The organism is Pseudomonas sp. A6 (assembly GCF_052367875.1).
Lineage (GTDB): Bacteria > Pseudomonadota > Gammaproteobacteria > Pseudomonadales > Pseudomonadaceae > Pseudomonas > Pseudomonas citronellolis.
Genome location: NZ_CP198970.1, coordinates 2,741,737 through 2,796,559 on the forward strand (window position 1 = coordinate 2,741,737; position 54,823 = coordinate 2,796,559).

General features: G+C 63.1%; 56 protein-coding genes and 1 pseudogene (2 of these 57 running past the window's edge). 15 read left to right on the forward strand and 42 right to left on the reverse strand.

The features are described from left to right. Positions 1–418, forward strand: partial view of a LysR family transcriptional regulator gene (locus ACTWJ5_RS12415; protein ID WP_444438810.1) — the final stretch only. Its footprint begins 476 nt before the window's first position; only the last 418 of its 894 coding nucleotides appear in the window; the start codon falls outside the window, past its left edge; it ends in the stop codon at positions 416–418. Positions 419–448: 30 nt separating this feature from the next. Here the strand turns inward: ACTWJ5_RS12415 and ACTWJ5_RS12420 are convergent, their stop codons facing one another. After that, positions 449–1,144, reverse strand: coding sequence for a carboxymuconolactone decarboxylase family protein (locus ACTWJ5_RS12420; protein ID WP_444438811.1), 696 nt, complete (start codon positions 1,142–1,144; stop codon positions 449–451). A 111-nt stretch (positions 1,145–1,255) separates the two neighbouring features. Beyond that, complete coding sequence (locus ACTWJ5_RS12425; protein WP_444438812.1) at positions 1,256–1,735, reverse strand: (R)-mandelonitrile lyase; 480 nt, start codon at positions 1,733–1,735, stop codon at positions 1,256–1,258. A 218-nt stretch (positions 1,736–1,953) separates the two neighbouring features. Between ACTWJ5_RS12425 and ACTWJ5_RS12430 the strand changes: the two genes are divergently transcribed. From ACTWJ5_RS12430 to ACTWJ5_RS12455, 6 genes are all read left to right on the forward strand, one after another. Then, positions 1,954–2,847, forward strand: coding sequence for a LysR family transcriptional regulator (locus ACTWJ5_RS12430; RefSeq protein WP_444438814.1), 894 nt, complete (start codon positions 1,954–1,956; stop codon positions 2,845–2,847). Between the two features lie 115 nt (positions 2,848–2,962). Then, on the forward strand, positions 2,963–3,724 hold the full coding sequence (locus ACTWJ5_RS12435) for a glucose 1-dehydrogenase (RefSeq protein WP_444438815.1): 762 nt from the start codon (positions 2,963–2,965) through the stop codon (positions 3,722–3,724). Positions 3,725–3,779: 55 nt separating this feature from the next. Next, positions 3,780–4,784, forward strand: a complete 1,005-nt coding sequence (locus ACTWJ5_RS12440) for an aldo/keto reductase (protein ID WP_444438817.1) — start codon at positions 3,780–3,782, stop codon at positions 4,782–4,784. Between the two features lie 94 nt (positions 4,785–4,878). After that, complete coding sequence (locus ACTWJ5_RS12445) at positions 4,879–5,946, forward strand: NAD(P)-dependent alcohol dehydrogenase (protein WP_444438818.1); 1,068 nt, start codon at positions 4,879–4,881, stop codon at positions 5,944–5,946. Between the two features lie 89 nt (positions 5,947–6,035). Next, positions 6,036–7,229, forward strand: coding sequence for an MFS transporter (locus tag ACTWJ5_RS12450; protein ID WP_444438820.1), 1,194 nt, complete (start codon positions 6,036–6,038; stop codon positions 7,227–7,229). A gap of 346 nt (positions 7,230–7,575) precedes the next feature. Beyond that, a complete protein-coding gene (locus tag ACTWJ5_RS12455) occupies positions 7,576–8,670 on the forward strand; it encodes a GlxA family transcriptional regulator (RefSeq protein ID WP_444438822.1) in 1,095 nt (364 codons plus the stop codon). Here the strand turns inward: ACTWJ5_RS12455 and ACTWJ5_RS12460 are convergent. The 5 genes from ACTWJ5_RS12460 to ACTWJ5_RS12480 all read right to left on the reverse strand — a co-directional run bounded on the left by ACTWJ5_RS12460 (position 8,599) and on the right by ACTWJ5_RS12480 (position 13,392). After that, positions 8,599–9,525 carry an alpha/beta hydrolase gene (locus ACTWJ5_RS12460; RefSeq protein WP_444438824.1) on the reverse strand — a complete coding sequence of 309 codons (927 nt, stop codon included), beginning with the start codon at positions 9,523–9,525 and terminating at the stop codon, positions 8,599–8,601. The two genes, ACTWJ5_RS12455 and ACTWJ5_RS12460, sit on opposite strands and share 72 nt — an antisense overlap. Beyond that, on the reverse strand, positions 9,525–12,086 hold the full coding sequence (locus tag ACTWJ5_RS12465) for an autotransporter domain-containing protein (RefSeq protein ID WP_444438826.1): 2,562 nt from the start codon (positions 12,084–12,086) through the stop codon (positions 9,525–9,527). The genes ACTWJ5_RS12460 and ACTWJ5_RS12465 overlap by 1 nt, the downstream gene beginning before the upstream one ends. 197 nt (positions 12,087–12,283) lie before the next feature. Then, positions 12,284–12,547: a hypothetical protein gene (locus tag ACTWJ5_RS12470; RefSeq protein WP_444438828.1), complete on the reverse strand. Its 264-nt coding sequence runs from the start codon at positions 12,545–12,547 to the stop codon at positions 12,284–12,286. A gap of 9 nt (positions 12,548–12,556) precedes the next feature. Next, positions 12,557–12,916: a hypothetical protein gene (locus ACTWJ5_RS12475; protein ID WP_014833960.1), complete on the reverse strand. Its 360-nt coding sequence runs from the start codon at positions 12,914–12,916 to the stop codon at positions 12,557–12,559. Between the two features lie 29 nt (positions 12,917–12,945). Next, positions 12,946–13,392, reverse strand: coding sequence for a hypothetical protein (locus ACTWJ5_RS12480; RefSeq protein ID WP_444438830.1), 447 nt, complete (start codon positions 13,390–13,392; stop codon positions 12,946–12,948). 117 nt (positions 13,393–13,509) lie between these two features. Between ACTWJ5_RS12480 and ACTWJ5_RS12485 the strand changes: the two genes are divergently transcribed. Further along, on the forward strand, positions 13,510–13,755 hold the full coding sequence (locus ACTWJ5_RS12485) for a helix-turn-helix domain-containing protein (RefSeq protein ID WP_014833962.1): 246 nt from the start codon (positions 13,510–13,512) through the stop codon (positions 13,753–13,755). A gap of 5 nt (positions 13,756–13,760) precedes the next feature. On the opposite strand, the gene ACTWJ5_RS12490 is transcribed toward ACTWJ5_RS12485, so the two are convergent. The 17 genes from ACTWJ5_RS12490 to ACTWJ5_RS12570 form a co-directional block, all read right to left on the reverse strand. After that, positions 13,761–14,309, reverse strand: coding sequence for a DUF5983 family protein (locus tag ACTWJ5_RS12490; RefSeq protein WP_181852748.1), 549 nt, complete (start codon positions 14,307–14,309; stop codon positions 13,761–13,763). Between the two features lie 69 nt (positions 14,310–14,378). Continuing rightward, positions 14,379–14,567, reverse strand: a complete 189-nt coding sequence (locus ACTWJ5_RS12495; protein ID WP_023101165.1) for a hypothetical protein — start codon at positions 14,565–14,567, stop codon at positions 14,379–14,381. 24 nt (positions 14,568–14,591) lie between these two features. After that, the gene (gene csrA, locus ACTWJ5_RS12500; RefSeq protein WP_114072062.1) at positions 14,592–14,771 is read right to left on the reverse strand and encodes a carbon storage regulator CsrA; all 180 of its coding nucleotides are present in this window, start codon (positions 14,769–14,771) and stop codon (positions 14,592–14,594) included. Between the two features lie 64 nt (positions 14,772–14,835). Next, positions 14,836–15,771 (reverse strand): recombination directionality factor, encoded by a 936-nt coding sequence (locus ACTWJ5_RS12505; protein WP_444438833.1) that lies wholly within the window; start codon positions 15,769–15,771, stop codon positions 14,836–14,838. 79 nt (positions 15,772–15,850) lie between these two features. Then, positions 15,851–16,855, reverse strand: coding sequence for a YqaJ viral recombinase family nuclease (locus tag ACTWJ5_RS12510; protein WP_444438835.1), 1,005 nt, complete (start codon positions 16,853–16,855; stop codon positions 15,851–15,853). A gap of 130 nt (positions 16,856–16,985) precedes the next feature. Then, the gene (locus ACTWJ5_RS12515; RefSeq protein ID WP_444438837.1) at positions 16,986–17,387 is read right to left on the reverse strand and encodes a hypothetical protein; all 402 of its coding nucleotides are present in this window, start codon (positions 17,385–17,387) and stop codon (positions 16,986–16,988) included. A gap of 154 nt (positions 17,388–17,541) precedes the next feature. Then, positions 17,542–18,510: a DUF932 domain-containing protein gene (locus ACTWJ5_RS12520; RefSeq protein ID WP_444438839.1), complete on the reverse strand. Its 969-nt coding sequence runs from the start codon at positions 18,508–18,510 to the stop codon at positions 17,542–17,544. Positions 18,511–18,611: 101 nt separating this feature from the next. Continuing rightward, positions 18,612–18,941, reverse strand: coding sequence for a hypothetical protein (locus ACTWJ5_RS12525; protein WP_023124083.1), 330 nt, complete (start codon positions 18,939–18,941; stop codon positions 18,612–18,614). Between the two features lie 165 nt (positions 18,942–19,106). Next, positions 19,107–19,553, reverse strand: a complete 447-nt coding sequence (locus ACTWJ5_RS12530; protein ID WP_444438841.1) for a hypothetical protein — start codon at positions 19,551–19,553, stop codon at positions 19,107–19,109. Positions 19,554–19,805: 252 nt separating this feature from the next. Beyond that, positions 19,806–20,555: a DUF2971 domain-containing protein gene (locus tag ACTWJ5_RS12535; protein ID WP_444438843.1), complete on the reverse strand. Its 750-nt coding sequence runs from the start codon at positions 20,553–20,555 to the stop codon at positions 19,806–19,808. Positions 20,556–20,647: 92 nt separating this feature from the next. Next, positions 20,648–21,418: a hypothetical protein gene (locus tag ACTWJ5_RS12540; protein ID WP_444438845.1), complete on the reverse strand. Its 771-nt coding sequence runs from the start codon at positions 21,416–21,418 to the stop codon at positions 20,648–20,650. A 274-nt stretch (positions 21,419–21,692) separates the two neighbouring features. After that, positions 21,693–23,648 (reverse strand): DUF3732 domain-containing protein, encoded by a 1,956-nt coding sequence (locus ACTWJ5_RS12545; RefSeq protein WP_444438847.1) that lies wholly within the window; start codon positions 23,646–23,648, stop codon positions 21,693–21,695. Further along, positions 23,645–24,133 carry a three component ABC system middle component gene (locus ACTWJ5_RS12550; RefSeq protein WP_023124088.1) on the reverse strand — a complete coding sequence of 163 codons (489 nt, stop codon included), beginning with the start codon at positions 24,131–24,133 and terminating at the stop codon, positions 23,645–23,647. Before ACTWJ5_RS12550 ends, ACTWJ5_RS12545 begins: the two co-directional genes overlap by 4 nt. Next, a complete protein-coding gene (locus tag ACTWJ5_RS12555) occupies positions 24,130–25,410 on the reverse strand; it encodes an ABC-three component system protein (protein ID WP_444438850.1) in 1,281 nt (426 codons plus the stop codon). Before ACTWJ5_RS12555 ends, ACTWJ5_RS12550 begins: the two co-directional genes overlap by 4 nt. Before the next feature lie 535 nt (positions 25,411–25,945). Continuing rightward, on the reverse strand, positions 25,946–27,160 hold the full coding sequence (locus tag ACTWJ5_RS12560; protein ID WP_444438852.1) for a tyrosine-type recombinase/integrase: 1,215 nt from the start codon (positions 27,158–27,160) through the stop codon (positions 25,946–25,948). Between the two features lie 188 nt (positions 27,161–27,348). Further along, positions 27,349–28,425, reverse strand: a complete 1,077-nt coding sequence (locus ACTWJ5_RS12565) for a 3-deoxy-7-phosphoheptulonate synthase (RefSeq protein ID WP_009623300.1) — start codon at positions 28,423–28,425, stop codon at positions 27,349–27,351. Positions 28,426–28,591: 166 nt separating this feature from the next. Further along, positions 28,592–29,011: a PilZ domain-containing protein gene (locus ACTWJ5_RS12570; protein WP_024128653.1), complete on the reverse strand. Its 420-nt coding sequence runs from the start codon at positions 29,009–29,011 to the stop codon at positions 28,592–28,594. Here ACTWJ5_RS12570 and ACTWJ5_RS12575 point away from each other — a divergent pair. From ACTWJ5_RS12575 to cysB, 5 genes are all read left to right on the forward strand, one after another. After that, complete coding sequence (locus ACTWJ5_RS12575; protein ID WP_009623296.1) at positions 29,010–29,399, forward strand: thioredoxin; 390 nt, start codon at positions 29,010–29,012, stop codon at positions 29,397–29,399. The genes ACTWJ5_RS12570 and ACTWJ5_RS12575 overlap by 2 nt on opposite strands. Next, the gene (locus ACTWJ5_RS12580; RefSeq protein WP_444438855.1) at positions 29,400–30,353 is read left to right on the forward strand and encodes a putative 2-dehydropantoate 2-reductase; all 954 of its coding nucleotides are present in this window, start codon (positions 29,400–29,402) and stop codon (positions 30,351–30,353) included. Positions 30,354–30,374: 21 nt separating this feature from the next. After that, the gene (locus tag ACTWJ5_RS12585) at positions 30,375–31,286 is read left to right on the forward strand and encodes a 5'-nucleotidase (protein ID WP_074980683.1); all 912 of its coding nucleotides are present in this window, start codon (positions 30,375–30,377) and stop codon (positions 31,284–31,286) included. A 64-nt stretch (positions 31,287–31,350) separates the two neighbouring features. After that, entirely contained in the window at positions 31,351–31,839 is a 489-nt protein-coding gene (locus tag ACTWJ5_RS12590; protein WP_009623290.1) for a universal stress protein, read from the forward strand. Positions 31,840–32,035: 196 nt separating this feature from the next. Further along, positions 32,036–33,010: an HTH-type transcriptional regulator CysB gene (gene cysB / locus ACTWJ5_RS12595; protein WP_074980682.1), complete on the forward strand. Its 975-nt coding sequence runs from the start codon at positions 32,036–32,038 to the stop codon at positions 33,008–33,010. A gap of 642 nt (positions 33,011–33,652) precedes the next feature. On the opposite strand, the gene ACTWJ5_RS12600 is transcribed toward cysB, so the two are convergent. The 3 genes from ACTWJ5_RS12600 to ACTWJ5_RS12610 form a co-directional block, all read right to left on the reverse strand. Beyond that, the gene (locus ACTWJ5_RS12600) at positions 33,653–34,282 is read right to left on the reverse strand and encodes a phosphatase PAP2 family protein (protein ID WP_444438859.1); all 630 of its coding nucleotides are present in this window, start codon (positions 34,280–34,282) and stop codon (positions 33,653–33,655) included. A 79-nt stretch (positions 34,283–34,361) separates the two neighbouring features. Continuing rightward, the gene (locus ACTWJ5_RS12605; RefSeq protein WP_074980680.1) at positions 34,362–34,706 is read right to left on the reverse strand and encodes a hypothetical protein; all 345 of its coding nucleotides are present in this window, start codon (positions 34,704–34,706) and stop codon (positions 34,362–34,364) included. Positions 34,707–34,783: 77 nt separating this feature from the next. Beyond that, entirely contained in the window at positions 34,784–35,518 is a 735-nt protein-coding gene (locus ACTWJ5_RS12610) for a phosphoadenylyl-sulfate reductase (protein WP_253410759.1), read from the reverse strand. A 187-nt stretch (positions 35,519–35,705) separates the two neighbouring features. Here ACTWJ5_RS12610 and thrH point away from each other — a divergent pair, with 187 nt between their 5' ends. Continuing rightward, on the forward strand, positions 35,706–36,323 hold the full coding sequence (gene thrH, locus ACTWJ5_RS12615; RefSeq protein WP_261746446.1) for a bifunctional phosphoserine phosphatase/homoserine phosphotransferase ThrH: 618 nt from the start codon (positions 35,706–35,708) through the stop codon (positions 36,321–36,323). Between the two features lie 218 nt (positions 36,324–36,541). On the opposite strand, the gene ACTWJ5_RS12620 is transcribed toward thrH, so the two are convergent. Both ACTWJ5_RS12620 and ACTWJ5_RS12625 read right to left on the reverse strand, forming a co-directional pair. Beyond that, positions 36,542–37,297 carry a methyl-accepting chemotaxis protein gene (locus ACTWJ5_RS12620; RefSeq protein ID WP_370686628.1) on the reverse strand — a complete coding sequence of 252 codons (756 nt, stop codon included), beginning with the start codon at positions 37,295–37,297 and terminating at the stop codon, positions 36,542–36,544. A gap of 150 nt (positions 37,298–37,447) precedes the next feature. After that, positions 37,448–38,824, reverse strand: a pseudogene (locus tag ACTWJ5_RS12625) (cache domain-containing protein); the annotation flags it as partial. Between the two features lie 44 nt (positions 38,825–38,868). Between ACTWJ5_RS12625 and ACTWJ5_RS12630 the strand changes: the two are divergent. Beyond that, positions 38,869–39,933, forward strand: coding sequence for an AI-2E family transporter (locus tag ACTWJ5_RS12630; protein ID WP_444438862.1), 1,065 nt, complete (start codon positions 38,869–38,871; stop codon positions 39,931–39,933). Between the two features lie 395 nt (positions 39,934–40,328). Here ACTWJ5_RS12630 and nuoN read toward each other — a convergent pair whose 3' ends face one another. The 13 genes from nuoN to ACTWJ5_RS12695 form a co-directional block, all read right to left on the reverse strand. Beyond that, positions 40,329–41,795 carry an NADH-quinone oxidoreductase subunit NuoN gene (gene nuoN, locus ACTWJ5_RS12635; RefSeq protein WP_074980676.1) on the reverse strand — a complete coding sequence of 489 codons (1,467 nt, stop codon included), beginning with the start codon at positions 41,793–41,795 and terminating at the stop codon, positions 40,329–40,331. Positions 41,796–41,802: 7 nt separating this feature from the next. After that, positions 41,803–43,332 carry an NADH-quinone oxidoreductase subunit M gene (gene nuoM, locus ACTWJ5_RS12640; protein ID WP_116424020.1) on the reverse strand — a complete coding sequence of 510 codons (1,530 nt, stop codon included), beginning with the start codon at positions 43,330–43,332 and terminating at the stop codon, positions 41,803–41,805. 28 nt (positions 43,333–43,360) lie between these two features. After that, on the reverse strand, positions 43,361–45,205 hold the full coding sequence (nuoL, locus tag ACTWJ5_RS12645; protein WP_116424019.1) for an NADH-quinone oxidoreductase subunit L: 1,845 nt from the start codon (positions 45,203–45,205) through the stop codon (positions 43,361–43,363). Next, on the reverse strand, positions 45,202–45,510 hold the full coding sequence (nuoK, locus tag ACTWJ5_RS12650) for an NADH-quinone oxidoreductase subunit NuoK (protein ID WP_009623272.1): 309 nt from the start codon (positions 45,508–45,510) through the stop codon (positions 45,202–45,204). Before nuoK ends, nuoL begins: the two co-directional genes overlap by 4 nt. A gap of 4 nt (positions 45,511–45,514) precedes the next feature. Continuing rightward, positions 45,515–46,015, reverse strand: coding sequence for an NADH-quinone oxidoreductase subunit J (nuoJ, locus tag ACTWJ5_RS12655; RefSeq protein ID WP_043318272.1), 501 nt, complete (start codon positions 46,013–46,015; stop codon positions 45,515–45,517). 11 nt (positions 46,016–46,026) lie between these two features. After that, on the reverse strand, positions 46,027–46,575 hold the full coding sequence (gene nuoI / locus ACTWJ5_RS12660; protein ID WP_074980674.1) for an NADH-quinone oxidoreductase subunit NuoI: 549 nt from the start codon (positions 46,573–46,575) through the stop codon (positions 46,027–46,029). Between the two features lie 11 nt (positions 46,576–46,586). Beyond that, positions 46,587–47,579: an NADH-quinone oxidoreductase subunit NuoH gene (gene nuoH / locus ACTWJ5_RS12665; protein ID WP_444439585.1), complete on the reverse strand. Its 993-nt coding sequence runs from the start codon at positions 47,577–47,579 to the stop codon at positions 46,587–46,589. 11 nt (positions 47,580–47,590) lie between these two features. Continuing rightward, positions 47,591–50,305, reverse strand: a complete 2,715-nt coding sequence (nuoG, locus tag ACTWJ5_RS12670) for an NADH-quinone oxidoreductase subunit NuoG (protein ID WP_444438867.1) — start codon at positions 50,303–50,305, stop codon at positions 47,591–47,593. A 129-nt stretch (positions 50,306–50,434) separates the two neighbouring features. Beyond that, positions 50,435–51,784: an NADH-quinone oxidoreductase subunit NuoF gene (gene nuoF / locus ACTWJ5_RS12675; protein ID WP_253390186.1), complete on the reverse strand. Its 1,350-nt coding sequence runs from the start codon at positions 51,782–51,784 to the stop codon at positions 50,435–50,437. After that, a complete protein-coding gene (gene nuoE, locus ACTWJ5_RS12680) occupies positions 51,781–52,275 on the reverse strand; it encodes an NADH-quinone oxidoreductase subunit NuoE (RefSeq protein ID WP_116424017.1) in 495 nt (164 codons plus the stop codon). The genes nuoF and nuoE overlap by 4 nt, the downstream gene beginning before the upstream one ends. Before the next feature lie 2 nt (positions 52,276–52,277). Beyond that, positions 52,278–54,059, reverse strand: a complete 1,782-nt coding sequence (gene nuoC / locus ACTWJ5_RS12685) for an NADH-quinone oxidoreductase subunit C/D (RefSeq protein ID WP_074980671.1) — start codon at positions 54,057–54,059, stop codon at positions 52,278–52,280. A 60-nt stretch (positions 54,060–54,119) separates the two neighbouring features. Continuing rightward, a complete protein-coding gene (locus ACTWJ5_RS12690; protein WP_009623256.1) occupies positions 54,120–54,797 on the reverse strand; it encodes a NuoB/complex I 20 kDa subunit family protein in 678 nt (225 codons plus the stop codon). 10 nt (positions 54,798–54,807) lie between these two features. Next, positions 54,808–54,823 carry the 3' end of an NADH-quinone oxidoreductase subunit A gene (locus tag ACTWJ5_RS12695; protein WP_009623254.1) on the reverse strand. It continues 398 nt past the right edge of the window, so only the last 16 of its 414 coding nucleotides appear in the window; its start codon lies beyond the right edge, outside the window; its stop codon occupies positions 54,808–54,810.

Genomic DNA, 54,823 nt, shown 5'->3' on the forward strand with positions numbered 1-54,823 from the left:
TATCGGGCCGGACGTACGCTTCGCGGTGGTCGCGACACCGGACTATCTAGTCGGCAGAAAGCGGCCTGCCACGCCTCAGGATCTGGGCGAGCACACCTGCATTAACCTGCGCTTGCCCACCTATGGCGGGCTCTGGGCATGGGAGTTCGAGAAGGACGGTCGCGAGGTGAAGGTCAGGGTCGACGGGCAACTGGTACTCAACGGCATCTACGAAGTGCTGGATGGTGCGCTGGACGGGTTGGGCCTTGCCTACGTCCCGGAGGACATCGCGCGTGACTTCCTGGCCGACGGACGCCTGATAAGGGTGCTGGAGGACTGGTGCCCCTACTGGAGCGGATACCATCTGTACTACCCGAGCCGCCGTCAACCCTCCAAGGCGATGTCGCTGCTCGTCGATGCCCTGCGCTACGATGGCTGAGGCCGCCCCCCGGGGGAGCGGCCTCATGCTTCAGCCCGGGCGTTTCTCGAACACGTCCTTGAATACCGGCATGGCGGTGAAGACGTTGGGCCAGCCGGCGTAGAACGCCAGTTGATTGAGGACTTCGGAGGCCTCCTCGCGCGTGAGGCCGTTGTCCATGGCTCGGTTGAGGTGGTAGGGAATCTGCGCGGCCTGGCCCGAGGCGACTAGCGCGCTGACGGTGACCAGGCTGCGGTCGCGGGGCGCCAGGCCCGGACGCAGCCAGAGGTTGCGGAACAGTAGGTCGGTGGTGTTCTGTACGACACCCGGCGCGACTTCACCGAAGTTCGCCGCGACCATGGTGGCACGCTTCTCCTCGGCCGCTTCGTCCAGCGGCAGCAAGTCGCCGGATGCGCCGGGCAATTGGTCCGCCTTGATGCCGTGTCGGACGAACACGGAATGGACTGCCGGGACTGCCGCCATCGCATTGCCCCAGCCGGAATAGAACGCCAGGTGGGTGATGAGTTCGGAGATTTCGCCGGGTTTGACGCCCGAATCCAGCGCCAGGTCGAGGTAATACGGCAATTCGCCGGGCTGGTTGCGCGCGATGAGCGCCGAAAGCGTGACGATACTGCGGTCACGCGCAGAAAGCTGCGGGCGTTTCCAGAGTTCGTTCAGCACGGGTCCGAGGGTGAACTGTTCCAGTGCAGGCGAGACGCTTCGTACCTGTTCAAGTCGTTGGCTCATTGAGGAGTTCTCCGTGGAGCAGGGGTTGGCCAAGCCCAGTGCCGGGCTCAGTGCCAGGAGTGAGGTGATCAGGAACCTCGATAAATGGCTCATGCAGGGCTCCGGTTCGGGTCAGCGCGCGTACTGTTCGTCGCTGACTTTTTCCAGCCACTGGACATTGCTGCCATTCACCGCCTCCTGGATGGCAATGTGCGAAACGCCCGTGGTGGCAGTGGCGCCGTGCCAGTGCTTGACGCCTGGCGGAATCCAGACGACGTCGCCAGGGTTCATCTCGCGTTTTTCACCATTCCATTGCTGCACCCAGCCTTTGCCGGCGGTGACCACCAATGTTTGGCCCAGCGGGTGGGTATGCCACGCCGAGCGGGCGCCGGGCTCGAAGGTCACCAGCCCGCCGGAAACACGCGAAGGTTCCTTGGGGGCGAACAACGGATCGATCCGGACCGCGCCGCTGAAGGTTTCGTTCGCGCCTTTCACGGAGGCTTGCGAGCCATTGGGCGTGAGCAGGATATGGGGTTGTGCTGTTTCGTCCGCATGGGCGGCAACGTTCGCCAGGAGCGCAAGCGGCAGGAAGAACGGGGCGAGACGAGTCATGGTTGGGCTCCGTCAGGGTGATAGGGAGTGCATCGGCTGTTGCCTACGAGTGCTGCGAAGCCCCCGACTCCACGTGTTTTTCTTTTCTACCATGTGGGCCCCAGGGCAATTTAGCCGTGGAAATTGCATGTTCCTATGCGCAGCATTCATGAATGAATCGGACATAATTCAGATCCTGGGGGAAACCACCTCATCCATTTCGCTGGGAGGAAAGCCGCATGGCTCGTGAGAAATATGCGGATCTGCAGGCCTTCATCGCTGTCGCACGCGAGCGCAGCTTTACGCGCGCGGCGTCCCAACTGGGCATCTCGCAGTCGGCGCTGAGCCATGTCATCCGTGGGTTGGAAACCCGGCTCGGTCTGCGCCTGCTCACACGCACCACGCGTAGCGTTTCCCTGACCGATGCGGGCGAACGGTTGCTGGAAAGCGTCGCTCCGCATTTCGAGCAGATCGAGGCGGAACTGACCGCGGTTGGCGAGTTCCGCGACACGCCGTCCGGCACCATTCGTATCACCGCGACCGACCAGGCGATCAATACCCTTCTCTGGCCAAGGCTGTCCGGTGTGCTGCGCGACTATCCGGACATCAGGGTCGAGTTCGTCATCGACTATGGGCTGACCGACATCGTCAGCGATCGGTTCGATATCGGTGTACGCCTGGGCAGCCAGGTGGCGAAGGACATGATAGCCGTCAGGATCGCCCCGGACATGCGGATGACCATCGTCGGATCGCCTGCTTACCTGAAGGGTAGGGATCTTCCTCGCTTGCCGCAGGATCTGACCGGGCACTCCTGCATCAACCTGCGACTACCTACGCGGGGCGGGATGTATGCCTGGGAACTCCAGAAGGGCAAGCGGGAACTGCAAGTACGGGTGGACGGCCAGGTCGCGTTCAACGGCATCTACCAGATCCTGGAGGCGGCGTTGGACGGTTATGGTCTGGCCTATGTCCCGCATGAGCTGGCGCAGCCGCATGTCGACGCCGGGCGTCTGCGCTATGTACTGGAGGATTGGTTCCCGACGTTCCCGGGCTTGCATATCTACTACCCCAGCCGACGCCAGTCGTCCCGCGCGCTAACGCTGATCGTCGATGCGCTGCGCCATCGCGAGTGAGGGCGCACTCATGCGCCAGATCGATAAGTGCATGCAAACCAGCCACCTTTATCGATAAACCAGCAAATCCTTAACATTTTGGCGGGTTCCAAAGCCGTCAGTTGCGAGGTTTGCCATGAGTGAGGATTTCAAAGACAAGGTAGCCCTGGTCACCGGGGCTGGCTCGGGAATGGGGCTGGCCACGGCACGGGCCTTTGCGGAGGCCGGTGCAGCCGTGGTGCTGGCCGACGTCAATGAAGAGGCCGTGCGCGAGATTGCCGAGGAGCTGCAGGCGAACGGTCACCGAGCCCTGGCGGTGCGCTGCGACGTCTCTGGCGAAGCGCAGGTCGAGGCGATGGTCAAGGCTGCGGTCGATAGCTTCGGACGCCTCGATGCGGCATTCAACAATGCCGGTGTACAGAGCCCCATTGCCGAGACGGCCGATGCTACCGGCGAGGAGTTCGAGCGGGTCAACGGCATCAATCTGCGTGGTGTGTGGAACTGCATGAAGCATGAGTTGCGGCAGATGCGCGAGCAGGGCAGCGGTGCCATCGTCAACTGTTCTTCCCTGGGCGGCCTGGTCGGTATTGCCGGGCGTGGCGTGTACCACGCTTCCAAGCACGGTGTGCTTGGCCTGACCAAAAGCGCCGGCCTCGAATATGCCGCGCGCGGCATCCGTGTCAACGCGGTCTGCCCAGGCATCATCGAAACCCCGATGGTGACCGACATGCTCCGGACCCAGCCCGAGGCGATGGCGGCGCTGATGAAGGAGCAGCCCATCGGCCGTCTCGGCCGAGCGGAGGAAATCGCCTCGGCCGTGCTTTGGCTCTGCGGTTCCGGTAGTACTTTCGTGATTGGTCACGCATTGGTCGTGGACGGCGGCTATACCGTTCGCTGATCCCTTTACCCACCTCATTTCGGGCGCGACACCGGTGGCGCCCAGGAGAAGCCCCATGGAATACCGCTATCTGGGCCGCAGCGCCCTCAAGGTCTCCCCATTGTGCCTAGGCGCCATGATGTTCGGCGGCGAAACCGACGAGCCGACCGCACGTCGCATCATCGACAAGGCCGGCGAGCAGGGCGTCAACTTCATCGACACCGCGGACGTCTACCATGCCGGGCGTTCGGAAGAGATCGTCGGCCGCGCCATTGCCGCTCACCGGGACGACTGGGTCGTCGCCACCAAGTTCGGCTTCCCCACGCAGCCCGGTCCCAACCAGCAAGGACAGTCCCGTAAATGGATCTACCAGTCGGTGGAGGCCAGCCTGAAGCGACTGGGCACTGACTATATCGATGTCCTTTATTTCCATCGCGCCTTGCCTGGCGTCGGCCTGGAAGAGGGGGTACGCGCCATCGGCGATCTCATCCGCCAGGGCAAGGTTCGCTATTTCGGCGTATCCAATTTCAGCGCCTGGCGTATCGCCGAAGTCGCTCGGCTGGCCGACCAGCTGGGTATCGATCGTCCGGTCGCGAGCGAGCCCCTGTACAACATCGTCGACCGTACCGCCGAGGTCGAGCAGTTGCCCGCGGCCGATCACTATGGCCTTGGCGTGGTGTCCTACAGCCCGCTGGCTCGAGGCGTACTCACCGGCAAGTATGCGCTCGACGCGGCGCCGCCCGCCGATAGCCGAGCAGGGCGTGGTGACAAGCGCATCCAGCAGACGGAGTGGCGCGACGAATCGCTGGCGATCGCCAGGACACTTGCCGAGCATGCCGTCGCCCGGGGTATCACACCCATTGCGTTCGCCCTGGCCTGGGTGCTGAACAACCGCCGTGTCAGCTCGACCATTGCCGGCCCTCGGACCGAGGCTCACTGGGATGGCTACATGGGAGCGCTGAACGCGCAGATCACGGCCGAGGATGAAAAGCTGGTCGATAGCCTCGTGCCGCCTGGGCACTGTTCCACTCCCGGCTACACCGATCCGGGCTATCCAGTCGAAGGTCGCGTACCGCGCTGACTCTCTCCCCTTGGCAGGCGTGCCCCATCGCCTGGCTTGCCTGGCCAGGCGAGGGCGACGCTCGTCCTGAACGGACAAATCAGAGGTCGTCCTCATGAAAACCATTGGCTATGCCGCGCTGTCCGCTGGCGCCCCTCTCGTACCTCACGCTTTCAATCGACGCGAACTGCGCCCCAACGACGTCGCTATGGAGATTCTCTATTGCGGCGTCTGCCATTCCGACCTGCACCATGCGCGCAACGACTGGGGATGGACCCGCTACCCCGTCGTGCCGGGCCACGAGATCGTTGGACGGGTGACCGCAGTGGGAAGTGCCGTCACGCGCCATGCGGTCGGCGATTCGGTCGCGGTGGGCTGCATGGTGGACTCCTGTCAGGAGTGCGATCAGTGCCGCAGGGGGGAGGAGCAATTCTGCCGCGAGGGGCTGACCGAAACCTATAACAGCCAGGATCGCGTCACAGGCGAGGTGCTGTTCGGCGGCTACTCGAAGCATCTGATCGTCCGCGAGGAGTTCGTGCTGCGCGTACCCCAAGGCCTGGAGCTGTCCCGCGTGGCACCGTTGCTCTGCGCCGGAATCACCACCTACTCGCCTTTGTCTGCCTGGAACGTCGGACCCGGCAGCCGAGTTGGCGTCATCGGCCTGGGTGGTCTCGGGCACATGGCGGTCAAGCTCGCTGTAGCCATGGGGGCCGAGGTGACGGTGTTGAGCCGAACGGCGGACAAGCAGGCTGATGCACGCGAACTGGGAGCGACACGTCTTCTGGTTTCTACCGACGCGCAGGCAATGGACCGCGCCCAGTCCAGCTTCGATCTGATCATCGATACCGCCCCGGTACGCCATGATCTGATGCCCTACATGCCCTTGCTCGACATCGACGGCACGCTCGTCATCGTTGGCCAGGTCGGCCCCATGGAAGACTGGACGACCCTGCCGTTCATTCTTGGCCGCCGGCGTGTGGCGGGCTCGGTGATTGGAGGCATCCGCGAAACCCAGGAGCTGCTCGACTTCTGCGCGCAGAAAAACATTCTTCCGGAGTGCGAAATGATCCGCATGGAGGACATCAACGTGGCCTTCGAGCGGATGGAGCGTTCGGATGTTCGCTATCGCTTCGTGATCGATATGGCCTCCCTGTCCGAACCGCAGCAAGCCGCTACGCGATAGCGAAGAGGCGAGCCCCGTCCGGGCCGTTCCGGGCGGGGCGTATGAATAGCCGGCTTTCGCTGGCATCGCCATCCAGGGAGCGCCGCCATTTGAAGTTTTCCGCCCGTAACCTCACGTTCGCCGGTAGCGGTCTTTCGCTGATTGCGACCTATGCAGCCTCTGCGACGCCGATACCGCTATATGGCATATACCGGGCCGCCGACGGTCTGAGCTATGGCGACCTGGCATCGAGCTCCGTCATCTATTTCGCCGGGGCCGTCACGGCTCTGCTGATCTTAGGCCGTCTGTCCGATCATCTGGGGCGGCGTCCGGTGGCTCTGCTGGCCTTGGCCCTGGCCGCGCTGGCGTGTCTCTGCCTGCTTTTCGTCCATGCCCCGGGGCCACTGCTGGCCGGGCGACTGCTGCAGGGGTTGTCGTGCGGACTGGCATCAACGGTGCTGGCCTCCTGGCTCATCGATAGCGCACCCGTATCGACGCCCTGGCTCGCTCCGGCGGTCATCAGTTGCGGTCCGATGACAGGCCTCACCCTGGGAGGCCTGTGTTCCGGTGCACTGGTGCAATACTCTGCCGAGCCCCGGATGCTGCCATTCCTGGTCAGCCTGGCTGTGCTGCTGGCATGTACGCTTCTGGTCGCGGGTGGCCGCGAGACGGTGCTTCGAAAACCAGGTGCGATCGTCTCGATGCGGCCGAACTTCGGTTTGCCGCCGACGGTGCGAAAGGCTTATCCGGTGGCTGCCTGCGTATTCGTCTGTACCTGGGCATTGGGTGGCTTCTACCAGGCCTTCGGTCCAGCCATGGCCCGCGAACAGTTGCATTCGTCGAGCGCACTGGCGGCTGCGCTGGTATTTGCCTCCATCATGGCGCCAAGCATCCTGGGAGCATCGCTGGGTAGACGTACGCTCCCCCGTGACGCCCAGCGTCTGGGCATGCTGGGCTTCACGGTGGCTGTGTTCGGTGTATTGCTGTCGCTCCAGCATGGTCTGTTGCCGGCTTTTCTCGTGGCCAGCGTGGTCGCCGGAGTCGCCCAGGGACTGGCTTTGAGCGGCAGCATCCAATCGCTGGTGGCTGGTATTTCCCTGGAGGAGCGAGCCAGTGTCCTGGCGGTGATCTACGCCACCTCCTACAGTGGCGCTGCGATACCGACGCTCATTGCCGGACGAATGTCCGGATCGTTCAGCCTGCTGCAGGTCGCCAGCGCCTATGGCGCGTTGGCGGGCGTGGGTTGCATCGTGGTTTTTCTGGCTGTGCGCGCCCAGCGAGACGATAGGGTACGCGCGTCATGATGGATCGCATTGCCGGCATGGCGAGCCCCGTCATTCGGGGCTGGCTGGCAGCCATGGTCGCTGCCCGGCATCGCAAATCGATTGCCGTTGGTCATATACCCGGGCGTGAAGCATTGCGTTCAGCGGGGAGGTGTCGCTTTTCGTCAAGCCTGGGGCGGGAAAAGACAAAAGCGAGGAAGAGTCCGTGCAGAAGATGTCGTGCATGTTTCGTTCGTTTCCAGAGTCGATCTGCTGCGGCTTCGAAGCTGCCGATATTCGAGGCGGGCCTGGCCGCGTGAGGCCAGCCAGAAAACAAGACAAGAATGCCGCTCTGCGGGGCGGTCCGTGATCTGCTCGGAGTATCGTCATGTCGCACCCTCCCAGGGCTTCTTCACCTGCGCGCCCGATGCGCACCATCGGTTTCCTGCTGCTGGACGACTTCACCCTGATTTCACTGGCATCGGCCGTGGAACCCCTTCGCATGGCGAACCAACTGTCCGGCAAGGAGCTTTATCGCTGGGTCACCCTCAGCCAGGACGGGCATGCGGTCAGCGCCAGCGACGGTCTGATGATCACGCCTGACGCGAGCATCTATGACGCCTCCGAACTGGACGCGATCATCGTTTGCGGTGGCGTGGACATCCAGCATCGCGTCGCACGCGAGCATCTGCAGTGGCTTCAGGCGCGGGCACGTCAGCGCTGCCTGCTCGGTGCCGTGTGCACTGGCAGCTGGGTGCTGGCCATGGCTGGCCTGTTGGACGGTTTCGGATGCAGTGTTCACTGGGAAATCCAGGCCGCGATGCAAGAAGCCTTCCCCCGGGTGAGCATTCGTCCGCTACTTTTCTCCATCGACCGTAACCGGTTCACTTCGTCCGGGGGCACGGCGCCGATGGACATGATGCTCCACCTGATCGGCCAGGAGCATGGCCGCGAACTGTGCGCGGCGATCTCGGAGATGTTCATTTGCGACCGCATCCGCAACGAGCAGGATTGCCAGCGCATACCGCTAAAGCACATGGGCATGTACCAGCCGAAGCTCATGGAGCTGGTCGCGCTGATGGAGGCCAACATCGAAGAGCCGATCGACCTGGATCAACTGGCGGTCTACGTCGATGTTTCCAGGCGCCAGCTGGAGCGGCTGTTCCAGAAGCACCTGCATTGCTCGCCGTCGCGCTATTACTTGAAGCTACGGCTGACTCGGGCCAGACAATTGTTGAGGCAGACCAGCGTGCCGATCATCGAAGTCGCATCGATCTGCGGGTTCGTCTCCACGCCGCACTTTTCCAAGTGCTATCGGGAGTATTTCGGCTGTGCGCCGCGCGATGAGCGGATGCTGCCAGTCGAAAGCGTCGTGGGAAGGATCCCGGTGGCAGAGGATTCCGTGTGCTCCTCACCTTCCATTGCTCTGTTTTCCCTGAGCAAAGCCCAGGGAGAGGCCACCTTCGGAAGTGTACGTGTCTAGTAAGACGCTTGGGCAATTGAGTGGTCGACTTCGCCATTGTCTCCAGGCGTTCTCCCAGCCTTGCTGGTGATTTGTCGCTGGCGAGATTACAAGCTGACTGCAGGCATATGGATGCAGCTGTACCAGGTAGGCCTTGGCTAGCGATGCGGGGACCGTGTCGTCTGCGTCCCCCACCAAGTGCCGCTGTGGTATCGATGCCAGCCGACCCTGATAGTCCAACGGATCCAGCGAACCGCCGAGGGGTGAAAGCCCCTTCATCTGCGCCCAAAGCCGAGGGCTGAGGTTGCCCGCTAGCGTCTGAACCTGAGCCACGTCATCCCGCTGAGCTGCCAGCAGCAGCGCCAGCGCCGCACCCCCGGAATACCCCACCAGCTCGAATTCCCGATTGCCATAGCGCTGCTTCAACTGATCCAGCGCCCGACTGAGGCTGGTGACCACCTCCTGCGAAAAGCGCCGATCGGTCCAGAGGCCTGGTTCACAGGCCGGTGTGGTGACGAACTGGCAAGGTCGTGCTAGGTAGGCATTCGGCGTCGGATCATCTACCGATAACTGCGCCACCAACAGATTCTGCGGACTCGGATCCAGGCTGGGTTGTGTCGCCGTGGCCCAGGCATGGCCATCACCTTCCAGGTAAACGCGCAGGCGGTTGGATTTCTCTGCATCTTGCGGTGCCAGCTCGGCCAACGGGAATGGTCGCCCCGGCAGGATTTCCAGTTGTCGCCCGTGCGCATCCGCCAACCGCTGCAGCGCTTCCCGGGGCGACTGGCAGCCGAGGAGGAGGGCGCTGACCAGCAACGCCATCAGGACTTGAAAGAAACCGGCCCACGCGCGTGGGCCGGAAAGGTAGTGGCTCATCAGAAGTCGTAACGAACCTTGGCCGTGAAGGTATCGGCGTTGAAGTCGGTCTTGCCGGTGTAGTCGTAGCTGACACCAACCGTGACCGCACCCAGATGGTAGTCCGCACCGACACCCGCTTCGTAGCTGTTGCGCACCGCCTTGGCGCCCTGGCTCACGAAGGGCGTACCACCCAGCACAAAGGTCGAGGTGCTCTGGGCTTTGTCCGCGGCGAAGTCATGGTAGGCCATCAGTTTGGCTTGCGGCTGCAGGTTGCCGTTACCGACCTGGAAGTCTCCGGCTACCCGCACACCAGCACCGAGTTCCGCCACTTCGTAGCGTTGGCTATCCACCTTGAGCGCTGCAGACGAGCCTTTCTCGTGGTAGCCATCGATATCGACGCGCGCATAGCGGGCGGCCAGCCGCGGCTCGACCAAAAACTGCTCGTTCAGGTGATAGGTGTAGCCACCGACGACGTTGGCTCCCAGGACCTGACTGTCGTAGTCGCCTTTAGCCGTGGTGCTGGCGATGCGTCGCTTGCTCTCGTTTTCGTTGAGCCCATAGCTCAGGTTGGCGTCGACGAAGTAGTTACCCTGTTCAAAACCGCTGTACAGGGTGAGGGCATTGCCATCCACCTCGGTGGTGTTGCCGTTGTCGCTGTTCACGTCGGTATGCAGGAAGCTGTAGGCCACGCCCAGGGTCAACTGGTCGGTGAGCTTGCCATCGGCGCCGATGGCGATGCCGCGGCTGTAGGCGTTGAAGCCAGCTACGCCGTCACGCAGATCCTGGTTGGCATCGCTGTACAGCGCCTGGGCCCAGATACCGGTGTGCTGCAGCACATCCCCCGAGGACGCACCGCGCAGGCTGCTGGTGCGATTGCCGGTGACATTGCTCATCAGCGTCTGCCCGCTGGTGGCTGCTTGGGTCGCACCACCGTTCACCTCGGGTGCCAACTGTTCCGTCAGCTTCTTCAGCGCCACCGGATCCTGCGAGGCATTCACATAGGCCTGGAACACCGGATCGTTGGGATTGCTCTGCGCCAGCCCGGTCACCACCTGGCTGAAGGCTGAGCCCGCGCGCTGCGCGTTGGCCGAGCCACCGATCTGGCCGATCACCTCGCCGACTTCGTCCTGGCTCTTGGTGCTGACTGTGGCCAGGATCTGATTGTCGCCACTGCTGACGGTGTCGACGTTCAATAGGGCTGAACGGCTGGTCACGCTCACGCCGTCATCCTGCAGGGTGCCGGCCTGGACCAGGGTATAGGTCGTGCCCTGGGCCTTGAAGTCATTGCCCTGGGCCGCCAGCTGGATCTGCGAGCCCTTGGCGAATTCCGCCGTGCCGGAAACGGCGACCACTGCTTTGCTCGGATCGGTAGCCGAGCTCAGGTTGAGCCCCAGCGACGAATTGCCGGCCACGTCCAGGTTGCCCTGAATGGTGGTGTGCGGCTGACCGAACTCCAGGTGCGCCGGCGTGTTGCCCGCATCGCTGCCGACATCCAGCCAACCGGCGTCCTTCAGGCGGATGTTCGCGCCATCGGTACTGGCGTTGGTGCCATTGAAGGTCACGTCGCCGTTCACTTCGATGTTGGACAGGTCGATCAGGTTGCCAGTGATGCTGCCGGCATTCCACACCAGGTGTACACCGCCACTGGCCTGGAAGGCATCGATGGCTTCGTCCTGGGAAATCAGGTTGCCGCTGTTCTGGATGACCAACGTGTTGCCGGCATTCGCACCGTCGATGTCGAAGGCCCCCACCTCGATGGCGGCATCGTCAGCCTGGATGGTGCCGGTGTTGAGCACCTGTACCGGCGCACTGGTAAAGCTCACGCCGTCGAGACGCAACGCGGTTGCATCGTCGCCGTGGGCCACGATGCTGCCATGGTTCTCGATCCCGCCGAGGTCCACCCGATCCGGACCACCGTTGTCATCATCATAGGTGGCGAGAACACCCGTCGAGCCGGCGCCGCTGACCTGGATCAGACCATCGTTGATCAGCTTGCCAGCGATGGTGCCGCCCTTGAGCTGGATGCCGGTGGCCTCTTCGCCATCGGCGAGGATCTTGCCGCTGGCGGCGTTGATCAGGTCGCCCTGCAACACCGACTGGCCGGCGAACTTGAGGCCGCGAATGCCATCGCCCTCGAGCACACCACCGGTCACCTGCAGGGTGCCTTCATTGACCAGGTTGCCGTGGATGATGGCCGGATCGATCAGCAGGCCAGTGACGCCCGCGCCGCTCACTGAAATGCTGCCCTTGTTCTGCAGGTTGCCGAACACCTCGGTCGGCGCGCCGATCGAAGAGGGATTGTCATCGTCCCCGGCGTAGGACAGGTCGACGCCGTTGAGGTCATCGCCTGTGGCTTGCACCTGGGCGTTGAGCACCAGGTCGTGGTTGAAGGTGTCGCTGTAGAAACGAAGAGGCTGGTCGTTGCCCGTGAAGGCACCGGTGACTTCGGTGCTGTCGGTGTAGGTGTTGCCTTCACTGTCCAGGCCGCTGTTGGTCAGCGTCAAAGCGTGCGCGGCTAGGGGCAGGGCACTGGCGGAAATGGTCAGGGCGAGGAGGGTTTTACGGTACGTTGGTGTCATGGGTTCGGGTCCTTGCTTGTGGCAGTTGTTGCTTTGGGGATTGGCGAAGGGCTGTTTCAGGTTTCAAAAAACAAAAGAGCCCCTATCCCGCACACGGCCAGTCACGGCTGTGTGCGGGGTTGGTTATGTCGAAAGAGGTAAAGGTGTTGTTTGTTAGATGGCGCTCACGGTTCCCAGGAGATAGGGAACTCTGGCGTTCACTGCTCCGCTATACAGGCTTTTGCGTGCGCGACGCTGTCCTGGAGGAAGGACGACACCAGCGGGCCTCGCCCTGTCTGGATCTGCTTCAACTGATCGGTCGAATACGTCTTTTCCAAACGCTCATAGATGCAGATGCAAATAGGCTTGGGAGATCCGCCTTGCACGCAACCGGAGAGAAACTCTCCGCGTAGCTTGGACTTGTCATCCGAGCAGCCCGCCAGGACCAACAGGCCCAGCGCCAGATAGAACTTACTCTTCATCGGTCTTCCTTATCTCAATACCAGGGAGCATCCGAGGCCGATGCCAACTACCAGGCCAATGACTTGCGGGCCGATCAGCCAGAATACTTTCAGCCAGATCAGGTGAAGTGCGCCGCCGTTGGTGTAGATCGCATCGGGTTGGGCAAACTTGCGGACCGCGTTGCCCACTAGGGCGCCGATCCAGCCTGTTATCAAACCAACGAGGCCGGCCAGCAGCTTCAACATGAAGCTGGCGCCCAACACCATTGCTGAGGTGTTGAAGGTCAGGAAAATGATGGTGAGGACGAGCGAGGCGACGCCCCAGCCGATCACCTCCGGACTGGCGGGCAGATCATTTGGCGTGTCCGCCGTTTCGTGTTCTTGTTCCATGGTGTTGTCTCTGTGTCGTGTGGGAAGGGTTACCAGCCGGAGCGGCAGAGGTTCTTCTTACTGGTCAGGGGTTGGAGAACCTGGGGAAGGTTCTGGGTTGGGAGTTTCACCGTCTGGCCACCGGCACTGAGCTGCAGGGTATGGGCCTTGCGCAGTGCGGCCCAGAAGCCCGGGAAGCTGGAGCTGCAGGCTTCGCAGTCGGTGTAGAAGGGATTGCTGAAGGTGGTGCCGTCGACGATGACGTCGAAGCCATCCTTTTCGGAGGAGTAGCGCTTGCCGGCGAGGGTGGCGTAGGCGGAGACGGGGCTTTCGTCATCGTCCGGGCAGGTGATGTTCAACTGGTTGCCGTGGCCGTCGTCGACCAGATGTTCCTCGACGCCCTGGGTGTAGCTGGCGGTCCATGTGGAAGTGCCTGCCTGCGCCACACTGCTTAACAGCGTGCCGAGCAGAGCGGTCAGCAGCAGTTTCTGATTCATCAGGACATTTCCTTCTGTCGATTGGTTGAGTGAGCAGCATGCTCAGGAAGGATACTGAATCTAATTGGGTCGTAAATACCGTGGTCGTTTTGACATCATAGCGGGACGATTTTTGCCATGGCAAGAATCTCCGCTCAGTTGGATAAAGACCGTGATCTCGTGAAGCTGGGAGCCGCGATACGGGCTCGCCGTATCGCGTTGGCGTATTCGCAAGAAGCACTCGCAGATGCCTCTTCGATAGACCGTTCTCACATGGGCAAGATTGAGCGAGGCGAGCGCAACGTCACCTTCCTCAACATTTGCCGAATTGCAGCCGCTATCGGGTGTAAACCCTCAGAGCTGCTGATGGATGCAGGGTTGTAAGAGGCTTATGCCACGTCCTTGAACACTGGCAGCCCATCCAGCAACGCCGCATCCGGGTCGAACAGCAAAAAGCGCACATCGGCCTGCCCTGCCAGGTGCAGGATCTCCACGAGTTCGGCGGGCAACCCATAGTCCAGCTGCTGCTGACGCAGCTCAGCCGAACTGGTGTTGAACAGGTCCAGGTGCTGATCCGTCCAGGGTGTGTTACGCAGCTTGCAGCCAATTACGCTTTGATTGGCGTTCTCGAAAAACTCCAGCTGTAGGGCGTGGAGATCGGTGCGCATAAGGAAAAGTTGGTTCAGCACGTCCTCTGGCAGATGCTCTGCGCTGATTTCCCAGCACCGGCTGAAGTGCCCGGTCTCAAAGCCCAAGCGCTGCACGATGTCGCGAGCTAGCTCCAGTGTCGGCTGTATACCGAGCACTAACGTGTGTTCCTGGTCTTGGGCATGAATCACGTAGGACATTTCGCGTACCGTGCTGCCTGCCTGCAGGTCGTGCACGATCAGTTCAATGGACAGCTTGTCGTAACCGCGTAGAAAGGGATTGGGGCTCATGGATGCTCCAAAAGGAATGTCCAGAAAATGAGAAAGCAGGAGCCCATGAGGGCTCCTGTTTATGCCGTCTCAGACCGATGTATTCAGGCGCACGCCGGTCCAACGCATGAAGCGCTGGAACAGCAGCAGGGCGAGCACGATGACCACCAGCAATGGCCAGAAGCGCAGCGCCAGAACCGCCAGCGCGACGACAGCTGCGGTACCGGCGAAGAGGCAGACGAGCACGAACAGCAGACCTAAAAATCTCAGTAAGATCATGGGAAACCTCGTAGGCCAGAAGGGTCAGGACAGCGGGACCTGTGCAGCCTGGATGCGTTGATAGACCTCATCACGATGCACAGCGATGTCGGGTGGCGCGGTGATGCCGACGCGCACTTGGTGGCCCTTGACTTGAAGAATGACGATCTCGATGTCATCGCCAATGCGGATGGTTTTGCCAATGCTGCGGGTGAGAATGAGCATGGAGAGTCCTCCAGTGACGGATTGTGTGGAATAGCGATGGGAGAGAGCCGCCTTGTGTGGGCGGCTAGTTCGTTGAGCTGGTTCGAGCCTCGGCACGTTCGCGTAGCAGGGTGGAAAGGGTCGGACGGGGCTTGTCGGTGAGGGCCGGTGGCGCGGTCTCAGTCGGCTGTGGAGTGGGTGGCACTGGTGTATCGGTAGCGCTCTCCGGAAAGAACTCATCGACGATGGCGGTGCCTTCCTCCTCGCTGTCCTCGAAGGCGCCATTGGCAAAGCCCAGCCGTGCCGTGGCATCTAAGGCCGCCTGGTCAAAGCCCGAGGCCTGGCGCAACTCATCCAACTCACGTGCCTGCTGCAGCGCCACCTCCATGGCCATACCACTACGTACCGTGATATCGACGTAATAGATCGGCGAGCCATGGCTCTGGCGAGTGGACTTGCCACGCAGGCGCAGTTCCAGGGCAAGGCAAGCCAGGCGATTGCCGGAGATGGCTTGCAGGTACTGCAATCGCGCGGCCAGCGTGCGAATGCTGTTGAAGCCGGTGGTGCGGAATACGAAGCTGCCCAACGTATCCTCATCGCCGATCACCACATTGAGGCGACCATAGGGCTTGCAGGCACCGCCCTTGGCCAGTGGGCAGGCATCCGGTGATGGGCACGGCAACGACGCGATACCGTCCTGGCCTCGACGCTTGCAGGTCTCCCCATTGCCGACGCAGACCGGTCGCCCAGTCTGTCGATCGAACAAGCAATACTCCGCGCGAAAGTTCAGCTCCGGTGCGTTGAACAGCAGGCGGATCGGAATGCGCCGAATCTTGCCCTCCTGGGCTTTGCGCAATTCCTCGTCGACGGGATGGGCCACCCAGCCATCGCGTAGTTGCACCTGCGAGGTGATGGTGAATTGATCGTCTTTCTCCGGCAGTCGCTTGCCGTTCTTCTCGACGACCTTGCCGATGGAAATCCGTCCGAGCACCGGCGGGGTAATAGCCAAGCCTTTGAGCATGGTGGTTCTCCAGTGAATGAATAAAAAAGACCACCCCGGCGCAGGGGAGACGCCGAGGTGGTTAAGGGGGGAAGCGAAATCAGGTGATCAGGAGGCGCCGGCTACCGACCTTGGTGGTGGGGTAGCGCGCCAGCAGGTAGGGCTTTTCCTTGAGCAGCCGCTGCACATCGAGCACCACGCTGTCCTTGGCCTTGCGCCAGGACACCGCGCCGTTGGCGAACAGGGCCCGGCTGGCATCACCCATGGCCTGCTGCAGTTGTTGCTTCAGTTCGGCCTCGCGCTTGCCCTGAATCTCCAAGTTGGCGCGTACCGTCTGCAGCTCATCGAAGGTGGCCGACAGCAGCGGATCCTGGGTAAAGTCCAGGGTGTGACCCTGGTCCTCCGGGTACAGGCAGCGCAGGGCCTGCTCCGCCGAGTCGGAGCCATCCGCCGGCGGTGGCGTATCGCGTTGCACGTAGCTCCAGAAGTCGCGTTCCAGCTCGATTAATCGGGTGATGAGCTCGTCGTCGCGCTCGATGCGATGGATCTCCAGGTGCTGACCACCGAGCAGCACAGCTACGTCGGCGGCCTGCTTGCCGGTGACCGCCAACTGGTGCATCACCTGCAACTGCACGTACACCGGTACGCCTTCCTTCCATAGGCGAGAGCCGTTGATACCGGCGGTCTTGCACTCAAGGATCTGTACGTCGCTGGCGCCGATGACCTCACGGTCGATGTTGGCCAGCATCCAGTCCAGCTTCGGATCCGGATGCTGCAGCACGGCATTGATCCGCCGTACCCGGTTGCCGGAACGGCGGGCATAGTGGTTGGCGACAATGGGTTCGAGGATGTTGCCCCAGTAGGTCGGGCTTTCCTCGTCGTTGGGATCGCTCTTGGGCAGTCCGGCATCGCGGCCGGTCTTCTCCAGCCACAGCTCCAGCTGCGACTTGTAGGGGTTAAGGCCGACCGCGGCCGCCGCGTCAGAACTGCCGATACCGTGCTTGCGTACCGCCAGCCAGTCGTCACGGGACAGCTCCTTGGTACCGACCAGGCGCAGGGCAGGGCGCTGCCGTGGCCTGTTGGGTGTCGGATGGGCATGAGTCATGGGGATTTTCTCCGGGCATAAAAATGCCCGGCCGGCGGAACCGGTCGGGCATCGGGGGAATGAAGTGGGCGATGGCTGTCAGGCCATCAACGGAAGGAACGCATCCAGGCGGCACTGGGTTCTCCCCCACTTACCGGGCTACAGCACCGGCTGTAGCGGTCGGCGACTGCCGTCGCCGTGCGTGGTGGGCGCGAACCTTCTCGCGCCAGCCGGGCGAGAGCTCCTTGGCCATGTCGAGATAGCGCAGCGGGCAACTGTAGTAGTACGGCGCCATGGACTCATCCATGGCTTTGTAACCCCACTCGCCATCACGGCGTTGCAGCAGATCACAGCGGATGTAGCGGATGGACTCGCCGGGAGCGAGGTCTGAGTGAACGCCTTCAGTTTTCGCCGTCACTTCGGTGACCGACCACAGCACGTTGCCCCGCAGGGTGTGGGCGATGACGCGAACGTGGGCGTGTGTATGATCTTCAGGTTGAGTCAGGTCCCGGATCAGCTCTGACCGGGTGCGGGACGAGAACAGCCAGCCCATGGGAGAGGCCTCCAATGAAATACCGGAGCCCACTCCACAGGAGCGGAACCCCGGCGGGTGGAAGAGAACGCCCAACGCCGCGGTACCAGCGAGCGACCGCTGTCGTCGCAGAGCCGGTTGGGCAAAGAGGGATAACGAGAGGAGGGAACGGCCGTCAGGCCACCAACTGCAGGGCCGCATCCAGGGCACGTTGCTTAATCACTGCCCCTTGACCGAACCAGGCCGAGTCCATGCGGTACTCGTTGCTACGGGCACGGCGTTCGTGGTCGACGTACTCGGTGACAGCATTGAGCAGGCCCCAGGCAGTACCGTTGGCGGCTTCCAACTGCGAGCCGCGACCGCGGCCTTCGTACAGGCTTTGCACCCGACGCAGCGCGCGCTCATTTGGCAGGGCATCCGGCAACGGATTGTTGGGCTGGGCATCGCAGAGCACCTGCATGAAGTAGCCCATCGCCTCGTGCCATTGCACCTTGCGCTCGGCCAGGTGGCGCATGCGATACATGAACTCGTCCCATTGCGAGACGGCGATGCCCAGTTGCTTTTTCACCGCCTGGGCGTCGAAGCGGGTGCTGTGCGGCACCTTGATTGCCCGGGTAGCGCCATCGACGGCGATGGTCAGGGTGTTGTTGCACACCACCCGCACCGTGGTCGGCGTTGCCGTGGTAGCCAGGGTGCCGTCGCAGGAGGTGGCCAGCAGCAGGTAGCCGTTGACCAGGTCGTTGCCCTTCAGCGAGGTGTTCTGGCCGGTACGTGCCAGCGCCCAGAACTTCCGCCCACCTTTGAGTACGCCGGCGGTTTCCAGCTCGTAGCCGGAGACCTGGGTGAGATCGCGGTAGAACTCCAGCACCTCCCGCGGCTGCACCACCTGATAGCGCTGGGAGACCACCGAGAGCGGTACCTTGTTGTCGGAGCGGTAGAGCACCTTCTGCTCGGGGAAGGAGTGGATGCTGCCCAGGTGACCGACCTCATCCGCTTTGAAGTGAACCGGGCTTTCCTGGATCTGCCAGTCCATGCCGGCTTCGCGCTGCCAGACTTCCAGCGGCTGTTTGGGGGAGAGGCGGCTGCCCAGGCCATGCCAGGGGGCTTCGCCGACATAGGCCATACGTTCGATGAGATGAGCCATGATGAGTTTCCTGTGAGCAATAGCCGGCATAAAGCGCTGCGCGAGGCGCAGCACCGGCGAAAGGGTTGAAAAGGGAAGGGGGAGAAGACGCGCGAAACCGATCAGGTCGGCAGGTTGAAGCGATGCCCGCAGATCAGGCAGAGGTTGTTGGCGAGCACGTGGCGGTCCAACTGGTCGCCGAGCTGGGCGCCGAGCGCACAACCGCCGACACCACCGGCAAGGCCACCGAGAATGGCGCCGGACAACGAGCCGAGGGTGATGCCCAGCGGGCCGGCGAGGGCGCCCACTGCCGCGCCGGCCTGACCGCCGGCAAGGGCCGCGGATGCTCCACGTGCGGCTCCACCGACCGTGCCGACCAAGGCTCCGATCTTCATGGCGGGATGCAGCGAGGCGATTTTGGGCGAGTTACAACGAGGACACTGCAATGACATGGCTGGATGGCCTCCATGGTGGGTATGTCATGGCAGTGATGTAGGACTGAGGTTTTTTCGAATCGAATTGCTGTGATGTAGACAACCCGTTGTAGATTTCGGGTAAGGGGCGGGTTTTAGCCCGCCTTGTGTTTACATTTTGAATGGTTTGAGATGTCCAAGCGATTAAAGTCCACCATGACTCTCTGCGTAGGAGATAAAGTCTTCGATGAATTTTCTTAATTGTTTTTCGTAAATTCCATCTTCCCAGTTCTCTGAGTCGTAGGAGCGAGAGTCATCTAGTGATATGGCAATCTCTCCGTTGTTATCGACGTGTTTGACAGTTATTCCGATGAGGTTCTCTCTTGAAGATCCACCAAGAGTGATAGTTTGATAGCTGCCATTTCTGTAGGTTAAGCTGAGTGTTATGCTTTCATCTGACTTTTGGATGTCGGCTTTAAGTCCGCGCTCTTGCAGCCTGGCTGCGTAATTTTCTGCCAAGGGGCCGACTCGAGTCACAGCTTCTTTGAGTGTTTTAAGATTCTTATCTATGGATGCTTTTAGCAAGGTTTCATTTTTCTTGGCTGTTTCAAGCTTTTCATCGACTCTTAAGAAGAAATCATCAAGGCTCATGGGCGACTCCTTAGCAATGCCTGCGGTTGAGTGATATTTTTACTTCTAACTATTTTATAATTTCTTTGTGTGCATGTAGTAGCCAAAAGCAGTGTTGCGCCGGGGCGCTTAGCTGAGGATGACAAACTACCACTGTCGGCTCGTTTCGGCTTGTTGTGAAAAGAAGAGTCCGGCTAGAGGAAGTCACTAACAACCAATCTAACTGGCAGACAAATACGCAGCTTTTGGCTGTTCGGCGAGAAAGTACATTATTTATGTTTGTGCTTCAGAAATTATTAGGCCGAATTTGCTCTTCTCTCTCAGTGCTTCTTTAAATATAACTCCTCTGTTTTCCATGATTCGACGTATTGTGTATCTATTTTCTCTGTTCATGTTTAAGCCGAAAATTATAGAGGCTATTCTGCATGGGAATTCGTGTGAATTTCCGCCCTTGTGGCTTAATATTCTCCATTCTCTTTCATAGCGCCAGTGGGAGGACTTTGTGAGCCATAAGCTGTTAATGCCACTTCCGTTGCGGCTTGTTACAGCGGATGCGGATAGTGAAGGTAGTTCCTCCTGGTAAAGTACCGGCTCTGCTGTTTTTCCTAAAATATTATCAGGAGATCTCGAGTACTCAATGCAAAATCCCTTGTGGCTATCGGCGTAGTGAGCCCACATTAGAACATCGTTATTTACTTCGCTTAGGCTAAATATGCCTGTGTTCTGTATTGTAATATTTACAGAGTTTCTATAACTATAGAAAGCTTCTTTGTCTTCTTGCTTAATCTCTAGCTCGTGTCGAGGGATCTCCTCTTCTCTCACTCCATTTCTTGCATATGCCTCTGTGATTGCAGTCTGTATGCTTTCCTCCATTCTCTCTTCATCAATGAGTATTCCGCAGTCGAAGGGGTCATTGAATGAACTTGGCTTTGCAAACCAGGCGGTCTCAGTGATAAGCATCTGGAGAGAGAACTCATTAAATGCTCTGTATTTGTAGAGGCTTTTGATTTCTGGGTGTTTCAATGAATTTTCTCGCAAGCATAAAAATTAAACTGGCGGGCAAAAACGCAGGTTTTGTCTGTCCAGCTAACGGAGTAAACGGCAGTGGCGCATTATTAAGCTTTACGCTGAAGCCATTTTGATATGAACTCGCTCTTGCTTGCAGGTACCTTTAAGTTATGGAGGTAAAAATTTCCGCTGCCGACAAGCCAAATTAACTTATCAAATTCGTACGGGACGAGGTCGTGCTTCTCGCAGTATTTAATTGCGTCCTTGAATACACCAAAATCTGTTGGGGAGCATGTTATATTGGCTGCTCGACAGATGTCATTGACATGAGTGTCAGGTTTGATGAAGCCGCTATGCCCACTTTCTTTAAGGAAGTCACAGGCCAGTGCGAACCCAAAGCCAAAGATTTCCTCTTTTAGAAGTAGTGGTAGTGCCAGGCGGGAGTATTCGTTGACATAAAATGATTGGACGAAGTCATGAAAGTCTTGAGCGGTTTGGAAGCGGCTAAGAAATTTTCCGGATGCCAATGCGGACTTTGCATAAATTACCCAGTGGCTTTTGTTGTTTTGGATATCTATGGCGCCAGAAGTTGGGATTTTCTTCTTGATTATTTCGTTAAGTATGTCCGTATAACTGCTGTAGTGTGAAATTACCTTAAGTGGATCGAAGTTGAAAAATATGCCCTTCAGACGTGAGATGTCTCCTATCGTATTAGGCATTCCCCGCCTATTTTTGGCGTGGGCTAGAAGTGACCGATAAATGCCCTCTAGGGAGTCCTGTCGTAGTTCCTTCCAATGTGTAAGTTGAGAGTCAATCTGAGCATCGGAGACCTCTAGAGAAAGTAGGTAGGCGCGAGCATTTCGTACAAGTTGAGGCATTGCAGCTCCTTCTGAATGTTAACTATAAATAGGCTGCAGAAGTGGCGGAATGCTTCAGCCACTTCTGTTGTATAACTTTCCCTGTCATACATGACTCCTTGAACCCATCGATTCGGGAACTTGGTTTTACACTGCCTGGTCGGGGCTGCTGCTCACGGACGATCACTATCGGCGAATACCTGTCGGTTAGAACCGAGCAGAAGTTGGTACCAGTAGTCGATAAAACACATCTACTTACACCTCCTACACCTCTAGTCGTATGATGCTTGCTAGATCAATTCACCGGTTCTGACGGCCAATTTTCGGGAACTAGTGCGGGTGGCTTAGTCCATGGTTCTTCAACCAACGCGTCCTGGAACCACTGTTCGCGCAGGTTCGCATGCTCAGTAACAATTAGTTGGAAGCCGGGAACCTCTTCTTGGGTGAACTTCAGCAACAGTTCGAATAGACGGCGTACCGCATCAAGGTCGGCGTCGGCTTCCGTCTTCTGCACTGAACCATCGGCATCTTGGTAAACCTGCTCAGAGGGGAAGTAAACCTGTGTTGGTTGGTCGATCAGTAGGAAGCGCGGGATTGGTCGATTGTTCTGCGCCGCGAATAGATGCAGGGCGAGTAGCGCCGACAGATGGTACGCGAGATGGTTTTCGCCACCGCCGGTCCTGCCCATTGGCACTGGGCGCTCGGGCCGATCAAAGATGATTGTCAATTGAGGTAGATATAGCCGCGCGGGATAAGGACCGAACTCGGCGTCGAACTTCTGGATGTATCGTGACATCTGTGCGGAGATGTTGTTGAGGATCGATGTCAGGCGCTCGTTGCTGTCATCCGCCCCGATTTGCTCCTCAAGCTGCTTGACCTTGTTGCTGAGGCGGCGACTCTCGGCTTCCAGATTGGCAAGATCCTCATTTGGGAGAAGCGTTTCCAAGAACAGGCTGATACGGCCGACCACGCGTGCAGCGGCATTGTTGCGCGAGCCCATCTTGGCGAGAAATTCGTTAGCCGAGATCGCCGCGGACAGCTCCGCCTCCTTCTGCTTGATCTCATCCTTTATCTCGTCCACGGTACCGGCCAGTTCGGTCAAGTAGGCATCAAGCTTAGGACGTTGGCCGGTTGCGACGCGCAACTCCTTGTCGAGCGATTCCAGTTCGTTGAGCAGGACAACGGCAACCGGGGATTCTAGTGCCAGATTTTGTTCGCTGAATGGCCATTGCCATTCGCCGCTGTCTGGATTCTTCGGCAGGGCTTTGATCGACGCCAGGCGGTCTATCTGTTCGGCGGCCTCGTTTTCGTAGCCGCCTGAGCGTTTGGCGAACTGCCGAGCTGCATCGATCCTCCCCTGGGCATCCCGGCGATTACGGCGCAACTGAACGAGCTTCTCTTCCAGAATCGAAACCCGGCTGCTGTCGTCGTCAGGTATCGTTTCGGGCTTCCATGACAACGCAGACCTCAATACCTCTATGATCCCGTCTGCATTGAGAATCTCATCTGTAGTGCCGAGGACCCCGACTGTTTTGGCTTCCGAGTAGAGGCCGATCGCCTGCACATGCGATGTGTCGACGGCATCGCGTGCCAGTTCCAGTTTCTTCTGGTTAACCCTCAGATCCCGTTGCGCCAAGCGCAACTTGGACTCCAGTTCGTAGCGGTCGCTGGAAGAGACTCCGAGCAGGATCGGTAACGTGTCACGGATGGCCTGCGGTTGGAACTGCTCGTTCTGCCGGTAGAAAAGTTGGTCTTTGTTGGCGACCAACCCCTGTTTCTGGAACAGGTAATAGAACGTGTGCTTAACGTTAGCGTCGTAGCTGTTGCGACTATGCTCCAGCGCGACTTCGGTACGGTTCTCGGGAATTCCGAGCAGGCGCGACAACAATTCGACGATGCTTTCGTCGTCGGTGTTGACCGCCAAGTCCTTGAACTCAGGTGCTTGCAATTGCACACCTCTGCGCAGCATCGCCGTACTGCAACTGGCGCCGCTGCCAGAAGGGGTTGGTTTGGCAACCAGCAACTGCTCCTTCTCGAACTGGTAGATAACGGCGAACCAGGCCACCTTGTCGCGAATGATACCCTCGGGGACGTTGAACGAAGATCGTCCCATGCAGTATTCGATGATCTCTGAAAGCGCAGATTTGCCAGTGGAGGAGCGACCGGTGATGACGTTGAGTCCGTCCACCTTGAATGTGAGGTCACGACGTTGGCCATCATGGCTGTAAATGTGGATGGATCTGATCTTCATGGGCGAATCCCGAAAGTCGTGTAAACGGTCGCCCGGTCAGCGATACGTGCGAATTCCTTTCCTACGACGCGCGCCACTTTTTGGCAGGCGACAGTTTCGGCAGTTCCATCGACGACCTTGCGCACCTTCTTGGGGATGGTCTGAATGCGTCCGTCATTCGCGACGGCGATGCAGCCCCTTTCCATCAATAGACCGAACCCCTCGAAGGCGTAGGGAAGCATCTGCGTGACCCGGTCGGCAAATCCCACCATGATTTGCTGGTTCTTCTCTGTGGTCTTGAGCAGATAGCTGCGTGGGCTGCTAGCGATCACCTCTCGCGAGTCCTTGTGCAGGCTTAGGGGCAGCACGAGAAGCGACAGCGAGAAGGGCATGCCGCGGTCGTCCTCTTCTTCGTAGCCAGCCAAGGCGCGAAACATGACTAAGCCACAGAATGCAGGGTTGAACAGGTTTCGAACCTCGAAAGGGCGCTGATCCCATCGCTTCACGATGCCGCCTCCAGTACGTCGCCGAGACGGTCGAGGAATCTGGGGTGCCAGTAGACTCTGGGTTGGGGAGTGCTGTCGGCGAGAATGTGGAAGCTTCCACGAAGGACGTAGGGTTCCGTGACCCGTGCACGAATGCGCAGGGAGTCGATCTTTGCGGTTTCAAATTCCGCCCAGTTGTAAAGTTCAGCGCCGGCTTGGCGAAGCGCATCCTCGGCACTGTCGTCTTCCAGGCTCTCGAAAATGACATCCTTGTAGCGGTCCCACTCATCGGCCAAGCGATCTTCGTATTCCTCGACCTCTCCCAACACAAGCAGGCTCTCGCGTGCCCAGGCCGATCGTTGTTCGAACGCCCGGTAATAATCCAAAATTGCATTCCTGATTCGATTAGCGGAAATGCCTATCTCGCGCAGTTGTGCCACGAATAGGCGCGGATCAGTATCAATGTCGATGTCGTCGGAAGGGAGTTTTCCGCGGAAGGTGATAGGCAGGTTATCTGCCTTGTACTCCTCGGCGAAGTTCGAGAGCTTGTCAGATACTTCGTAGCCAAAAATTCCTTCAGGCCTATCACCGGTGAGATGCTTGATCACGACATCGATCCACCAACCTTCCAGTCGCTCGAAGACGAACTCGCGGTACTCACGCCGGATGCTTCGCATGTACTTGTCCCTTATGAGCACGGGAATGTCGCCGATGCGCGGGCTGCTATCGAGGATCAGGATACGTTCGAGGAAATCCTGCTTCTCGGCATCATTCAGCTCCTCGAACGCCGCGGCAATCGGCGTGATGAGTTTCGATTTCGATGCCGAAAGTGCCTTTTGGGCTAGTTCGGTCAGAGTTTCGTCATCGTCGGGGGTGGTAAGCTGACTGGGGAGAAGACGGGACAGGAATGAGTCGGTCGACACCTCGCCGGTGGTGAAGAGGAAGAACTGCAGGTTCGATGCAACGCGGCCGTCACGTTTATATCGCACTAACCAGATGTTGACGGACTTCCAGAAGTCAGCCGACAAGTCGGTCAGTCTGTCCCCGATCGCTTTGTGCTTAAGTGAGGCCAAGGACTTCCCACCCTGGCCGTCGACGAAATCAAGATCATCGTCCTTTTCCAGGAAGATGGCGGTGTCTTCCGGCAATTGGAGCAGTTGTAGAAGAGCAAGACGCGCCTGGTAGATGTATCCCAGCCCCTGCTCACCGGCCGAAAATTTGTCGGTAGATGTCCCGGCCATGCCAAATTCCTTTTTGTGCAAATTGTCGGGAGCGTACCTGGCATTGTGGCGGGCCATGGCATTGCTTCTTATGCCCCATGCCCTCTAGTTCCGACTCCCAGTGAGTACGGCAGCAGACCCGATGCCCTGCGCCTGTCCGTTACCGAATAATAGCAAAATGCCCCGACAAGTCAGTCGAGGTAATGCACGGCATCGCAAAGGAAGTTATGGGCGCTGACAGCCAGCGGCAGGCCGCAACTGGTGGGCAGCACTAGTTTTGTGCTTTCCCCACTTGTAGCCGTCGAGGCGTACTCGCTGTTGTGTGGCATGGTCGGCGGCGCTACGGCCTATCGGTGAGTTCCTCTATGCTCTTGGCTCGAACTGTGGGCGTTCCTGCGCTGTCACCTAGTGCAGAGGTCAAGGGGGTACAGCGCTCGTCAGATCCTCTACGTCGAGCAGCTGCTGACCGCCAAGGGGCACAGGCCATCGCGTGTGACAAGCTGGCCGACCATTTCCGAGCCTACGCCCGGCGCGATGCGCTGCAACAGCCCTGCCGGTTGACTCATAATCTCGGATGTGAAATTTACCGATTGCTGCCGGTGACGTTTGGTAGTTATGCCTGCAGCTTGTGGCTTGTACAGAATTCGGCCCAATCAGCCATTAGTGCCCTGCGTTTCTCTAGAAAGTCTGAGCGAGAGTAAGCGGCTTCGGTCTGATCCCGTTCGTCATGAGCGAGCGCGAACTCGCATACCTCTCGCGGGTAGTGAGTGTTCTCGTTGGCCCAGTCGCGGAATGTGGAGCGAAAGCCATGCCGAGTAATGTCTGCGTGCCCTAGCTTATGCAGGAGGTTGCGTATGGCATTGGCATGTATGGCACCGCTCTTGCCTTTCCCTGGGAACAGATACGGCGAATTCGTACGAGGTAGGCTTTGCAGGATATCCACAGCCTGAGAGGGTAGGGGAATGACGAAGGGCTTTCTCATCTTCATGCGTTCGGCCGGAAGAGCCCATGTCCCTGCTGCAAAGTCCATCTCGGGCCATTGAGCGAAGCGGATCATGTGGGTGCGGGCACACGTCAGGATGAGTAGGCGTGCGGCTACGGCATCCCGGCTGGAGTCTTGGGCCAGTGTCCTCATCAACTCTGGCAGGTCGCGCCAATGCATGGCTGGGAAGTGCTGACGCTGGCGGGCTTTTTTCTTCTCGGCCTTGCTGAGGAGGTTTTCCAGGTGACCGCGCCAGCGGGCGGGGTTGTCTCCTTCGCGGAGGCGGCGAGCCTTGGCTGCATCGAGTATTTGCTCGATTTGCCCACGAACTTCATCGGCGGTGCGGGTTTTGGTTGCCCAGATTGGGCGCAGCACGCTTAGCACATGTTCGGTCTGGATAGCGTCAGTCGAGAGCTTCCCAATGGTGGGAAACGCATAGCGTTCCAGCTTGCGTAGCCAGCCTTTGCGCCATTTTTCAGTCCAACTGCTCCCATGGGCTTCCAGGTGCTGGTGTGCAAGATCCTCGAACGATATACGGCGTGCCGCGGCCTGCTGTTCAGCTTCACGTTTCGCAGCCCGTTCGGTATCACGGGTAGCGAGAGGATCTGCGCCAGTTGCGAGAACCTTGCGCTGGTCTGCGGCAAGTTGACGGGCCTGGCTGAGGCTTACGGTCGGGAAAGAGCCGAGGCCCATTTCTCGACTTCGCCCGTCCAGCTTGTACCGAAAGATCCAGCTCGAGGAGCCACCTTTGGCCACCTGGAAGTAGAGCCCATCCCCATCATTGGTCTTTCCAGCTACGGATGCCCTGGCCAGGGACTCGACGGTTTTGGTCGTCAGCTTACCCATACAGATTCCTCGCCTAACCCACACCCTCACCCACACTTTGGCGGCGGATTCTGCCAATCTTTGGTGGATGCCTTGGGACGATGATACGTCTCAAGACCTTGATTTTCTATGGGTTGATGAACCTTGGTGGATTTCTGTGGGCATTAAAAAAGCCGGGCATTGCCCGGCGTTTTTCGTTACGGCCCGACTCAGCCGCGCTGGCGCTTGGGCAGCACGTCCTTGAGCTTGGCGTGCATGCTGCGCACGGCCTTCTCGGTGGTTTCCCAGTCGATGCAGGCGTCGGTGACGGAGACGCCGTACTGCAGCTGGCAGAGGTCCTTCGGGATCGGCTGGTTGCCCCAGCCCAGGTGGCTTTCCACCATCAGGCCGACGATGGAGTTGTTGCCTTCGACGATCTGGTTGGCGACGTTGTCCATCACCAGCGGCTGCAGGGCCGGGTCCTTGTTGGAGTTGGCGTGGCTGCAGTCGACCATCACGTTCAGCGGCACCTTGGCCTTGTTCAGCTCCTGTTCGCACAGGGCCACGCTCACCGAGTCGTAGTTCGGCTTGCCGTTGCCGCCGCGCAGCACCACGTGGCCGTAGCGGTTGCCCTTGGTGGTGACGATGGAGACGCCGCCTTCCTGGTTGATGCCGAGGAAACGGTGCGGGCTGGAGACCGACTGCAGGGCGTTGATCGCCACGGTCAGGCTGCCGTCGGTGCCGTTCTTGAAGCCGACCGCGGAGGACAGGCCGGAGGCCATCTCGCGGTGGGTCTGGGATTCGGTGGTGCGCGCGCCGATGGCCGACCAGCTGATCAGGTCCTGCAGGTACTGCGGGGAGATCGGGTCGAGCGCCTCGGTGGCGGTGGGCAGGCCCATCTCGGCGAGGTCGCGCAGCAGCTGGCGGCCGATGTGCAGGCCGTCCTGGATCTTGAAGGAGTCGTCCAGGTAGGGGTCGTTGATCAGGCCTTTCCAGCCCACGGTGGTGCGCGGTTTCTCGAAGTACACGCGCATTACCAGGAACAGGGTGTCGGCGACCTCGGCGGCCAGGACCTTGAGGCGCTCGGCGTATTCGTGGGCGGCCTTGACGTCGTGGATGGAGCAGGGGCCGATCACCACGAACAGGCGGTGGTCCTTGCCATCGAGGATGTCGCGGACGACCTGGCGGCCATGGGCGACGGTCTGCCGGGCGGCTTCGGTCAGGGGGATTTCGCGCTTGAGCTGCTCCGGCGTGATCAGGGTCTCGTTGGAGGCAACGTTAAGGTCGTCGATCTGTAAATCAGCCATCGTGGTACTCAGTCAGGTCACGGGTGCCGGCCGCCAGGAACCCCCCATGCGATGGGGCGCAGGCATGAATCTCGCTAAGGGGAAGTCGAACCTTAACGCGTCGGACGCCGGCTCGACAATGGGCAGGCAGCGGGAAAATGCCCGGATGACGGGGTTTGCCGGCGTTTCAGATGGCGCAGAACAGGGGGAAGTCGGCGGCGTTGCAGGCGATCCACTCCAGCGCCGTGTCTTCCACCGGCTGCGCCTGCCCGCTTTCGCGCTCGCGCTGGCGGCGGAAGTGCTCGATCTGGCAGACCTGCTCGACCATGCGCGCGCGGAACAGGGTGTCTTCGTCGAGGAAGGCCACGCCCACCAGGTAGTCGTCGCTGAGCTTGCGGCTCCAGGCCACCACGCCGGGGTAGCGCGCGGCGTCGCCCAGCAGCGGGATGCGCAGCTCGACCGCGGTGCCGCGGCGGAAACCGCGCGGGGCGTTGCAGGCCACCCCGCCGAGGCTGATATTGTACAGGCGCTGGCGCGGCAGGAAGAGCTGCCTGCGGACCACCAGCTCCACCGGTAGATCACAGGGGTGACGCAGGAACTGTCGCATGACGGAAGGCTCCGACTGCAATCTTTTTGGCGTTGGCATTGGGCAAAGTATAGTGCCGTCGCTGGAACTCACCGACCTGGATGCCGATCACCGGTTGCTCGAGTTGCCAGGCGACTCGCTGCTGGTGTTCAGCGCCGAGGGCTGCGCTTCCTGCCGCTGGGCCCGCGCGCAGTTGCCGGGCATGGGCCTGCCGGTGCGGCGCCTGTGCTGGGTCGATGCCGGGCGCAATGGCGGCCTGGTCGAGCGTTATGAAGTCTTCCACCTGCCGGCGCTGTTCCTGGTGCGCGACGGCGCCTTCCATGGCCGCCTCGACGCGCCCCTGCGCGCCGGCCCACTGGCCCAGGCCCTGCGCGCCGCGGCCTTGCGCATTCCCGAGGAGTTGCCCTGAATGACTGTTTCCCCCGTCCGCATCGGCGTGATCGGCACCGGCGCCATCGGCGGCTTCTACGGCCTGATGCTGGCCCGCGCCGGCTTCGACGTGCACTTCCTGCTGCGCAGCGAATACGCCGCGGTGGCCGAACACGGCCTGTGCCTGAACAGCCAGGTGCACGGCGCGCTGGGCCTGGCGCCGGTGCAGGCCTACCACGACGTCGCCGACCTGCCGCCGTGCGACTGGCTGCTGGTGGGCGCCAAGACCACCAGCAACGCCGAGCTGGCGCCGCTGATCGCCCGTGCCGCGGCGCCGGGCGCCAAGGTCCTGCTGCTGCAGAACGGCCTGGCGGTGGAGGAGGGCCTGCGCCCGCTGCTGCCGGACGCGCTGCACCTGCTCGGCGGGCTCTGCTACATCTGCGTGCACCGTTCCGCCCCCGGGGTGATCGAGCACCAGGCCCTGGGCGCGGTGCACCTGGGCTACCACAGCGGGCCGGCTGCCGCTGCCGCCGGCCAGGCCATCGCCGAGGAGGGCGCCGCGCTGTTCCGCCAGGCCGGGCTGGATTCCCTGGCGATGCCGGCGCTGGAACATGCGCGCTGGCAGAAGCTGGTCTGGAACGTCCCCTACAACGGCCTGTCGGTGCTGCTCGACAGCGGCACCCGGGTGCTGATGGCCAACGCCGACAGCCGCGCGCTGATCGCCGCCATCATGGACGAGGTGATGGCCGGCGCCGCCGCCTGCGGCCATGAGTTGCCGGCCGGCTACCCGGCGGCGATGCTGAGCGCGACCGAACGCATGCCCGACTACCTGCCGAGCATGTACCACGACTTCGCCCAGCGCCGGCCGCTGGAGCTGCAGGCGATCTATGATGCGCCCCTGGCCGCGGCGGCCACCGCCGGGGTGGCGATGCCGCGCGTCGAGGCGCTGCAACGGGCGTTACGCTTCATCGACGCGCGCAACCAGGCGCGCTGATCCATCACGGGGGAACGGGCAATGGGCAAGGGGCTGGGCGACAAGCTGGTGGTGGCGATCTCCTCGCGGGCGCTGTTCGACCTGGACGAGAGCCACCGCATCTACGAATCCGAAGGCGTGGAGGCCTACCGGCAGTACCAGATCGCCCACGAGGACGAGGTGCTGCCGCCCGGCGACGCCTTCGCCCTGGTGCAGAAGCTGCTGGGGCTCAACGAGATGCTCGGCCGGCAATTGGTGGAGGTGGTGCTGGTCTCGCGCAACAGCGCCGACACCGGCCTGCGGGTGTTCAACTCCATCCAGCAGCACGGCCTGGGCATCTCCCGCGCGGCCTTCGTCGGCGGGCGCAGCCCATACCCGTACCTGGCGGCGTTCGGCTGCCACCTGTTCCTCTCCACCCACGTCGAGGACGTGCGCAGCGCCCTGGAGAACGGCTTCGCCGCGGCCACCATCCTCTCCGCCGGGGCCCGCCGCGAGACCGCCGGCGAACTGCGTTTCGCCTTCGACGGCGACGCGGTGCTGTTCTCCGACGAGGCCGAGCGGGTGTTCCAGCAGGGCGGCCTGGAGGCCTTCCAGACGCGCGAACAGGAGTCCGCCCGCGAGCCGCTGGGCGGCGGCCCGTTCAAGCCCTTCCTGGCGGCGCTGAACCGCGTGCAGCAGGCCTTCCCCCAGGAGTCCTGCCCGATCCGCACGGCGCTGGTCACCGCACGCTCGGCGCCGGCCCACGAGCGCGTCATCCGCACCCTGCGCGAATGGGACATCCGCCTGGACGAATCGCTGTTCCTCGGCGGCCTGGACAAGTCGGCGTTCCTCGAGGCCTTCAGCGCCGACGTGTTCTTCGACGACCAGCCCGGGCATTGCGAGCGGGCCCGGGAGGTGGTCGCCACCGGCCACGTGCCCCACGGCGTGAGCAACGAGCCGCAGACGGCCAGCTAGCGCGGCCTCGGCCGCTTGCTGCTACTCTGCTCAGAGGCCCGCCGCCGAGGCAGTAGGAGGCCGCATGATCCGATCGATTCTCTACGCTACCGACCTTGGTCTCTACGCCCCGTACGTCCTCCAGCACGCCATGTCCCTCGCCCGCGCCTACGACGCCGAGATCCACGTGGTGCACGCCGTGGAGCCGATGGGGCTGTTCGCCGACTCCGTGCTGCAGACCTACCTGGATGCCGATACCCTCGCCGAGCTGCGCAGCAGCGGTTTGAGCACCGTCATGGGCAACATCGAGCGGCGGGTGATGGAAGGCTTCCGCGACGAACTCGGCGAGTTGCACGAGGAGTCGGACATGATCCGTTCGGTGCGCGTGCTGCAGGGCGACCCGCCGCAGGTGATCCTCGACGAGGCGCAGCGCCTGGCCGTGGACCTGATAGTCGCCGGCAGCCACAGCCATGGCGAGGGCATGAACACGCCCCTGGGGCGTACCGCCGCACGGGTGGTGCAGCTGGCGGAAGTGCCGGTCTACCTGGTGCCCATGTTGCAGCACCGCAGCTGAAGGCGGCTGCGCGACGAACGGACGCGGCGCTCTGCCGCGCACTTTTCCCAGTGTCCGTGGGTTGCCGGGATGTTGCCATAGGGGACGTAGTAGGCAAGCTCGAAAAAAACGTCTAACTTTATTCCTCAAACCATTAATATGGTTATAAAAGCAGAGCCCGGGTCGCGGGCCGCGACATCCATTTCGAGGAATCTCCATGAAGCTTCAGCAACTGCGCTATATCTGGGAAGTCGCGCACCACGACCTCAACGTTTCCGCCACCGCGCAGAGCCTGTACACGTCGCAGCCGGGCATCAGCAAGCAGATCCGCCTGCTGGAGGATGAACTGGGCGTGGAAGTCTTCGCCCGCAGCGGCAAGCACCTGACCCGCGTCACCCCGGCCGGCGAGCGCATCATCAACACCGCCGGCGAGATCCTGCGCAAGGTCGAGAGCATCAAGCAGATCGCCCAGGAATTCTCCAACGAGAAGAAGGGCACCCTGTCCATCGCCACCACCCACACCCAGGCGCGCTACGCGCTGCCGGGCGTGATCAGCGGCTTCATCAAGCAGTACCCGGACGTCTCCCTGCACATGCACCAGGGCACGCCCATGCAGATCGCCGAGATGGCTGCCGACGGCACCGTCGACTTCGCCATCGCCACCGAGGCCCTGGAGCTGTTCGGCGACCTGATCATGATGCCCTGCTACCGCTGGAACCGCTGCGTGATCGTGCCCCAGGGCCACCCGCTGACCAAGGTGCCGAAGCTGACCCTGGAACTGCTCGCCGAGCAGCCGATCGTCACCTACGTGTTCGGCTTTACCGGCCGTTCCAAGCTGGACGAGGCCTTCAACCAGCGCGGCCTGGTGCCCAAGGTGGTGTTCACCGCCGCCGACGCCGACGTGATCAAGACCTACGTGCGCCTGGGCCTGGGCGTGGGCATCGTGGCGCACATGGCGGTGGACCCGAAGCTGGACAGCGACCTGGTGATGCTCGACGCCAGCCACCTGTTCGAGTCCAGCGTGACCAAGATCGGCTTCCGCCGCGGTACCTTCCTGCGTGGCTTCATGTGCGACTTCATCGAGAAGTTCGCCCCGCACCTGACCCGCGAGTTGCTGGCCAAGGCTGTGCAGTGCCACAACAAGGCCGAGCTGGACGAGCTGTTCGAAGGGATCGAGCTGCCGGTTTATTGAGGTTGGTGTGAAGCGGCGGGGGTTAGGTGGGGTAGGTGTTGGGTTCAAGAGCGCCCTCTCCCCAACCCTCTCCCTGAAGGGAGAGGGGGCTGTTCGGAGTGGGTGGCAAGCCAAGAGTCATCCTGATACTCCTCACCCACCCTCGTCATTCCCGCGAACGCGGGAACCCAGTGACTGGCGGGTTCGCGAGCAAGCTCGCTCCTACGAAGAGCAAGAGCAGTTCTGCTCTGGCTTTTGCTTTTGGGATTTCCAGAGAAACATCCGCGCGCACCGGAACGCCCCTTCAGAAGGCCGAACGAAGCCCCCGCTCAGGAGGTCATGCGACATGGATGTCGCGAGAGCCCCGCGGGCTACAGGGACGTACCCTCGGGGCGGGCCTCCGTGGCGGGGGAGTTCGTGAGGGTAGCCCGACTCTGTCGGGCCCGTATGCGGGGCAAGCCTTTTTGGTTCCTTTTGTGGCGTTTGACAAAAGGGACTCGCCCGAGGGGGCGAAACAAAAAATCTCCGCAGACTCGGAGCGGCGCGCTACACCGAGCCCAACCCCAAAAGTCTCTGGGTTCCCGCGTTCGCGGGAATGACAAGATAGAGAGCGGCGCTCGGGGCCAGGTTCACAACCGAATCCATGCCACTCGCCAGACGCCTTCAGTGACGCAGCCACCCCCGGCTGATGACCGGCGCCAGGGCGCGTCGGTACAGCGCCTCAGCCTGGCTTGTTAACGTGCCACCATGGCGTTGCCAGAGCAGCCAGACCAGGCTATTGCTCACCGCCGACACGGCCAGCGCGCCGAGCATATCCAGCGGAGAGTGGATGCCCAGATAGACCCTCGCGTAGCCCACCGCCAGCCCGACGGCGCCGATCAACGCACCCAGCAGCCAGGCATCGTCGAACAGCAAGCTGAGAGCGCAGCCGGCGAAGATGGTCAGGTGGTCGCTGGGGAAGGAGGCGTTGGCGGCGTGGGCCAGCCAGGCATGCCCCAGTCCGATGGCGAAGGGCCGCGGGTGCGGCCAGAGCAGCCCGATCAGCAGGCTGGAGGCCAGCGCCACGGCGGTCACTCCCAGGGCTCGCAGCAGATGGCCGCGCAGGCCGTGGTCACCCCGGCACCACAGGTACAGCAATGCCAGCGGCAACAGGTAGAGCGGCACGGTGGCGATGAAGCGCGCGGCGTCGATCAGCCAGGCTGGCGTCTGCGCGGTGGCGTTGATGGCGAGGAACGCCTGGCGGTCGAGCGCCTCCAGCAGGCTGGGGCCGGGAGTAGGGAGCAAGGTGGGCATGGTCGATTCTTGTAAGAGGGTACGCGGGACTATAGGCGTAGGAGCCTGAAGGCGACATTAAGCAGGGACGGAAGGGCGATCAGAGCCGGTCGAGGTCGTTGCGCCCGGCCAGCTCGGCCAGTACCTCGGGCGAGTCCTGCGGCGCCGGTCCGCGGCCTTCGAGTATCTCGTGGAGGAAGCTCATGAACACGGTGAACACCTGCTCGCGGCCGTCGTCATGGCGCACCACGAAGAAGGGTGCGCTGTCCACGCCGTACTGGGCGGCGACCATCCAGCCGGCGCTGCCCGGGTTGCGTTCGTCGGCCACCAGCACGCGGTCGATGCGCGGCAGGTAGCCGCCTTTCTCCAGGCGCTGCTGCACGTCCTTGCACTTGCCGCAGTCCTCGCCGTCGGCCAGGACCTTCTTGACCATGGTGATGCGCATAGGGCTTTCCTCTCGCGGTAGGGGCAGGGCCTACCTTAAGCGCTGCGGCGCCGGCGGAAAACCCGCCGACGACGCGCTCAGCCCTTGGTGATCAGGTTGCCGGCGTGCAGGCCGCATTCCTTCTGGGTGGCTTCCTCCCACCACCAGCGGCCTTCGCGCTCGTGCTGGTTGGGCAGCACCGGGCGGGTGCAGGGCTCGCAGCCGATGCTGATGAAGCCGCGCTCGTGCAGGCTGTTGTAGGGAGTCTCCAGCATGCGGATGTAGGCCCAGACTTCCTCGCTGCTCATGCTGGCCAGCGGGTTGAACTTGTACAGCGGCTTTTCCGCCGTGGAGAAGGCGCCGTCCAGTTCGACCACCGCCACCTGGCTGCGGGTGCCGGGGCTCTGGTCCTTGCGCTGGCCGGTTGCCCAGGCGCTGACGGTGGCGAGCTTGCGCTTGAGCGGCTCGATCTTGCGGATGCCGCAGCACTCGCCGTGGCCGTCCTTGTAGAAGCTGAACAGGCCCTTTTCCTTGACGAAGGGCTCCAGCAGGCGCGGATCGGGGGTCATGACCTCGATGGCGATGCCGTAGTGCTCGCGCACCTGCTCGATGAAGCGGTAGGTCTCCGGGTGCAGGCGGCCGGTGTCCAGGCTGAACACCTTGACGTTCTTGTTGATCTTCCAGGCCATGTCCAGCAGCACCACGTCCTCGGCGCCGCTGAAGGAGATCCACAGGTCGTCGCCGAAGTGCTCGAAGGCGAACTTGAGGATGTCCTGGGGGGACTTGCTGGCATAGGTCGCGGCGATTTCGGCGACGTCGAACGGATGGCTCATCAGGCGGTTTTCCACTTGTACTTGCGCGGTGCGCTATAAGACTGCCGATCTTAACAAAGGCAGGGATATGCCCCTAAATAACCATCAGGAAGGTCGACTGTGTGCTTTGAGTATAAGCGCCGCGTTGCGCCGGCCCGGGCGAGCCGCTAGAGTGCCGCCTTCTGTCCAAACCTGCGGGGAATCGTTCGTGGAAATCGCCTGTCTCGACCTGGAAGGGGTACTGGTCCCGGAAATCTGGATCGCCTTCGCTGAAAAAACCGGTATCGAAGCGCTCAAGGCGACTACCCGCGATATCCCGGACTACGACGTGCTGATGCAGCAGCGCCTGCGCATCCTCGACGAGCACGGCCTGAAGCTGGCCGACATCCAGGAAGTGATCGCCACCCTGAAGCCGCTGGAAGGCGCGGTGGAGTTCGTCGACTGGCTGCGCGAGCGCTTCCAGGTGGTGATCCTCTCCGACACCTTCTACGAGTTCTCCCAGCCGCTGATGCGCCAGCTGGGCTTCCCGACCCTGCTGTGCCACAAGCTGATCACCGACGAGACCGACCGCGTGGTCGGCTACCAGTTGCGCCAGAAGGACCCCAAGCGTCAGTCGGTGATCGCCCTGAAGAGCCTGTACTACCGCGTGATCGCCGCCGGCGACTCGTACAACGACACCACCATGCTCAGCGAAGCCCACGCCGGCATCCTGTTCCATGCGCCGGAGAACGTCATCCGCGAGTTCCCGCAGTTCCCGGCGGTGCACACCTACGAGGACCTGAAGCAGGAGTTCCTCAAGGCGTCGAACCGCCAGCTCGGTCTGTAATGCCGGCGGGCCGGTGACGGCCCGGGGTTCGAGAAAGAACGCCGTTTCCCGTCATGGGCAACGGCGTTTTTTGTTGCTTCCAGGAACACACGGGCGGGCTTGTCGACTGCGCCGAGGCGCTCCTCGTAGGATGGGTTGAGCTTGCGAAACCCATGCGGCCGCGATAATGGGTATCGCTTCGCTCAACGCCATCCTACGGGTGTATGGGAGCCCGCCCTTCACACCCGGAATTGCCCCATCAACCCCTGCTGGTGATTCGCCAGGTCATTCAACGACTGGCTGATCTGCGCCGACTCCTGCGCCTGACCGGACAGCGATTCGGTCACGTCGCGGATGCCCGCCACGTTGCGGTTGATCTCCTCGGCCACCGCGCTCTGTTCCTCGGCGGCGCTGGCGATCTGCAGGTTCATGTCGTTGATCACCCCCACCGCCTCGCCGATGCGGCGCAGCGCGGCGACCGCCTGCTCCACCTGGCTGACGCTGCCCTGGGCCTGCTGGTGGCTGCTGTGCATGGCGGTGACCACTTCGCGGGTGCCGTTCTGCAGGCCTTCGATCACCTGGCGGATTTCCTCCACCGAATCCTGGGTGCGCTTGGCCAGGTTGCGCACTTCGTCGGCGACCACCGCGAAGCCGCGACCGGCCTCGCCGGCGCGGGCCGCCTCGATGGCGGCGTTGAGCGCCAGCAGGTTGGTCTGCTCGGCGATGGCGCGGATCACTTCCAGCACCGAGCCGATCTGCTCGCTGCTGGCGGCCAGGCCTTCGACCTGGGTCATGGCCTGGCTCATGTCGCGGGCCAGTTCGTCGATGGCGCGGGTGGTCTGGTCGATCACCGCCAGGCCGTCGCGGGTGGCGCCGTCGGCCCCGCGGGCGGCGTCGGCGGCTTGGGCGGCGCTGTTGGCCACGTCGTGGGCGGTGGCGCTCATTTCCTGGGAGGCGGTGGCCACCTGCTCGATCTCGCGGAACTGCTGCTGCATGCCGGCGCTGGTCTGGGTCGACAGCGCGGCGGACTGGTCGGCGGTGGCGCGGGCGTCCTGCACCGAGGCCTTCACGTCGCGGATGATCGGCTGCAGTTTGTCGAGGAAGCGGTTGAACCAGCCGGCCAGCTCGCCCAGTTCATCCTGGCCCTGGTACTTCAGGCGCTGGGTCAGGTCGCCCTCGCCGCTGGCGATGTCGCGCAGCATGCCGGCCACGCCGAGGATCGGGCGGGTCACGCCGCGGGCGGTCAGCCATACCAGCAGCAGGCCGAGCAGGGCGGCGAGCAGGCCCAGGCCGAGTTCGACGACGGTGCCCTGGGTGCGTTGCTGGTCCAGCTCCTGCTGCAGCTTCACCGCCGGGCCCTGCAAGGCCTGCAGCGGCACGTCGATGAGCACGCCCCAGGCGTCGGCCTCGGGGATCGGACGCAGCGGTTGCAGGGCGCGCAGCTCGCTGTCGTGTTCGAGGATCTTGTGCTGGTCGGCGCCGAGCAGTTGCAGCAACTGCTCGCCCTGGGCGGGGTAGACCTCCTGCAGCTTCTTGCCGAGCTTGCCGGCGTCGGCGCTGTAGCCGGCGAGCAGGCCGGCGGGGCTGATGATGGCGACGCGGCTCTGGCCTTCGTAGAGTTCCTGGCTGCCTTCATGGGCGATTTCCTGCAGGCGGTCGAGGGCGATGTCCACGCCCAGCACGCCGACCAGCTTGCCGTCCACCTGCAGGGGCAGGGCGATGCTGGTCATGAGGATCTTGCGGTTGCCCACTTCGTCGACGTAGGGCTCCAGCACGCAGGTCTTGCCGGCGGCCTTCGGGCAGGTGTACCAGGCGTTGTAGGCCGCGCCGCTAGGGCCGGGGCTGGTGTCGGCGAGCATCTTCTCGTCCATCGGCTCGGCCTCCAGCTTGCCGGGGGTGGCCTGCGCCCAGTATTGCGAGAAACGCCCCTTCTCGTTGCTGCCGATCTCCGTGCGGCCTTCGGCCTGGGCGTCGTGGCCGTCGAGGGTGTCGGGCTCGAAGGCGAGGTACAGGCCGAGCAGTTCGGGGTTGGCCGCCACCGCGTCGTGCATCTGCCGGTTCAGTTCCTCGCGCAGGGCCAGGGTGTCCAGGCCGCGCTGGGCGGCGAGCTGGCGCACGGCCAGAGCTTGCCGGGCGAAGCTCTGCGCGTAGCGGTAGGCGTCGCTGAAGTAGCGCTGGATGCGCATCGCCTGGATTTCGCCGCGGGCGCGCAGACGGGCTTCGGCGGCATCGTCCAGCATGTGCGTGCTGGATTCCTTCACCAGCGCGGTGCTGTGCTGCATGCGGAAGATCGATAGGCCGGCGAGCAGCGAGACCACGCCGAGCAGGCACAGGCCCGCGAGCAGGGTGATCTTCCACTGGATGGAGAGGCGACGAAAAGGCATGGGGGTGTCCTCTGCGGGAACCTTGGGGGTGTTCGGAAATATCGGCATCTGTGCGATTTTCTTTACAGACATTGCTGCCGTCCGTCGGCTGGGCCTCTGGGGCGCCAGTCTCGCGCCGGGTTGCACTTCGCCACCCATCTGCTGACTAATGTGCAGGCCACTCTCGGCAGATGGGATTGCACATGCTCGATTCGAAACTGGAAAACCGGACGTTCCTGATACTGCTGGCGGTGGTCAGCATCGCCTTCGCCTGGCTACTGCTGCCGTTCTACGGCGCGGTGTTCTGGGGCACCATCCTGGCCATCATCTTCACCCCGGTGCACCGCCGGTTGCAGGCGCGCCTGGGCGGGCGCAGGAACCTGGCGGCGCTGATCACATTGAGCGCCTGTATCCTCATCGTGATCCTGCCGGTGATCTTCATCACCGGCTCGCTGGTGCAGGAAGTCGCCAACCTCTACCAGAGCCTGAAGTCCGGCCAACTGAACCTCGCCGGCCTGGTGCAGCAGGCCTTCGCCGCCTTGCCGCCGTGGGCCCACCAGTGGCTGGAGCGCTTCGACCTGGGCGACCTGTCGAGCCTGCAGGAGAAGCTTTCCAGCGGCGCCATGCAGGCCAGCCAGTTCGTCGCCACCAAGGCCTTCAGCATCGGCCAGAACACCTTCGACTTCGTCGTCAGCTTCGGCGTGATGCTCTACCTGCTGTTCTTCCTGCTGCGCGACGGCCGCACCCTGGGCCGGCGGATCAAGCAGGCGGTGCCGCTGGACCACGAGCACAAGCAGCACCTGTTCACCAAGTTCACCACCGTGGTGCGCGCCACGGTGAAGGGCAACATCGCCGTGGCCGCCACCCAGGGCGCGCTGGGCGGGTTGATCTTCTGGTTCCTCGGCATCCAGGGCTCGCTGCTGTGGGGCACGCTGATGGCCTTCCTGTCGCTGTTGCCGGCGATAGGCGCGGGGCTGGTATGGGTGCCGGTGGCGGCCTGGTTCCTGCTCACCGGGGCGATCTGGCAGGGCGTGGTGCTGATCCTCTTCTGCGTGCTGGTGATCGGCCTGGTGGACAACATCCTGCGCCCGATCCTGGTGGGCAAGGACACCAAGATGCCCGACTACGTGGTGCTGATCTCCACCCTGGGCGGCATGTCGCTGTTCGGCCTCAACGGCTTCGTCATCGGCCCGCTGATCGCCGCGCTGTTCATCGCCAGCTGGGACCTGTTCACCGGCCGCGAGGAACTGGAAGACCCGGCGGGGTAGGGGAGGGCCTGAGGGTTGCGTAGGAGCAACGGTCTGCGCCGAGGTGCTTTTCGTAGGATGGGTTGAGCTTGCGAAACCCATGCGGTTGCGCTGATGGGTATCGCTTCGCTCAACACCATCCTACGAAAAGCCATGCTCGCTCATGCGGTAGGAGCGGACTCTGTCCGCGATGGAATGAACGCCGGCCTTGCCGGCGGAATCGCGGATAAATCCGCTCCTACGGTTCCAGGAAGCACGGCTTTTCGTAGGAGCGAGCTTGCTCGCGAATGAGCTCTGCAGCGGCGCCTGTTCGCGAGCAAGCTCGCTCCTACGAAGAACAATCCCGGCGCGTACGAACAGCGTTTCGCAGGCAACAAAAACCCCGCCGAGGCGGGGTTTTTCTTTGCTGCCTGCGATCAGCCGGCGACGGCTACCGCCAGGCCGGAGTGCTGGAGGATGTCCAGCAGCGGCTGCGGGTACACGCCGAGGAAGAAGGCCAGCAGGGCGATGGCCACCAGCATGATGCCGCCGGCGCGCTGGGCCCAGTCCAGGGGCGCGTCGTGGCGCTTCATGTTCGGCTCGACCAGGAACAGGGTGACCATGACGCGCAGGTAGTAGTACAGGCCGATGGCGCTGCCCAGCACCAGGGTGCCGACCAGCCACCACAGGTGCGACTCGACGCCGCTGGCGATGACGTAGAACTTGCCGATGAAGCCGGCGGTCAGCGGGATGCCGGCCAGGGACAGCATCATCACGGTCATCACCGCGGTCAGCACCGGACGGCGCCAGAACAGGCCGCGGTACTCGAACAGCGCGTCGGCGTCGCGGCCGCCGTAGGGGGTGGACATCAGGGTGACCACGCCGAAGGCGCCCAGGGTGGTGACCACGTAGGTGGTCAGGTAGACGCCGACGGTCTCCACGGCCAGGCCGTTGCTGGCCACCACGGCGATCAGCAGGTAGCCCAGGTGGGCGATGGAGGAGTAGCCGAGCAGGCGCTTGAGGTTGCTCTGGGTCAGTGCCAGCAGGTTGCCGACCAGGATCGAGATGACCGCGATGACCGCCAGGGCGACGTGCAGCACGCCGCTGTGCAGGGCCGCCGGGGCGATCTGGAACAGGCGCAGCAGCACGGCGAACACGGCGACCTTGGCGGCGGTGGCGAGGAACGCCGCCACCGGGGCCGGGGCGCCTTCGTAGACGTCCGGGGTCCACAGGTGGAAGGGCGCCAGCGACAGCTTGAAGCCCAGGCCCACCAGCATCATGCCCACGCCGATGGTCAGCAGCGGGCTGTGCACGGTGCCTTCGGCCAGGGCGCTGCCCAGGCCGGCGAAGTCCAGGGTGCCGGCTTCGGCGTAGAGCATGGCCATGCCGAACAGCAGGAAGGCCGAGCCCGCCGCGGACAGCACGGTGTACTTGATGCCGGCTTCCAGGCTGCGCTTGTTGAAGAAGGCGTAGGCCACCATGCCGTAGACCGGCACCGAGAGCAGTTCCAGGCCGATGAACAGGCCGGCCAGGTTCTGCGCCGCCACCAGCACCAGGCCGCCGGCGGTGGCCAGCAGCAGGAGCAGGTAGAGCTCCTCGCGGTTGCCCGGGTAGCTCTCCATGTAGGCATGGGCGAGGGTCGAGCAGGCGAGGGCGGCGATCAGGATCAGCGCCGAGTAGAACAGCGCGAAGTTGTCGATCAGCAGCAGCGGGGTGACGGCGATGGGGGTCGCCTTGATCGCCCAGAGGATCGACAGCAGCGCCAGGTTGAGGCCGATCATCGAGAGGGTGGCGATCAGCCGGTGATTGCGTTTCCAGGCGACCGCCAGCATCACCACCACCAGGGTGGCGCTGGTGATGAGCAGCGGCAGGAGCGCGATGAAGTGTTGGATCGTGAAGGTCATTTCGCGACTACCGTGCGGCAAGGGTGGAAAGGGCGGAATCGAACCACTGCTGGACACCGTGCATGGTGGCGGCGGAGGTATCGAGAACCGGCTGCGGGTAGATGCCGAGGATGATCAGCAGGACCGACAGGCCCAGGACCATGCTCAGCTCGCGGGCGTTCAGGCCGGCGATCGGCGTGTCCGCTTTCGCCGGGCCGAAGTAGGCGCGGTGGATCATGATCAGCGAGTAGATCGAGGCGAACACCAGGCCGAAGGTGGCGATGACGATGACCACCGGCACGGTCTTGAAGGCGCCCAGCAGGATCAGGAACTCGCCGACGAAGTTGCCGGTGCCCGGCAGGCCCAGGGACGCGGTCGCGAAGAACAGGGCCACGGCCGGCAGGTAGGGGATGCGCGACCAGAGGCCGCCCATCTTGCGCATGTCACGGGTGTGCAGGCGTTCGTAGAGTTGGCCGCAGAGGATGAAGAGCGCGGCGGCGGACAGGCCGTGGGCGATCATCTGGATCACCACGCCTTGCAGCGCCTGCGGGCTGCCGGAGTAGATGCCGATCATCACGAAGCCCATGTGCGACACGCTGGAGAAGGCCACCAGGCGCTTGATGTCGGTCTGCGCGAAGGACAGCAGGGCGCCGTAGAAGATGCCGATCAGGCCCAGGGTCATGGCGATGGGCGCGAACTCCGCCGAGGCGTTGGGGAACAGCGGCAGGGCGAAGCGGATCAGGCCGTAGGCGGCGGTCTTCAGCAGGATGCCGGCCAGGTCCACGGAACCGGCGGTCGGCGCCTGGGCGTGGGCGTCCGGCAGCCAGGAGTGCACCGGCACCACTGGCATCTTCACCGCGAAGGCGACGAAGAAGCCGAGCATCAGCAGCCACTCGACGTGCTCGCTCATCTGCGTCTTCAGCAGGTCGGCGTAGTTGAAGGTCAGCACGCCGGTGCTGTTGTAGTGCACGAACACCAGGCCGAGGATCGCCACCAGCATCACCAGGCCGCTGGCCTGGGTGAAGATGAAGAACTTGGTGGCGGCGTAGATGCGCGTCTTCTTGCCGTCGTCCGAGCTATGGCCCCAGAGCGCGATGAGGAAGTACATCGGCACCAGCATCATTTCCCAGAAGAAGAAGAACAGGAACAGGTCGACGGCGAGGAACACGCCGATCACGCCACCGAGGATCCACAGCAGGTTCAGGTGGAAGAAGCCGATGCGGCGCTGGATCTCGTTCCACGAGCAGAGCACGGACAGCACGCCGAGCAGGCCGGTGAGGGCGACCATCAGCAGCGACAGGCCGTCGATGGCCAGGTGCACGCTGATGCCGAAGCGCTCGATCCATTGCAGCTTGAATTCGGCGGTCCACTGCGGCTCGCCACCCGGCGCGGGCGCCAGGTGGAAGTTGCCGGTGTGCCACAGCCACAGGCTCAGGGCCAGGGTCAGGGTCATGGAACCCAGCGCGACCCAGCGGGGCAGGGTCTTGCTGGTGTACTCGGCGATCCAGCAGAGGAAGCCGCCGATGAAGGGGATCAGGATTAGCCAGGGCAGAATCATGACGGGCTCGATCTCTTTCGTGAATGCGTTAGGCCAGTAGCAGCGCGAGCAGCAGCACCGCGCCGCCGACCAGGGAAGCGGCGTACCAGCGCAGGCGGCCGTTCTCGGTCAGGCTCAGAAGGGTGTGCCCACCGCGGGCGGACAGCGGCACCAGGACCAGGGTCTGGTCGATGGGGTCGCGGCCGAGCAGGCGGCAGAGCAGCAGATAGGGTTTCACGAACAGCTTGTCGTACAGCCAGTCGAAGCCCCAGGCGTGGTACCACCAGGTGCCGAAGAAGCGGCCCGGCGCGCTCTTGGCCAGGGCGCTGACGAAGCGGCGCTTGCCGAGGAACAGCAGGCCGGCCAGCAGGATACCGGCCAGGGCGATGGCGCCCGAGGCGATTTCCAGGCTGTGCTGTGCTTCGCCGCCGGCATGGCCGACGCTTTCCGGCAGCACGCCGTGCAGCGGCGGGGTGATCAGCGCGCCGATGAAGGTCGACAGCACGATCAGCACCGACAGCGGCAGCCAGTGGCTGATGCCATGGCCGGCGTGGGCCTCGGTCTTCTGCTCGCCGTGGAAGGCGATGAAGATCAGGCGGAAGGTGTAGATCGAGGTCAGGAAGGCACCCACCAGGCCGGCGATCAGCAGGTTCTGGTGGCCGCTGGCGAAGGCTTCCCAGAGGATCTCGTCCTTGGAGTAGAAGCCGGCGGTGACCAGCGGCAAGGCGGCCAGGGCCGAACCACCGACGATGAAGCTGGCGTAGGCCAGCGGCAGCTTCTTCCACAGGCCGCCCATCTTGAAGATGTTCTGCTCGTGGTGGCAGGCGACGATCACCGCACCGGAGGCGAGGAACAGCAGGGCCTTGAAGAAGGCGTGGGTCATCAGGTGGAAGATCGCCGCGTCCCAGGCGCCGACGCCCAGGGCCAGGAACATGTAGCCGATCTGGCTCATGGTCGAGTAGGCGAGGATGCGCTTGATGTCGGTCTGCACCAGGGCGGCGAAGCCGGCCAGGACCAGGGTGACCGCGCCGACCACGCCGACCAGTTCCAGCACGTTCGGCGCCAGGGTGAAGATGCCGTGGCAGCGGGCGATCAGGTAGACGCCCGCGGTGACCATGGTCGCCGCGTGGATCAGCGCGGAAACCGGGGTGGGGCCGGCCATCGCGTCCGCCAGCCAGGTCTGCAGCGGCAGCTGGGCCGACTTGCCGACCGCGCCGCCAAGCAGCGCCAGGGCCGCCAGGCTCACCCACAGGTCGCCCTGGGCGAAGTGCTGCGGGGCCAGCACCAGCAGCTCCTGGATGTTCAGGGTGCCCAGCTGCTGGAACAGGATGAACAGGCCGAAGGCCATGAACACGTCGCCCACGCGGGTGACGATGAAGGCCTTGAGCGCCGCGTTGCCGTTCGGTACGTGGCTGTAGTAGAAGCCGATCAGCAGGTAGGAGCACAGGCCCACGCCTTCCCAGCCGAAGTACAGGAACAGCAGGTTGTCGCCCAGCACCAGGAACAGCATGCTGGCGATGAACAGGTTGGTGTAGGCGAAGAAGCGCGAGTAGCCGTCTTCACCGCGCATGTACCAGCTGGCGAACAGGTGGATCAGGAAGCCGACGCCGGTGACCACGCCGAGCATGGTGACCGACAGGCCGTCCAGGTACAGGGCGAAGTTCGGCGCGAAGCCGTCGACGCTCATCCACTGCCACAGCACCAGGGTGTAGGCGCCGCCTTCCGGCGGGGCGCTGTGGAAGCTCCAGATCGCCCAGAAGGCGGACAGCGCGGCCAGGCCGACCGAACCGACGCCGACCAGCGCGGAGAGATTTTCCGACCACTTGCCGCGGGAGAAAGACAGCAGCAGGAAGCCGACCAGGGGGAACAGGAAGGTGAGGGGCAGCAGGTTCATCCGCGCATCTCGCTGGCAGCGTCGACATCGAGGGTATGGAAGCGGCGATACAGTTGCAGCAGGATCGCCAGACCGATGCTCGCCTCGGCCGCGGCCAGGCTGAGCACCAGGATGAACATCACCTGGCCGTCGGGCTGCGCCCAGCGGCTGCCGGCGACCACGAAGGCCAGCGCGGCGGCGTTCATCATCACTTCCAGGCTCATGAGTACGAACAGGATGTTGCGCCGGACCATCAGGCCGGCCAGACCGAGACAGAACAGCACGCCGGAGAGTGCCAGCCCGTGTTCCAGGGGGATTGCATTCATGGTGTTATTCCTTCGCGTCGTGGCGGCCGAGGTGGTAGGCGGCGACCAGTGCCGCCAGGAGCAGCATCGAGGCCAGTTCGACGACCAGCAGGTAGGGGCCGAACAGGGCGATGCCCACGGCCTTGGCGTCCACGGTGGTGTGGCCGATGCCGGCGCCGCTGGGGTTGCGCGACAGCACCAGCAGCAGCTCGACGAGCAGGACGGCGGAGAGCACGCCCGGGCCGATCCAGACCCCGGGCTTGAGCCACTTGCGCTCCTGCTCGGCGATCGCCGGGCCCAGGTTGAGCATCATCACCACGAAGACGAACAGCACCATGATCGCGCCGGCGTAGACGATGATCTCCAGGGCGCCGGCGAACGGGGCGCCGAGGCTGAAGAAGGTCATCGACACGGCGAGCAGCGAAACGATGAGGTAGAGCAGGGCATGCACCGGGTTGCTGTTGGTGATGACCCGCAGGGTTGCCAGCACGGCGACGCCGGCGGCGAAGTAGAAAGCGAATTCCACGCGACGTCTCCTTACGGCAGCAGGCTCTTGACGTTGATCGGTTCGGCCTCGTTCTGCGCGCTGCCCTTGGGCTTGCCGGCGATGGCCATGCCGGCGACGCGGTAGAAGTTGTAGTCCGGGTTCTTGCCGGGGCCGGAGATCAGCAGGTCTTCCTTCTCGTACACCAGGTCCTGGCGCTTGAACTCGCCCATCTCGAAGTCCGGGGTCAGCTGGATCGCGGTGGTCGGGCAGGCTTCCTCGCACAGGCCGCAGAAGATGCAGCGGGAGAAGTTGATGCGGAAGAACTCGGGGTACCAGCGGCCGTCGTCGGCCTCGGCCTTCTGCAGCGAGATGCAGCCGACCGGGCAGGCCACGGCGCACAGGTTGCAGGCTACACAGCGTTCCTCACCGTCGGGGTCGCGGGTGAGGACGATGCGGCCGCGGTAGCGCGGCGGCAGGTAGACCTGCTCTTCCGGGTACTGCAGGGTGTCGCGCTTGCGGAAGGCATGGCCGAAGATCATCACCAGGCTGCGCAGCTGGGTGTAGGTGCCATGCACGATGTGCAGGATTTCTTTGATCATGGTGGTTCTCCTTACTGGGCCGCGGCCAGCACACAGGCGCCGGTCACCAGCAGGTTGATCAGGGTCAGCGGAAGGCAGAACTTCCAGCTGAAGGCCATCACCTGGTCATAGCGCGGACGCGGCAGCGAGGCGCGGATCAGGATGAACAGCATGATGAAGAAGCTGGTCTTCAGGGCGAACCAGATGAACGGGATCTGCGGCAGCAGGCCGAACGGGCCGTGCCAGCCACCGAAGAACAGCGTCACCAGCAGCGCCGAGATCAGCACGATGCCGATGTATTCGCCGACGAAGAACATGCCCCATTTCATCCCGGCGTACTCGATGTGGTAGCCGTCGGCCAGTTCCTGCTCCGCTTCGGGCTGGTCGAACGGGTGACGGTGGGTCACGGCGACGCCGGCGATGATGAAGGTGCAGAAGCCGAAGAACTGCGGAATGATGAACCACAGGTGCTGGGCCTGGTAGTCGACGATGTCGCGCATGTTGAACGAGCCGACCTGGGCCACGATGCCCATCAGCGACAGGGCCAGGAACACCTCGTAGGAGATGGTCTGGGCCGAGGCGCGCAGGCTGCCGAGCAGGGCGAACTTGTTGTTGCTCGACCAGCCGGCGAAGAGCACCGCGTACACGGTCAGGCCGGCCATGGCGAAGAAGAACAGGATGCCGATGTTCAGGTCCGCCACGCCCCAGTTGGGGCTGATCGGGATGATCACGAAGGCGATCAACAGCGCGCCCATGGCGATGACCGGGGCGAGGGTGAAGATCATCTTGTCGGCGAACGGCGGCGTCCAGTCTTCCTTGAAGAACATCTTGATCATGTCCGCGCCGAGCTGGAAGGCGCCGAACGGGCCGACCCGGTTGGGACCGTAGCGGTCCTGCCAGAGGCCCAGCAGGCGACGCTCGACCCAGCTCAGCAGCGCGCCGCAGACGACCACGGCGAGCAGGATGACGATGGCCTTGATGACCTCGATGATGATGTCGACGATGGCGGGTGTCAGCCAGCTCATGCTCATCAAGCTCATTGCGCAGCCTCCTGCAGACCTTCAGCGACACCGCCGAACACACCGGCGGGGATACCGGCCAGGCCGGCCGGCAGGGCGACCAGGCCTGCGCCCAGCTCTTCGCTGATGCGCAGCGGCAGGCGCAGCTCGTGGCCCTTGACGTTCAGGCGCAGCAGCTTGCCTTCGGCCAGGCCCAGGCGCTCGGCTTCCTCGCGGCCCAGGGCCACGTAGGTTTCCGGGATGCGCTCCTGCACCGGCTTGGCGCGGGCGCTGTTCTCCTCGCTGCCGAACAGGTGATAGAAGGGCACCACCTTGAACTGGCTGGCCGGGGTGTGGAACGGCGCCGGCACGTCGCTGAACCACAGGGCCTCGCCCTTGGCCTCGATCAGTCGCACGCCCGGGTCGCCGGCGCGCAGGTGGCCGCCGACCTCGTCCTGGAACTTGTTCCAGGCCTGCGGCGAGTTCCAGCCCGGGGACCAGGCGAAGGGAATCTGCTGACGCGGCTCGGCGCTGCCGGAATAGCCTTCCATGGAGAAGGCGAAGGCGCTGTCGATGTCCTGCGGGGCGCGCGGCTCACTGACGTTGATGTTGGCGCGCATGGCGGTGCGCCCGGAGTAGCGGTGCGGTTCACGCGCCAGCTTCAGGCCCTTGATGCGGAACGCGGCGTTCGGCGCGGCGTCGCGGATGCCGGCCAGGTGCGGCTTGGCGGCGACCACGGCGTCGATCACGTGGTCCAGCTGCGTCCAGTCGACGCGCTTGCCCTCGAGGGTGCTGTGCAGGGCGTGCAGCCAGCGCCAGCCTTCGCGGACCAGGTTGTCGGCGTTGTAGTAGGTCGGGTCGAAGACCTGGAAGAAGCGCTGGGCGCGGCCTTCCTGGCTGACCAGGGTGCCGTCGCCTTCGGCGAAGCTGGCGGCCGGCAGGACGATGTGCGCCTTGGCGCTGGTCGCGGTGCTCTGGTGGTCGGCGACGATCACCAGCTTGGCGGCGGCCAGGGCGGCGTCGACCTGGGCGGCTTCGGCGCGGCGGTACAGGTCGTTCTCCAGCACCACCACGGCGTCGGCGGCGCCGGAGGTCAGTTGCTCCAGCGCGGCTTCGACGGATTCACCGCCGAACAGGGTGAGGCCCAGGCTGTTGGCTTCCGGCACCACCAGGCTCAGCGAGCCGTTCTTCTCGCGCTGCTTCAGCGCGCTGGCGATGTTCGCCGCGGCTTCGATCAGGGCGTTGCTGCGCAGCGATACGCCGGAGACCACCAGCGGGCGCTTGGCGGCGACCAGGGCGTCGGCGATGCGCTGGGCGAGGGCTTGCGCTTCCGGTTCCAGACCGGCCACGGCCGGGGCGCTCGGGTCGATCGCGTGGGCCACGGCGAAGCCCAGGCGGGCCAGGTCCTCGGGGGCGGCGTGCACGCACTCGGCGGCGATGTCGTCCAGGCGCGTCTCGGCGAGGCTGGCGATGAACAGCGGGTTCTTCTCGTGCTGGGCGATGGTCTTCACCGCGGCGTCGAGCCACGGCTGGATCTTCATCGCGGCGGCCATGTCCTCGCCCTTGCCCTTCACCGACTGGCGCAGGGCCAGGGCGATGCGGGCGGCGGTTTGGGTGAGGTCTTCGCCGAGCACGAAGACCGCGTCATGGTCTTCCATGTCGCGGATGGTGGGGGAGGGCAGCGGGCCGTCCTGCATCACCTTGAGCACCAGGCGCAGGCGCTGCAGCTCGTCGGCGGCGATGCCGCTGTAGAAGTTGCCGGCGCCGACCAGCTCGGACAGCGCGTAGTTGCTTTCCAGGCTGGCGCGCGGCGAACCGATGCCGATCACCTTGCGGCCCTTGAGCAGGGCGGCGGCCTGGTCGAGGGCGCCGTCCAGGCTCAGCTTCTGCTTGCTGAGCATCAGCATCGGCTGGCGCGGACGGTCTTCGCGGTTGACGTAACCGTAGCCGAAGCGGCCGCGGTCGCAGAGGAAGTAGTGGTTCACCGAGCCGTTGTAGCGGTTCTCGATGCGGCGGATCTCGCCGTAGCGCTCGCCGGGGCTGATGTTGCAGCCGCTGGAGCAGCCATGGCAGATGCTCGGGGCGAACTGCATGTCCCACTTGCGGTTGTAGCGCTCGGAGTGGGTCTTGTCGGTGAACACGCCGGTCGGGCAGACCTCGGTCAGGTTGCCGGAGAACTCGCTCTCCAGCACGCCGTCCTCGATGCGGCCGAAGTACACGTTGTCGTGCGCGCCATAGACGCCCAGGTCGGTGCCGCCGGCGTAGTCCTTGTAGTAGCGCACGCAGCGGTAGCAGGCGATGCAGCGGTTCATCTCGTGGGCGATGAACGGGCCGAGCTCCTGGTTCTGGTGGGTGCGCTTGGTGAAGCGGTACCGGCGCTTGTTGTGGCCGGTCATCACCGTCATGTCCTGCAGGTGGCAGTGACCGCCTTCCTCGCACACCGGGCAGTCGTGCGGGTGGTTGGTCATCAGCCATTCGACGACGCTCTCGCGGAAGGCCTTGGCCTCTTCGTCCTCGATGGAGATCCAGGTGTTGTCGGTGGCGGGGGTCATGCAGGACATGACGAGGCGACCACGCTTGTCGTTCTCGTCGGTGTACTGCTTGACCGCGCACTGCCGGCAGGCGCCGACGCTACCGAGCGCCGGGTGCCAGCAGAAGTAGGGGATGTCGAGTCCGAGGGACAGGCAGGCCTGCAACAGGTTGTCCGCCCCATCGACTTCTAACGTCTTGCCGTCTACGTGGATAGTGGCCATGGTTCAAGTTCTTCGTTGGCCCGTTGTCAGCGGGCTTGGCTAAGGGAAATCACGGCTCCGTCGGGCCGGCGGCATGCCGCGGCGCTACGACGGAACATCGCCGGGCCCGCGGGCCCGGCAACCAAAGCTTTACGCGCCGACGCGTTGCGGTTGCGGCGCGGCCTGAGCCTGGCGGGAGACGCCCGCTTCGAACTCGGGACGGAAATATTTCAAGGCACTGCCCAGCGGTTCGACGGCGCCCGGTGCGTGGGCGCAGAAGGTCTTGCCTGGGCCGAGGAAGTTGACCAACTGCTCGAGGGTCTCAAGGTCGCCGGGCTGGCCTTCGCCACGCTCCAGCGCGCGCAGGAGCTTCACGCTCCACGGCAGGCCGTCGCGGCACGGGGTGCACCAGCCGCACGACTCGCGGGCGAAGAACTCTTCCATGTTGCGCAGCAGCGAGACCATGTTGATGCTGTCGTCCACCGCCATGGCCAGGCCGGTGCCCATGCGGGTGCCGACCTTGGCGATGCCGCCGGCGTAGAACAGGGCGTCCATGTGCTCGGGGAGCAGGAAGCCGGTGCCGGCGCCGCCGGGCTGCCAGGCCTTGAGCTTGTAGCCCTCGCGCATGCCGCCGGCGTAGTCCTCGAAGACCTCGCGCACCGGGATGCCGAAGGGCAGTTCCCAGATGCCGGGGTTCTGCACCTTGCCGGAGAAGCCCATGAGCTTGGTGCCCATGTCTTCGCTGCCCGGGCGCGCCAGGCCCTTGTACCAGTCGACGCCGTTCTCGACGATCGCCGGCACGTTGCACAGGGTCTCGACGTTGTTGACGCAGGTCGGCTTGCCCCAGACGCCGACAGCGGCGGGGAAGGGCGGCTTGGAGCGCGGGTTGGCGCGGCGGCCTTCCAGCGAGTTGATCAGCGCGGTTTCTTCACCGCAGATGTAGCGGCCGGCGCCGGTGTGGACGAACAGCTCGAAGTCGAAGCCGCTGCCGAGGATGTTCTTGCCCAGCAGGCCGGCGGCCTTGGCTTCGTCGATGGCGCGGTTGAGGTTGCGCGCCGCGTCGACGTATTCGCCGCGCAGGAAGATGTAGCCGCGGTAGGCCTTCAGCGCCCGCGCGGAGATCAGCATGCCTTCCACCAGCAGGTGCGGCAGCTGCTCCATGAGCATGCGGTCCTTCCAGGTGTTGGGCTCCATCTCGTCCGCATTGCACAGCAGGTAGCGGATGTTGAGGGATTCGTCCTTGGGCATCAGGCCCCACTTCACGCCGGTGGGGAAGCCCGCACCGCCGCGGCCCTTGAGGCCGGAGTCCTTGACGGTCTGGACGATGTCGTCGGCGGCCATTTCGGCCAGCGCCTTGCGCGCGGCGGCGTAGCCGTTCTTCGCCTGGTATTCCTCCAGCCAGACCGGGGCGCCGTCGTCGCGCAGGCGCCAGGTCAGCGGGTGGGTTTCCGCGGCGCGCGCGGTGCGGTTGGGGGTGCCGTAGGAGGTGAGGAGCGTCATGCGTAGGCCTCCAGCAGTTTGGCGACCGCCGACGGCTCGAGATTGCCGTGGGTATCGTCGTCGATCATCAGCGCCGGTGCCTTGTCGCAGTTGCCCAGGCAGCACACCGGCAGCAGGGTGAAGCGGCCGTCGGCGGTGGTCTGGCCGAGGCCGATGCCCAGTTGCTTCTGGATCTCGCCGACCACCGACTCGTGGCCGCCGATGTAGCAGACCATGCTGTCGCACACGCGGATGATGTGGCGGCCGACCGGCTGGCGGAAGATCTGGCTATAGAAGGTGGCCACGCCCTCGACGTCGCTGTCGGGGATGCCGAGGATCTCGGCGATCGCCGGGATGGCGCCGTCCGGCACCCAGCCGCGCTCCTTCTGGACGATCTTCAGGGCCTCGATGGACGCCGCGCGGGAGTCCTCGTAGTGATGCAGCTCGTGCTCGATGGCCGAGCGCTCGGTTTCGCTCAGGGCGAAACGGTCAGTCTGGATGATGGTGCTCATGATCAGCGGTCCACGTCAGCCATAACGAAGTCGATGCTGCCCAGATAGGCGATCAGGTCGGCGATCATGCTGCCGTTGATGACCGACGGAATCTGTTGCAGGTGCGCGAAGCTGGGCGTACGGATGCGCGTCCGGTAGCTCATGGTGCTGCCATCGCTCGTCAGGTAGTAGCTGTTGATACCCTTGGTCGCCTCGACCATCTGGAAGGCTTCGTTGGCCGGCATGACCGGGCCCCAGGAAACCTGCAGGAAGTGGGTGATCAGCGTCTCGATGTGCTGCAGCGTGCGCTCTTTGGGCGGCGGCGTGGTCAGCGGGTGGTCGGCCTTGTACGGGCCTTCGGGCATGTTCTTCAGGCACTGCTCGATGATGCGCAGGCTCTGGCGCATCTCGCCCATCTTCACCATGCAGCGGTCGTAGGCGTCGCCGTTGTGGGCCAGCGGCACTTCGAACTCGAAGTTCTCGTAGCCGGAGTAGGGGCGGGCCTTGCGCAGGTCGAAGTCGCAACCGGTGGCGCGCAGGCCGGCGCCGGTGGTGCCCCACTCCAGGGCTTCCTTGGTGTTGTACTGCGCCACGCCGATGGTCCGGCCGCGCAGGATGCTGTTCTGCAGCGCCGCCTTTTCATACTCGTCCAGGCGCTTGGGCATCCAGTCGAGGAATTCGCGGACCAGCTTGTCCCAGCCGCGCGGCAGGTCGTGGGCGACGCCGCCGATGCGGTACCAGGCCGGGTGCAGGCGGAAGCCGGTGATGGCCTCGACCACCTTGTAGGCGCGCTGGCGGTCGGTGAAGGTGAAGAACACCGGGGTCATGGCGCCCACGTCCTGGATGTAGGTGCCCAGGTACAGCAGGTGGTTCAGGATGCGGAAGAACTCCGACATCATGATGCGGATGACGTCGACGCGCTGCGGCACCTTGATGCCGGCGAGCTTCTCCACCGAGAGCACGTACGGCAGGTTGTTCATCACCCCGCCGAGGTAGTCGATGCGGTCGGTGTAGGGGATGAAGCTGTGCCAGGACTGGCGCTCGGCCATCTTCTCGGCGCCGCGGTGGTGGTAGCCGATCTCCGGCACGCAGTCGAGGATCTCCTCGCCGTCGAGCTGCAGGATGATGCGGAAGGCACCGTGGGCGGAGGGGTGGTTCGGGCCGAGGTTGAGGAACATGAAGTCCTCGTTCTCGCCGTGGCGCTTCATGCCCCAGTCCTCGGGCTTGAAGCGCAGGGCTTCCTGCTCCAGCTCCTGCTTGGCCACGGAGAGGGAGTAGGGATCGAACTCGGTGGCGCGCGCCGGGTAGTCCTTGCGCAGCGGGTGGCCCTGCCAGGTCGGCGGCATCAGCATGCGGGCCAGATGTGGGTGGCCGTTGAAGTGGATGCCGTACATGTCCCAGACCTCACGCTCGTACCAGTTGGCGTTCGGCCAGATACGGGTGGCGGTGGGCAGGTTGAGGTCGCCTTCGGACAAGGCCACCTTGATCATCACGTCGCTGTTACGCTCGAGCGACATCAGGTGGTAGAACACGCTGAAGTCGGCGCCCGGCAGGCCGCGACGGTGGGTGCGCAGGCGCTCGTCGACCCCGTGGAGGTCGTAGAGCATCACGTAGGGCTTGGGTACGTTGCGCAGGAAGGTGAGGACGTCGATCAGCTTCTCGCGGCTCACCCAGAGGACCGGCATGCCGGTGCGGGTGGCCTGGACGGTGAAGGTCTCGGCGCCAAAGCGGGAATTCAGTTCGACGACTATGTCTTGGTCGTCCGCCTTATAGGGCGGGATGTACAGAGCGGAGTCTGCGGTCATGGTCTCGGTCGCTATCGGTCAACGGTGGAGTGAAGTAAGGGCCTCTCGTGGAGGTCGGCTTCACACTTCGTCGGGGCTGCGCAGGTTGGTGACCGCAATGCGCTGTTCGCGCTTGAGGTCCTTCTGGGCAGGCATTTCGGCACGGTAGATGCCTTGATCGCCAACCACCCAGGACAACGGGCGACGCTCCTGGCCGATGGATTCCTGCAGCAGCATCAGGCCTTGCAGGAATGCCTCGGGGCGGGGCGGGCAGCCGGGGATGTAGACGTCCACGGGGAGGAACTTGTCGACCCCCTGGACCACCGAGTAGATGTCGTACATGCCGCCGGAATTGGCGCACGAGCCCATGGAGATCACCCACTTGGGTTCCAGCATCTGTTCGTACAGGCGCTGGATGACCGGGGCCATCTTGATGAAGCAGGTGCCAGCGATGACCATGAAGTCCGCCTGGCGCGGCGAGGCACGAATCACTTCGGCGCCGAAGCGGGCGATGTCGTGCGGCGCGGTGAACGCCGTGGTCATCTCCACGTAGCAGCAGGACAGGCCGAAGTTATAGGGCCACAGCGAGTTCTTGCGACCCCAGTTGACGGCGCCGTTGAGAACATCCTCGAGCTTGCCCATGAAGATGTTCTTGCTGACCTGCCCCTCTACTAGAGGGTCGTCTACCGTTTCGCGCTGGCCGATCGGGTACTGATCGTTGGCCGCATCGGGGTCGATCCGGGTAAGTTTGTATTGCATCGCCAAAGCCTCATTGTTTTAGCTTC

What these genes read in the sequence shown, in the direction of transcription:
- ACTWJ5_RS12480 (WP_444438830.1), bottom strand. Translation starts at nt 13,392, where the DNA reads ATGAATCAGAAACTGCTGCTGACCGCTCTGCTCGGCACGCTGTTAAGC.
- nuoC (WP_074980671.1), bottom strand. Translation starts at nt 54,059, where the DNA reads ATGACCGCAGACTCCGCTCTGTACATCCCGCCCTATAAGGCGGACGAC.
- nuoE (WP_116424017.1), bottom strand. Translation starts at nt 52,275, where the DNA reads ATGAGCACCATCATCCAGACTGACCGTTTCGCCCTGAGCGAAACCGAG.
- ACTWJ5_RS12570 (WP_024128653.1), bottom strand. Translation starts at nt 29,011, where the DNA reads ATGCGACAGTTCCTGCGTCACCCCTGTGATCTACCGGTGGAGCTGGTG.
- ACTWJ5_RS12545 (WP_444438847.1), bottom strand. Translation starts at nt 23,648, where the DNA reads ATGAAGATCAGATCCATCCACATTTACAGCCATGATGGCCAACGTCGT.
- nuoN (WP_074980676.1), bottom strand. Translation starts at nt 41,795, where the DNA reads ATGACCTTCACGATCCAACACTTCATCGCGCTCCTGCCGCTGCTCATC.
- ACTWJ5_RS12490 (WP_181852748.1), bottom strand. Translation starts at nt 14,309, where the DNA reads ATGAGCCCCAATCCCTTTCTACGCGGTTACGACAAGCTGTCCATTGAA.
- ACTWJ5_RS12530 (WP_444438841.1), bottom strand. Translation starts at nt 19,553, where the DNA reads ATGAGCCTTGATGATTTCTTCTTAAGAGTCGATGAAAAGCTTGAAACA.
- ACTWJ5_RS12515 (WP_444438837.1), bottom strand. Translation starts at nt 17,387, where the DNA reads ATGGGCTGGCTGTTCTCGTCCCGCACCCGGTCAGAGCTGATCCGGGAC.
- ACTWJ5_RS12540 (WP_444438845.1), bottom strand. Translation starts at nt 21,418, where the DNA reads ATGCCTCAACTTGTACGAAATGCTCGCGCCTACCTACTTTCTCTAGAG.
- ACTWJ5_RS12610 (WP_253410759.1), bottom strand. Translation starts at nt 35,518, where the DNA reads ATGAGCCATCCGTTCGACGTCGCCGAAATCGCCGCGACCTATGCCAGC.
- nuoI (WP_074980674.1), bottom strand. Translation starts at nt 46,575, where the DNA reads ATGATCAAAGAAATCCTGCACATCGTGCATGGCACCTACACCCAGCTG.
- ACTWJ5_RS12485 (WP_014833962.1), top strand. Translation starts at nt 13,510, where the DNA reads ATGGCAAGAATCTCCGCTCAGTTGGATAAAGACCGTGATCTCGTGAAG.
- ACTWJ5_RS12525 (WP_023124083.1), bottom strand. Translation starts at nt 18,941, where the DNA reads ATGTCATTGCAGTGTCCTCGTTGTAACTCGCCCAAAATCGCCTCGCTG.
- ACTWJ5_RS12495 (WP_023101165.1), bottom strand. Translation starts at nt 14,567, where the DNA reads ATGATCTTACTGAGATTTTTAGGTCTGCTGTTCGTGCTCGTCTGCCTC.
- ACTWJ5_RS12455 (WP_444438822.1), top strand. Translation starts at nt 7,576, where the DNA reads ATGTCGCACCCTCCCAGGGCTTCTTCACCTGCGCGCCCGATGCGCACC.
- nuoM (WP_116424020.1), bottom strand. Translation starts at nt 43,332, where the DNA reads ATGATTCTGCCCTGGCTAATCCTGATCCCCTTCATCGGCGGCTTCCTC.
- ACTWJ5_RS12605 (WP_074980680.1), bottom strand. Translation starts at nt 34,706, where the DNA reads ATGCGCATCACCATGGTCAAGAAGGTCCTGGCCGACGGCGAGGACTGC.
- ACTWJ5_RS12430 (WP_444438814.1), top strand. Translation starts at nt 1,954, where the DNA reads ATGGCTCGTGAGAAATATGCGGATCTGCAGGCCTTCATCGCTGTCGCA.
- ACTWJ5_RS12510 (WP_444438835.1), bottom strand. Translation starts at nt 16,855, where the DNA reads ATGACTCATGCCCATCCGACACCCAACAGGCCACGGCAGCGCCCTGCC.
- ACTWJ5_RS12565 (WP_009623300.1), bottom strand. Translation starts at nt 28,425, where the DNA reads ATGGCTGATTTACAGATCGACGACCTTAACGTTGCCTCCAACGAGACC.
- ACTWJ5_RS12425 (WP_444438812.1), bottom strand. Translation starts at nt 1,735, where the DNA reads ATGACTCGTCTCGCCCCGTTCTTCCTGCCGCTTGCGCTCCTGGCGAAC.
- nuoF (WP_253390186.1), bottom strand. Translation starts at nt 51,784, where the DNA reads ATGACGCTCCTCACCTCCTACGGCACCCCCAACCGCACCGCGCGCGCC.
- nuoL (WP_116424019.1), bottom strand. Translation starts at nt 45,205, where the DNA reads ATGAACCTGCTGCCCCTCACCTTCCTGTTCCCCCTGGTCGGCTTCCTG.
- ACTWJ5_RS12520 (WP_444438839.1), bottom strand. Translation starts at nt 18,510, where the DNA reads ATGGCTCATCTCATCGAACGTATGGCCTATGTCGGCGAAGCCCCCTGG.
- ACTWJ5_RS12440 (WP_444438817.1), top strand. Translation starts at nt 3,780, where the DNA reads ATGGAATACCGCTATCTGGGCCGCAGCGCCCTCAAGGTCTCCCCATTG.
- ACTWJ5_RS12420 (WP_444438811.1), bottom strand. Translation starts at nt 1,144, where the DNA reads ATGAGCCAACGACTTGAACAGGTACGAAGCGTCTCGCCTGCACTGGAA.
- cysB (WP_074980682.1), top strand. Translation starts at nt 32,036, where the DNA reads ATGAAGCTTCAGCAACTGCGCTATATCTGGGAAGTCGCGCACCACGAC.
- ACTWJ5_RS12470 (WP_444438828.1), bottom strand. Translation starts at nt 12,547, where the DNA reads ATGAAGAGTAAGTTCTATCTGGCGCTGGGCCTGTTGGTCCTGGCGGGC.
- ACTWJ5_RS12630 (WP_444438862.1), top strand. Translation starts at nt 38,869, where the DNA reads ATGCTCGATTCGAAACTGGAAAACCGGACGTTCCTGATACTGCTGGCG.
- nuoH (WP_444439585.1), bottom strand. Translation starts at nt 47,579, where the DNA reads ATGAGCTGGCTGACACCCGCCATCGTCGACATCATCATCGAGGTCATC.
- ACTWJ5_RS12560 (WP_444438852.1), bottom strand. Translation starts at nt 27,160, where the DNA reads ATGGGTAAGCTGACGACCAAAACCGTCGAGTCCCTGGCCAGGGCATCC.
- ACTWJ5_RS12460 (WP_444438824.1), bottom strand. Translation starts at nt 9,525, where the DNA reads ATGAGCCACTACCTTTCCGGCCCACGCGCGTGGGCCGGTTTCTTTCAA.
- ACTWJ5_RS12445 (WP_444438818.1), top strand. Translation starts at nt 4,879, where the DNA reads ATGAAAACCATTGGCTATGCCGCGCTGTCCGCTGGCGCCCCTCTCGTA.
- ACTWJ5_RS12555 (WP_444438850.1), bottom strand. Translation starts at nt 25,410, where the DNA reads ATGGCCCGCCACAATGCCAGGTACGCTCCCGACAATTTGCACAAAAAG.
- ACTWJ5_RS12580 (WP_444438855.1), top strand. Translation starts at nt 29,400, where the DNA reads ATGACTGTTTCCCCCGTCCGCATCGGCGTGATCGGCACCGGCGCCATC.
- ACTWJ5_RS12505 (WP_444438833.1), bottom strand. Translation starts at nt 15,771, where the DNA reads ATGCTCAAAGGCTTGGCTATTACCCCGCCGGTGCTCGGACGGATTTCC.
- csrA (WP_114072062.1), bottom strand. Translation starts at nt 14,771, where the DNA reads ATGCTCATTCTCACCCGCAGCATTGGCAAAACCATCCGCATTGGCGAT.
- ACTWJ5_RS12590 (WP_009623290.1), top strand. Translation starts at nt 31,351, where the DNA reads ATGATCCGATCGATTCTCTACGCTACCGACCTTGGTCTCTACGCCCCG.
- ACTWJ5_RS12575 (WP_009623296.1), top strand. Translation starts at nt 29,010, where the DNA reads ATGACGGAAGGCTCCGACTGCAATCTTTTTGGCGTTGGCATTGGGCAA.
- ACTWJ5_RS12600 (WP_444438859.1), bottom strand. Translation starts at nt 34,282, where the DNA reads ATGCCCACCTTGCTCCCTACTCCCGGCCCCAGCCTGCTGGAGGCGCTC.
- ACTWJ5_RS12475 (WP_014833960.1), bottom strand. Translation starts at nt 12,916, where the DNA reads ATGGAACAAGAACACGAAACGGCGGACACGCCAAATGATCTGCCCGCC.
- nuoK (WP_009623272.1), bottom strand. Translation starts at nt 45,510, where the DNA reads ATGAATGCAATCCCCCTGGAACACGGGCTGGCACTCTCCGGCGTGCTG.
- ACTWJ5_RS12620 (WP_370686628.1), bottom strand. Translation starts at nt 37,297, where the DNA reads ATGCAGCAGCAGTTCCGCGAGATCGAGCAGGTGGCCACCGCCTCCCAG.
- ACTWJ5_RS12465 (WP_444438826.1), bottom strand. Translation starts at nt 12,086, where the DNA reads ATGACACCAACGTACCGTAAAACCCTCCTCGCCCTGACCATTTCCGCC.
- nuoG (WP_444438867.1), bottom strand. Translation starts at nt 50,305, where the DNA reads ATGGCCACTATCCACGTAGACGGCAAGACGTTAGAAGTCGATGGGGCG.
- ACTWJ5_RS12585 (WP_074980683.1), top strand. Translation starts at nt 30,375, where the DNA reads ATGGGCAAGGGGCTGGGCGACAAGCTGGTGGTGGCGATCTCCTCGCGG.
- ACTWJ5_RS12435 (WP_444438815.1), top strand. Translation starts at nt 2,963, where the DNA reads ATGAGTGAGGATTTCAAAGACAAGGTAGCCCTGGTCACCGGGGCTGGC.
- ACTWJ5_RS12690 (WP_009623256.1), bottom strand. Translation starts at nt 54,797, where the DNA reads ATGCAATACAAACTTACCCGGATCGACCCCGATGCGGCCAACGATCAG.